The organism is Photobacterium sp. TY1-4, from assembly GCF_025398175.1.
In the GTDB taxonomy this organism is placed as follows: domain Bacteria; phylum Pseudomonadota; class Gammaproteobacteria; order Enterobacterales; family Vibrionaceae; genus Photobacterium.
On record NZ_CP099735.1, the window covers coordinates 1,843,400 to 1,901,070 of the forward strand.

Here is a 57,671-nt window from a genome sequence, read left to right on the forward strand (position 1 = left end):
CACAACAAAATATGTCTTACCGACAGCGGTACTGATCAGCTCAACGCTGCTGCTGGGGTGTCAGGACTCCGAAACCAGTACGGCAGAGAATAAAGAAAACGGTTCGGGCGGTGATATCAGCCAGCCGGCAATCAAAATCGTGCCGCCACCGAGCGCCGAAGCGGCCATCAACTTCTCGATTGCCCCTTATTTGCAGCAACCAAGCGCTTCAGGCATGGCCGTGTTGTTTGAAACGGATGCCGAACAGCCGGAAGTCTGGGCCAGGCCAGCAGGCAGCCAGGGCGAATTCACCATTGTTCAATCGGTCGCTGTGGATCACACCCATCTCTATAGCACGACCCTGACCGGGCTCGTTCCGGGAACGCTTTATGAGTACTACATCGTCGCCCGCCAGGCCGGTGGGGAAGGGGAAAGTGATGTTTCGGTGATGTCGGCGCGTTTTGCCTTCAAAACCTATCCGGATGGCGAGCAGAGTAAGGCGCCGTTTAACCTGGTCGCCATCAGTGACACCCAGAACAACAGCACCCTGGGCGCGCTGAGCGATTTGGTCAGCAAAGGGATCATTCCTGAGGTGTGCGACGGCGCTGCCGAGCAGTGTGCCGATGCCATTGCCGCGATCACCATTTCCGGTGATATCGTCAACAGCGGCGACAGCCTGCTGCAATGGCGACGGGATTTCTTCGATCAGCTCAAAGCGATCACCCCGTATGTGCCGCTGGTGGCGGTGCCTGGGAACCACGACTACTACGGCAATGCCGAGTTGTCCAACTACCGTCATTTTTTCCAGCAGCCGGAAAACGGTTCAACCGGCTATGAAGAGCGCTGGTACTCACTTGATTACGGCAATTTGCGCCTGATTGGTCTGGACAGCTACCCGGTCTCGAAAAATCACGGTCAGTTCCAGGCGGAAATTCTGGGGATCCAGCGCCAGTGGCTGCGTGAATTGCTGGTCAATACCGAAGCGGACGCCAATATCGACTATGCCCTCAGTATGTTCCACCACCCGTGTTTGTCCGAGCTGTGGCTGTCCGGCGAGAGTATCGGCAGTTGTGAAATGGTCGCGGAGATGGAAGATTTCACCACCCGCAGCGGCAAGATTTCCGGTCACTTGTTCGGCCATACCCATGCGTATTCCCGGGGGCAGTCGAAGGATATTCATCACCTGTGGCTGAATGCGGCGACGGCGGCCGGGTATCGTGAAAAAATCAACGACGATAACTACTACCACAACAATACCCGTGATTACGATACCTTTGCCATCAGCCAGAGTGAGTTTGGGTTTAACCTGTTGCAGTTTAACCAGCAGGATGCTTTGGCGATGTCCCTGACGCGCTACAGTGCCAAGGTGAAATCCAAAGCCGACGGGCTGGCCAGCCTGGAAGATACGTTCACCATTTCAGATACTTTGACGATGCGTCCCGGCCAGGTCGATGCGCCGCAAGTCTTGTCCGGCAGCGGTCAGGTCGATTACAACGCCCTGAATCTGGCGATCAGCTATCCGCACCCGGAGGCGATTTACGAGGTGCAGTGGCAGCTCAGCCAGGATCCGAATTTTGCCCAGGGTGTATTTGATATCTGGGGGAATAAAACCCGCCAGCATAATATCTGGCCGATGCAGGATGGCACGATTCAGGGTACCCCGACCGACACCCAGCAGGGGGTTGATTTAACTCAGATTGATTTGGCGTCGTTTTCCGGCCAGGTCAAAATGGGCGGCGATGAGAGTTACAAATGGCAAAAACGCACTTCTGAGCATTCCCATGATTCATTCCGCGACCCCTTCGCCGGTAGCTCTGCGCCAACGCTGACCGTGTTGCCGGGCGATACCTGGCACTGGCGGGCTCGGGTGCGGGACAAGCAACTGAATTGGTCGGACTGGAGTGATACCGCGACCCTGAACGTGGCTGCGGGCACAACCCAGATGCTGCCGCTGCAAAATGCCGGCGCCGAAGCCAATGATTTGAGTGGCTGGACCCTGGAGCAGGGATACTGGCGGATTTTGGAAGATGTCGACAATATTCAGGCCAAGGAAGGAACCTACTACTTCTCGGCGCGGCCGAATGACAGCGTAGCAAATCATGACCCATATGACGTGATAAGCCAGACGCTGGACGTGTCCGGCTACAGCACGGCAATCAAGCAGGGTGCCGCCTTCGTTAAACTGAGTTTCAACAGTAACGGTTGGGGCGATGGTGACCACGCGGTGGTGAGTTTGCAGCCGCTGGACACGAATGGCACCTCCTTGGGTGAGCCGGTCACGGTGAAAACCGAGAGTAAAAAGCAGCAATGGCTGAGCAATGAAGCAAGTCTGTTGCTCCCGGCTGGAACCGACACGGTGAAACTCACTGTGCAGGCAGTGAAGAAGTCCGGCAGTATGGCGGATGTGCATCTGGATCATTTTGTCCTGACGGTGACCACGCCTTAACGGCTGAAGCCAATCTGAGTACCCATCCAGTCCTTCCACCAGGGCTGGGTGGGTGATTCAGCACTGCCGCATTTAGATTGCTCGATCTTGTCTTATTTGCTGACGTTTGCTACTTTTTTGACCGAATATCCGTTGACCTTCCCCCTGGGGGAAGCTTTAATCTATTGATAGTTTTCTGATTGATGGTCGGGTATGCGTTTGAATTCCATGCGTACAATTTGGGTGACAGCTTTGACGGTGCTGGCGCTTTTAGTGTCCGGTATCGCGTCAAGTTTACCCATGATGACCTTTCAGATGCTGACGCAAGCCAACCCGGCACCGTGCCACAGCACTTCAATGATGCCGGATACTCCCGCCGTTTCGTCGATGGTTTCAACTGCTTCACATTATGCTCACCATGCACCGCCATCAATGAATGCCGCAGAGGCGCCACAGTCGTCTTTGCAGCTATTGGACGACAATCACCCGGCGTGTCTGAGCGACATGACGATTATGCATGATGATTGTTGCACGGCTTCTTGCCTGAATGCGTTTGCCATGCTGCCATTGCATGATGAAAACACCACCCTTGCAGCTCGGCTGGCCCTGATCGACCGGGAACCTCAGGCTGCCGCTGTGGGGATTCCCCGCGCGTTGTACCGACCCCCTATCGCTTAAATCCATCAATGACTTCGTGATCTCGCGTCGGCGCTGACTGCCGCCGCGGTGGACTGTTTGTGGCCTGAGGACTGCCTCGCGCCATATTGATGATGGATCTCCAAAGTGAATTTAAAACCAACAATACTCGCAGTTGCGGTGAGTGTCGGTGGTGTGATTGCGTCGTGGCAGGTTGCCGCGGCGAACACCCCAGTTGCACCCGCATCGGTGCAGCCCAGCACCTTAAACCAGCTGATTGCCCTGGCATTGAATCATGATGCCGGACGCAAACAACTTGATGCCCAAACCAACGCGCTGCGTCAGACGGCGGTTGCCAGCGCGACCGAAATGGACCCGAAACTGAAACTCGGCTTTGGCGGCTTGCCCGTGGACAGTTTTCGGTTTGACGAAGACCCGATGACCAACATTTCGGTTGGCCTGATGCAGCAGTTTGAACGTGGCGAGACGTTATCGCTTAAGCAAAAACAGACCCATCAGAAGGCGGATGGTGTTCAGTGGCAAACGGCCCTGCGGGAGCGGGAGGTCGTGAACCAAGTTACCCAACTGTGGCTGGAGCTGGGCTATCAGCAGAGCGCGGCGCACATCCTGCAAGAGAACAAACGTCTGATGCAGGAAATGGAACGCTTTATTCAGACCAATTACGCGCTCGGGAAAAGCGAAGCGCAGGATTTGTTGCAGGCGCAGCTTCAGGTCAGTCGGCTGGATGAGAAATTACAGGCCAATACCCAGATGCAGCGCCGGATCCAGTCGCAATTGTCAGAGTGGCTGGGGGCGGCATGGCTGGTTCGGGAAGGGGCGGTGCAGGCCAGCAACCAGTTGGCCTGGCCGTTATTGGCGCAAAAACTGCAGCAAGTCACGGGGGCTGAGCATTATGCGCTGCTGAGTGCCCATCCGAGTGTGCAGATGGCTGATATGGCCATAGCCGTCAACCGGACACAGGTGGCGATTGCAGAAGAAGCCTATGCGCCGCAGTTCGGGGTTGAAGTGATGTATGCCTATCGACAGGCCAACAATATGCGGGGCGAACCAGCATCGGATTTGCTCAGCGCCTATTTAACCCTGGATATTCCGCTGTTTACCGACAATCGCCAGGATCGCACACGCGCTGCGGCTCAGTATCAGGTCGGTGCGGCGCAATCGAATAAAGATCTTCTGTTGGCGCAGATGAATGCCAAGGTCAATGCCCTGCTGACGGATAAAAGCAACCTGGAGCAGCGTCTTGCACGCTATCACAATACGCTCTTGGTACAGGCAAAAGCACGGACCCGGGCGGTCGAGCGTGGTTATCAGAACAACACGGCCCAGTTTAACGATGTGATCACGGCCGCCAGTGATGAACTGGCACTGGCGCTGGAGCAGGCACGTTTAACGACGGACCTGAACCTTGTCAGTAGCAATCTGGCATTTTTCCTCGGTGGTGACCGAGTCACTACCACACAGACCTCATCCACCCTATCTGACCGTCAGTCCATGATCGCAGGAGAAACACCATGAACACGTTAACCGCGGCCACACTGGCGTTGCTGATCGGCGGTGTACTGGGGGTTGCCGGCACGCATCTGCTGGAACAAAACTCATCCGCCACACAGGCGGCATCTTCGGGAACCTCTGCCAGTTCGGCAAGTCATGAGCCACTGTACTGGGTCGCGCCGATGGATCCGAACTATAAGCGTGACAAACCCGGGAAATCGCCGATGGGGATGGATTTGATCCCGGTCTATGCCGACGATTTGGCGGGGAGCAGCACCAAACCGGGCACGGTAAAGATTGATCCGGCGGTGGAAAATAATCTCGGGGTGAAAACGGCCCCGGTTGAACTGGGAAAGCTGTCGCCCCGTATCTCGACCGTCGGGTATATCGCTTTTGATGAGAGCCGTCTGTGGCAAACCAATGTCCGGGTCAGCGGTTGGGTCGAGAAACTGATGATTAACGCCGTCGGCGAGCAGGTTCGCAAAGGCGATGTGCTGTTCACCCTGTATTCGCCGGATCTGGTCAAAGCGCAGGAAGAGCTGCTCAATGCCTCTCGCACCGGCCGCACGGCGCTGGTCAAAGGGGCGCGGGAGCGGCTGGTATCACTTGGCGTTGATCGGGCCCAGATCCAGCAAATCATCAACCGAGGCAAAGCAGCCCAGACGGTTCAGATCAAGGCGCCGGCCGATGGCGTGATCGCCAGTCTGAATATTCGTGAGGGGGCATATCTGTCTCCGGCGCAGGCGGTGATCAGTGCCGGTCCGCTGCATGAGGTTTGGGTCGATGCCGAAGTCTTTGAGCGGCAGGCCCATTGGATCAATGCCGGCAGTCGCGCATCCATGACTCTCGATGCTTTGCCGGGACGTGCCTGGGAAGGAGCGGTGGATTATGTCTATCCCATTCTGGACCCGAAAACCCGCACTCTGCGGATGCGGCTCAAATTTACCAATCCCAATGGCGAGCTCAAGCCCAATATGTTTGCCAATATCACCTTGCAACCGGTGACGGCAGAGTCGGTGCTGACCATCCCGAAAGCGGCGGTGATCCGCTCCGGAGGCATGAGCCGGGTCGTGCTGGCGGAAGGCGAAGGTAATTATCGATCAGCACGGATTGAAGTCGGCCGGGAGGCGGATAACAAAATTGAGGTGCTGCAAGGACTGAGCGAAGCGGATCGGGTGGTGACTTCTGCCCACTTTATGCTGGATTCGGAGTCGAGCCAGAGCGCGGACTTGTCTCGCATCAATGGGGTGGAAGCGACTGCGGAAACGGTCTGGGCCAAAGGTGAGATCACCGCGGTCATGGCGGATCACCGGATGCTGACGATCCGCCATCAGCCAGTGCCGGCATGGGACTGGCCGGGGATGACAATGGATTTTACCGTTAACGCTGATCTGGATATGTCGGCCGCGCAGCCCGGGAAGCCGATTGAGTTTGAGATCCGCAAAACGGAGGCCGGTCAATACGAAGTGGTTGACTTCAAAGCCGATAAAAATGCACCGCCTGCCGAAGCTTGGGTCCGTGGGGAAATCACTATGCTGATGGCTGATTTCGGGATGGTGACGGTGAAGCACGAGCCGGTTGATGTCTGGCAATGGGATGCCGGTGAGATGAATTTTTCAGTCGGGGAAGAGATTGACCTGAGCGGTCTGGCGGAAGGAGATGCCGTGCGTTTCCTTGTCCGCCGGCAGGGCGGTGAATATGCGCTGCAATCACTTGAGAAAGCAGGAGTGCAGCCATGATTGGAACGATTATTCGCTGGTCGATTGCCAACCGTTTTCTGGTGCTGATCGCCACCTTGTTTCTGACGTTCGGTGGGCTGTACAGCGTGAAAAACACCCCGGTCGATGCCCTGCCGGATCTGTCTGACGTGCAGGTGATCATCAAAACCAGCTATCCGGGTCAGGCGCCGCAGGTGGTTGAGGATCAGGTGACTTATCCGCTGACCACCGCCATGCTGGCGGTGCCGGGTGCCGAAACCGTTCGCGGTTACTCGTTCTTCGGCGACTCCTATGTCTACATCATTTTTAATGATGAAACCGACATGTATTGGGCCCGCTCGCGGGTGCTGGAGTATCTGAGTCAGGTTGCGCCCAAGTTACCGCCCAATGCCAAACCGACGCTGGGGCCGGATGCCACCGGCGTGGGTTGGATTTACAGTTATATCCTGCAGGATAAAACCGGTCAGCATGATCTCGCCGAGCTGCGAAGCTTGCAGGACTGGTTCCTCAAGTATGAGTTGCAGACCGTGGACGGGGTGTCGGAAGTGGCGACCGTCGGCGGGATGGTCAAGCAGTACCAGGTACAAATCGACCCGGCCAAGCTGCGCGCGTATAACCTGACGTTGCAGCAGATCAACAAGGCGATTGAGGACGGCAACCGGGAAACCGGCGCCTCGGTCATCGAAGTTGCTGAAGCCGAGCATATGGTGCGCACCACTGGTTATCTGTCGGGAATGGATGACATCGCCTCCTTGCCGCTGAAGGTGACGGAAAAAGGCACGCCACTGCTGCTGGGTGATATTGCAGAGATTAACCTGGGGCCGCAAATGCGTCGCGGGATCTCCGAGTTTAACGGCGAAGGGGAAGCGGTCGGCGGCGTGATTGTGATGCGGTTCGGCGAAAACGCCAGTGCAGTGATCGACAACGTCAAAACCAAGCTGGCGGCGCTGCAACAGAGCTTGCCGGACGGGGTGGAAATCGTCGCGACTTACGATCGTTCCACCCTGATCAACGCGGCGGTCGAGAACCTGTGGCACAAACTGGCGGAGGAGTTCATCGTGGTGGCGATTGTCTGTGCGCTGTTCCTGTTCCACCTGCGCTCCTCGCTGGTGATCGCCCTGAGTTTGCCGGTGGGGATTCTGGCGGCCTTTGTGGTGATGCACTGGCAGGGGATCAATGCCAACATTATGTCTCTCGGCGGGATTGCGATTGCCATCGGGGCCATGGTCGACGGGGCGATCGTGATGATCGAGAACGTGCACAAGCATATTGAACGCACGCCGCTGACCGATGAGAACCGCTGGCAGGTGATTGGCCGGGCCGCCGAAGAAGTTGGCGCGCCGTTGTTCTTCTCGCTGCTGATCATCACCCTCAGCTTTGTGCCGGTGTTTGCCCTGCAAGGGCAGGAAGGCAAGATGTTCTCGCCGCTGGCCTTTACCAAAACTTACGCCATGGCCGCTTCGGCCGGTCTGGCAATCACCCTGGTGCCGGTACTGATGGGTTACTTTATTCGCGGCAAGGTGCTGTCCGAGCATAAAAACCCGATCAACCGGGGGCTGGTGGCTCTCTACCGCCCGCTGCTTAATCTCAGTCTGGCTTACCCGAAATCGATGATCGTGCTGGCGCTGGCGCTGATGGGATCGGCCTATTATCCGATCAGCAAAGTCGGTAGCGAGTTTATCCCGCCGTTGGATGAAGGCGACCTGATGTATATGCCGACCACCTATCCGGGGATCTCGATCGGCAAGGCACGTGAGCTGCTGCAACAAACCAACAAACTGATCAAGACGGTGCCGGAAGTGGCGACGGTGTGGGGCAAAATCGGCCGCGCGGAAACGGCAACGGATCCGGCGCCGCTAACCATGATCGAAACCGTGATCCAACTGAAACCCCGCGAGCAGTGGCGGGAAGGGGTGACGACGGCGTCGCTGCGCCAGACTTTAGATGAACTGGTGCAGTTCCCGGGGCTGACCAATGCCTGGGTGATGCCGATCAAAACCCGGATCGACATGCTGGCCACCGGGATCAAAACGCCGATTGGGATCAAAATCGCCGGACCGGATCTGGCGGTGATTGAGAAAATCGGTGCCGATTTGGAGCCGATCCTCAACCAAATTCCGGGAACCGCCTCGGTGTATGCCGAGCGAGTGGCCGGTGGGCGTTACGTGACCATCGATATTCTCCGCCGTCAGGCAGCCCGTTATGGGTTGTCGATTAAAGAGGTTCAACAGGTCATTTCGACCGCGGTTGGCGGGATGAATGTCGGGGAAACCATCGAGGGGCTGGAGCGTTATCCCATCAACGTGCGCTATCCGCAGGATTATCGGGATTCGGTGGTGAAGCTGCAAAACCTGCCGCTGGTGACACCGAACGGTGCCCGGATTGCGCTGGCGGATGTCGCCGATATTCGTTACGAGGACGGGCCGCCGATGATTAAAACCGAGAATGCGCGGCCCAATGGCTGGGTGTTTGTCGACATTGAAGGGCGTGACCTCGGCTCCTACGTGCTTGAAGCCCGTCAGGCCGTGACGGAGCAACTGAACCTCCCGTCGGGATATTCGCTGGCCTGGTCCGGTCAGTATGAGTACATGGAGCGTGCCAAGGCACGGCTGAGTGTCGTCACTCCAATCACCTTGGTGATTATCATGCTGCTGCTTTATTTCAGCTTCCGTCGGGTCGGCGAGGTGCTGATCATCATGGCAACCTTGCCGCTGGCCATGGTCGGTGGCGTGTGGCTGATGCACGGGCTGGGCTACAACTTCTCCATTGCCGTCGGGGTCGGCTTCATTGCCCTGGCCGGGGTGGCGGTGGAGATCGGCGTCATCATGCTGGTGTATCTCAACCAGGCCTGGACTGCGCACAAGGCCGAGCGAGAACGGCATGGCCAGCCACTGGAGAAACAGGATCTCATCCATGCCATCCGCGAGGGTGCCGGGCTGCGGGTCAGGCCGGTCATGATGACGGTCAGCACCGTGATTATCGGCTTGATCCCCATTATGTACGGCTCCGGCACCGGTTCAGAGGTGATGCAGCGCATTGCAGCGCCGATGATCGGCGGCATGGCTTCGGCGCTGCTGCTGACCCTGTTGGTGCTGCCGGCCGTGTTTAAGCTCTGGAAAAGCCGGGAAATTTCAACCCCTGATATCTAAGCAACTCAATTACAAAAGATGAAAACAAGGCCCCTGAGTAACAGGGGCCAAACTTGAATCACGGAGATATGATGATGAACAAGACACTGATTGCAATGACACTGGCCCTGATGACAACAACGGTGCTGGCGGACTCCAGCCACGGCCATGCGGCACAGGGCGGGATGAAGATGGAACACAGCACGATGGGGCAGGGCGCGATGGATCAGGCTTCTATGAACCATTCAGAGATGGATCACAGCAAGATGGATCATGGCAATATGATGAGCATGGAAGGGATGTCGGATGTGGGGATGCCTGCAATGGGGGCCAAGCCGGACAAAGTGGTGCATGTGATTCTGTCGGATGATATGAAAATTACCTTCAAGAAAGCCGTGACGATTGAACCCGATGATGTGGTGCAGTTTGTGGTGATGAATACCGGCAAGATTGATCACGAATTTTCGATCGGCTCTGCAACCGAGCAGTTGGCGCACCGAAAAATGATGCGGGAGATGACCGGGGGTCATATGCACGACAGCGGCAGTACCGTGACGGTTCAGCCGGGTAAGGCTAAACAGCTGTTATGGCACTTCCATGGCGATAAGCAGGTTGAATTTGCCTGTAATATTCCGGGCCATGCTGAAGCCGGCATGGTGAAAAAACTTACGTTGAAATGAGTTACTGCTGTGGTGTCAAAGCCTCCCCGCCTTGGGGCAATGCTGATCAGTTAAGGATCGGTTGACTGATCCTTCTGATGCGTCAAAATCGGAAATCATTTACTGGTTTCCGGTTTTTTATGCCCGTAGCTTCCGCACTCACAGATTTTCTTGAAGAGTCTCCTGTCGATATCTCCCAGCTGACCACTTTCTCTGAACACGTTCCCGACGAGTGGGTTGCCAGAGCTACATCTTTATCGACTCAGGCAACCATCAGACGAAGACGGCTCCCCAGTGATATGGTGCTCTGGCTTATTGTCGGTATGGCCTTTTTCCGCAATGAGCCTATAGCTGAAGTGGCCCGCCGTATGAATGTCTGTGCCGAAGGGTTGGCAAACGAGGAACTCCTGGCCAAGAGTGCTCTGACACAAGCCCGTCAGCGACTGGGAAAGGAAGCGCCTAAATGGCTGTTCAAACAGTGTGCTCAGGTATGGGGTAAAGAAAGGTACCCGGAAGACAGCTGGAATAAACTTCAGGTTTTTGCTGTTGATGGGGCTCTGTTCAGGACCCCGGATACCCCCGGGCTTCGCGAACACTTCGGTTCGGGAAACACATCCGGAAAGCGCCAGACACCTTACCCTGTACTCCGTCTTGTCACCATGATGAACGTGCGTTCCCATATCATCATTGATGCCGATATCAGCCCTTATCGCCGAGGTGAAATACCGCTGGCCCAACCCTTTATCAACTCGCTGCCGGATAACTCGGTGACTTTGCTGGATAAGGGATTTTACGGAGCAAGCCTGTTGCTGGGCATCTCTGCCAGCGGGGCAAACCGACATTGGCTTATTCCTGCTAAAAAAGGCGTGGTATACACACTTCTCGACGAGGAGGAAACCAATGACAACCTTATCGAGATGAAGGTCTCGCCCCAAGCGAGAAAGAAGAATCCGACCCTTCCTGAGAAATGGCAGGTACGGGCAGTCACCTATGAGGTAGACGGGAAAGAGAAAACGGTTTTCACCTCCCTGCCAAGAGAGATGTACAGCGCCGAGCAGGTTGCCACCCTATACCACGAACGCTGGGAGATTGAACTGGGCTACCGCGATATAAAGAGCTCCATGCAGCACAATTCTCTTACCTTGCGGAGCAAAACGGTCGAGCTGGTTTATCAAGAGTTATGGGGGTTGCTTCTCGGCTACAACCTGGTCAGGAGAGAGGCAAGCCAGGCGGCTGTGGCGCATGACAGAGCCCCCACAGAAATAAGCTTCAAGTACGCCTGCCAGTTTATTGCAAGTCAGCTCAGGGTAATGAGTAAGGCACTGTCACCGGGAAACACGCCCAAGAGGCTAAAGGCACTACGGGGGGACCTGTCAGTGCTCTTCAAGGAAAATCGCCCCAGGCCATCTAGGCCCAGGGCAGTTAAGATATCAAAGACCCGCTACCCGGTTAATCGCCATGCAGCTCCCCTTAAGTGAACTGCATTGCGTGTGATGGCCGGCGGCTTTCCCCGGCGCTGTTAATCGCAGGAAAGGACGGTATCAGGGGTTTCATGGCCCTGTTTCTGCAACTGACAAACCGCTTTTAACAAGCTTCCGTCCACTTCCGGCAGGGTATCGCTCAGGCGGATGGCTTCTCCCGGCACAAATGACAGCATGATATTTTTCAGGCTCGCCTGGCTGTTTCGCTGGTTTTGCAGATGAAAGGCGGTGAGCTGCTCATAAACCTGAGTTTCCAGCTTGGTAATTTGTTCATCGGTGAGACTGATCCGCGCCATACAGATGGCCGGTCGGATCGGGTGCTTTTCCTGATTAGCCTTGAAACGCTTCACGAACAATCGATCCAGCGGGCTGTCTTCTTCGTTGATGAACCGTTTTTGTGCGTTGAGTTTAACCTTGGTTTTCTCAATGGTTTCCAGATAGCCCATCATCTCCAGTGCCCGCAGGTAGTGAATAACCGATTGCTCCGAGAGCTGATAGTGCTGTTGAATCTCTTCAACCGACCATTGCAGTGAGACCAGCAGATAGATGAAATCGTACAGGTGGGGATATTGAGCAAAAATCCGGTTGTTTTGCGGGGAAATCGCTTTGATGTCCTGCTGCTGCAATTTGGCGGCGAGGTTCGAGAGCTGTACCAGGTCGGTATCCAGGTAGCCCGCATAAAAGGTGATCTTGTCGATCCCCAAACTGTGGTTGTGAAACTGTCGTTTTAAGCTGCTGACCGGCACGGCGCAATACTCAGACAGCTGCGCGTAGCTAATCCCTTTTTCTTTCAGTGTTTCACGCAACGCCGCCAGTAAGTAATCGGCTGAAATGTTCATGCTTTTCTCCGTCAGCAAGTGGGTCATGCAGCCTTCCGGATTGGCTGATGCCTGAAAGGTATACAATATTCAGGCTTGAAAATCCATGATGATATTGTCAAGTTCGGTTATTGGTGGCCTGCGTATTGGCAGGAATCACGTCGAAAGGGGCCGCTGTCTGGAGAAAGATTCGGTCAATTTCGCTGGGGACAATATCTATGGTTGCGGCGGGGTCGATGCGACCAGCATCTGTCGTGGCGGTTGTGGTGAACCGTGGTCGTGGGTGAAAAAAAGCCGGCGTAAAGCCGGCAAACACTACAGAAGTAAGGAAGTAGGCCAACCACCGAGCACAAACGGGGCTGGCAAATACGCCGGGCCATTCGGGAGATTGAACGATGACCCGGCATTGAGGGATTGGGAGCTGCGCCGTGAGATCGCGACGTGAGCCGCGACCTTATGGCACGGCTAAACGGTTACACCGCAGCCGTGGCGCGTTGCAGCCAGTCGCGCTCCTCCGGGGTCAAGTCCCCTTCAAGGGCAGCAAAGACTTTAGTGTGGTAGTCATTGAGCCACTGCCGCTCAGAGGCATCCAGCAAAGCCGGCTCCAGCGGTTGGGTGGCGATTGGCGCCAGGGTGATGGTGTCGAAGCCGTAAAACACGCCGAATTCATTCTGTTCAATTTCCACCACCTTCATGATGTTCTCGATCCGCACTCCGTATTCGCCTTCGCGATAAACACCGGGCTCATTGGTGATCACCATATTCGGCTTCAGTTCGACTTCGGTCGGAGACTGCGAGAAGTTTTGCGGTCCTTCGTGGACATTCAGGCACATCCCGACACCGTGCCCGGTGCCGCATTTGTAGTCGATACCTTGCTGCCACAGCACCCCGCGTGCCAGCACATCCAGGTTGGAGCCGGTCGACCCTTTGAGGAAGCGTGCCTGGCTGAGCCTAATCACGGCTTTGAGCACCAGGGTATAGTCGATGCGTTGCTGCTGGCTCAGGGTGCCGAAGCTGAAGGTACGGGTGATGTCAGTCGTGCCGCCCAGATATTGGCCGCCGGAATCAACCAGGAAGAAATTGGATTCATCGACCAGAACGTTGCTGTTTTCATCGGCGGCGTAGTGCATTTTGGCACCGTGCTCGGCAAATGCGGCAATGGTGCGGAAGCTGTCACCTAAGTAGGTCGGCGCCAAAGTTCGGAAATGCTGTAGCTGTTGCTCGGCGCTGAGTTCGGTCACGTCGCCGCCGGGGACCTGCTGTTCCAGCCAGGACATGAACTTTACCATTGCGATGCCGTCCAGCCGCAGGGTCTCTTCCATATTCTCCAGCTCGGTTGGGTTCTTACTGGCTTTCATGTCAGTCACATAACTGCGCTGGTGCGATACGGTCAGATTGGCAGACAGGCTGCTGATCAGGCGCGCATCACCGTGTCTGGCACAGCTGCGGAAGTGATGCCCGGCAGGCAGTTGGCTCAGCGCGTCGCGGATCTGCTCATACGGCTGGCAATGAACGCCCTGGGCTTCGAGTTTGCACTGGACATCTACCGGCAGTTTCCGCGGGTCGATAAACAGCGTCGCCGCCTGGGCACTGATCAGCAGATAGCCCTCGGAGATTGGGCAGTATGGCGTGTCGCCGCCACGAATGTTGAGTGTCCACATCACATCATCCAGCGTCGAGATCAGCAGATCATCGACCTGATCACCGGCCATGTACTGACGGATCTGGGCCAGTTTCTGCGCTGTGGTGAGTCCGGCATATTGCAGCGGGTGGCAAAAGACCGGGGTCGTTGGCCGGGCCGGACGATCGTGCCAGATCCCATCGATCAGATCATGCTCCAGCACAATGGCGATGCCTTTGTCGGCACAGGCGGCTTGAAGCTGCTGATAAAATGCATAGCTGATGGTACGGCCATCGACGCCGACCCGGCTGTTGACCGGCAGTGTCTGCGCCAGCCATTCAGGGATCGACGGGGTTTCTGCCAGCCTGGCTTTAAACAGCGAGAGTCCGCTGCCTTGCAACTCTTCTTCGGCCTGGATGTAGTAACGACCGTCGGTCCACAGACCGCCGCCGTCGGAGGTGATGACGGCATCGCCCGCCGAGCCGGTAAAGCCAGTGATCCAGCGCCGGGCCAACCAGTGATCGGCTGAATACTCGCTCGCGTGGGGATCGTTGTTGGTGACGATATAGGCGTCGAGCTGCAATGCTGACATGGCATCGCGTAGCTGGCTGAGACGTTGGGAAACCGGGCATTGCGCACTTGCTTGAAGACTCATCCTATCCTCTGTGACATCCGTGTGAATTGAGGACAAATGTATAGTGTCAAGAAAGCGCTCACAATTGTGTGTTTACATCTTATTAACGAAGACGCAGAAAGTAATCCTTTCGGTCTCAGAAACTGAGACTGCGAGTTCACACCGTGGGTTTACTGCAACCGGGAAGAGAGTTGCCGGGTTGCCTGAATGAGGTGCGCCGATAACTCCCGGATATGTTGTTTGGTAAATTCTTCTCGATTAACCCCCAGGCTGATGGCGGCGATGGCCTGGTTGTTGAGATCCAATACAGGCGCCGCAATAAAACTCAGGCTGGATTCATCCAGGCTATCCGTGACGGCGTAACCGAGTCGCCGGGCCTGTTGCAGCTCTTCCAGCATTGCCGCCAAACGTTGCGGGGCATTCTGGCCCTTGGGGAGGACTTGCGTGAGGTACTCTTCCTGAAAGCGGGCAGGACGGGTGGATAAAATGGCTTTGCCGGGCGCGGCTTCGTAAACCGGAAATGTGGTCCCGATATAGACGTTTGACACTCTGGCCATGGATGACTCTGTTTTGGCGATGGTGACGATCCGGCTCCCCACCTCGATATTGAGATAGACCGACTGATAGGTTTCGTTCTTCAGGATCTCGGCGATCGGATGAAAGATCGAAATGGAATCCTGGCGGCTGAACACGGTTGAGGCAAGCTGGAAAATGGTCGCACCCATGCAGTATTTTTTGCGGGCGCTGGGGTCAATGCTAATCATGCCGTGCTGTAGCAGGGCTTCCAGCAACCTGTGGGTGGTGGAATAAGCCAGCCCGGTCTCTTCCGAGATTTCAGACAGAGATAAAGAGATTGATGAACGGGCAAGCAGTTGCAAAATCTGCATGGCGCCGTCGACCGCTGGTGCTTTGGATTTGGTGGGGAACATGGTTGGTAACACGGTTGTTAATTTGTCGTTAATTGAAATGCTATCACATTTATTTTTCCATATATGGAAATAATCTGATTTTAGCCTCCTCACGTTTGACCGATTTATCAGTAGCTCCATAAGATTCTTCAAAACACAGTGGAGAAGCCTCATGCGAGTGGAACGTAATTTCGTCAATAATCAGTTTCAGGAGACGGTCGGTCACGAAACGATTGCCGTGTATAACCCCGAAAATGAAACGCAGATCGCCCAAGTGACGGCTGCATCGTCAAAGGATGTACTGGAAGCGGTGGCAGTGGCCAGCCAGGCTCAGCGCACCTGGCGTCGCCTGACCAGCATTGAGCGGGGCGAACACCTGAAAAAGCTGGCGGACAAGCTGGTGGAGCACGCCGCTGAGATTGGCCGGGTGCTGGCGCTGGAGTCCGGGAAAAGCATCGAAGATGCTGTGAACGAGACCATTTATGCGGCGGATATTACCCGATATCACGCAGAGTGGGCGCGCCGGATCGAAGGGGAAATTATTCCCAGCGATACGCCGGATGAAAACCTGTTGCTTCATCGCGAGCCGATCGGTGTGGTGGCATGTCTGATCCCGTTTAACTATCCGGTCTACACGCTGCTGCGCAAAATCGCCCCGGCCTTGATCACCGGAAATACCGTGGTGGTTCGTCCCAGTAACAATACCCCTTGTTCAGCGTTTGCCATTGCACAGGCGATCGTAGAAGCCGAGTTGCCGGCAGGCGTGGTGAATATTCTGACCATGGATCACGCGACTGCCGAGACCATGTGTACCCACCCGAAAGTCGGCATGATCACTTTAACCGGCAGTGTCGGCGCAGGGCGTAAGGTGCTGGAGTACTCCCAGGTTAATATTGCCAAGTCGTCCCTGGAGCTGGGCGGGAAAACACCGGCCGTTGTGGCCCCGGATGCAAATCTGGCCAAAGCGGCACGTGAGATTGTGGCCTCGAAAACTTCGAACTGCGGCCAGTTGTGCACGGCGGTTGAGCGGGTGTATGTGCACGAGTCCATCAAGTCGGAATTTACCATGTTGCTTAAGCAAGAGATGGAAAGTGTTCAGTATGGACCGCGTTCGCAGGAGCCGAATAACATGGGGCCACTGGTCAACGAAAATGCACGGCTGAATATTCACCAGATGGTGGAGCGTGCCATCGATGATGGCGCCCATTTGATGACGGGGGGCTTTATTCCGGAAGGGAAAGGCCATTTCTATCCTCCGACGATCCTGACCAATTGCCGTCAGGATATGGAAATAGTCCAGGAAGAAATCTTTGGCCCGGTGTTGCCGATCCTGACTTACAAGACCATCGAGGAAGCCATTGAACTGGCCAACGACCACCAGTTTGGCCTGGCCTCGCTGATTTACACCGAGAGCTACCGTGATGCGATGCAAGTCGCGAATAACATCGAAGCCGGTGAGTTCTACATCAACCGGATCCCCGCCGACCCGTACCAGGGCTATCACCAAGGGTGGAAACGCTCCGGCCTCGGTGGCGACGATGGTAAGCACGGCATGCTGGATTACACCCAAACCCGCTTGGTGGTTGCCAAATACTAAGCCCGGACTTCCCTGACCTGAAGGCGCACGCCAGATAACAAATACAAAGTGCGCCTGCAAACACAAAAGGACTGAATCATGTCAAATGCAACGATGGAACCCGTTGTAGGCACGCCTACATCCAAAAAAGAGCAGATGAGCCGTTATTTTCAATTTTTATTGCTCTTGATGGCAGGCGGTGCGATCTACCCGCTGCTGTATCTGCGTCAGAATTTCGAGGTCTCGATCCTCGAAGTATTTAACATCACCACTTCCGAACTGGGCAGCTATTACTCAGCACTGGGCGTGATGTACATGGTCTGCTATCTGCCGAGCGGATGGCTGGCCGATAAATTTTCCCCTCGACTCCTGATCACGTTTTCGATGGCAGCCACCGGCGGCCTGGGCCTCTGGTTTGCCTCTATCCCCTCGAAAGCCGTGTTGCCTTATATCTTTTTGGGCTGGGGCCTGGCAGCCGGGCTGACCTTCTGGGCGTCCTTGATCAAAGGGGTCAAGATGCTGGCCAGCAAGAATGAACAAGGCCGATTTTTCGGCATTCTGGACGGCGGGCGTGGTCTGGTGGAAGCCGTGCTGGCGACAATAGCGATTGGTTTGTTTGCCTATGCCATTGAGACCAATGGCGAATCAACAACGGTTGCCCTGAAGCAGGTGATCTACATGTATGCCTACACCTGCCTGACACTGGCGGTGGTCATCTTCCTGTTCTTCAGCAATAAAAACGAAGTGGCAGAAGAAAAGGCCGAACGTCAGGGAACGTTGATCGGTAATCTGAAGTTTTTAGCTGCCATTCCGGAGCTGTGGTTGGTGGCCGGGGTGATTTTCTGTGGGTATCAACTGTTCTGGGCAACATATTCTTTCTCCGCTTACATGCAACAAAGCTATGAAATCAGTGCTGTGACTGCCGGTTTCATCACCGTGGCAAAACTCTGGATGCGTCCGATTGGCGGCATTGGCGCAGGTTTCCTCGGGGACCGGTTCCGGATCGAAAATGTGCTGGCTTTGTCTTTGCTCGGCTCGTCTATTGGTTTGCTGCTGATGATTGCGCTACCGGATATGCAAAGCATCACCCTGCTGTTGGCACTGGTGCTGCTGATTGGCGTCCTGACGTATGCGATCCGCGGCTTGTACTGGGCAATTCTGGACGGGTGTGATGTGCCGGCCCATGTCACCGGCCTGGCGGTTGGGGTCATCTCACTGATTGCCTACACCCCGGATATTTTCCTGCCGATGATCAACGGATATCTGGCGGAAAGATACGAAGGACTCACGGTGTACCATCTCTATTTTGGATATATCGCGGTGATGGGCGTTATCGGCACCATTGCCTGCCTGAAACTGAAACAAATGATCGACGCTAAGCAGGGAGCTTAAACCATGAAAGTTACGCATTTAGAAACCCATGTTGTTGCGACACCAGCGCCTCATATTGGCGGCATGTACTGGATTTTTGTGCAAATTCGGACCGATTGCGGCATTGAAGGGGTCGGAGAGGTTTATGCTGCTTCGTTTCATCCGGAGGTGATGAAAGCGGCCATTGAGGATGTGTTTGAGCGTTACCTGAAAGGCCACGATCCGCACCATGTCGAGCGCTTTTTCCGTGAGACATACTCTAGTGGTTTCACACAAAGGCCGGATCTGACCATGATGGGAGTCGTCAGCGGCTTGGAAATGGCTTGCTGGGATATTATCGGTAAGGCTGCGGGCAAACCGGTATATGAGCTCATTGGTGGCAAAGTGCACGATAAGCTTCGCTCGTACACCTACCTGTATCCGAAAAACAGCCGTGGCGAATACGACTACAACAGTGTCGATTTAGCGGTTGAGTGCGCTATTGAAAATATGGCGCTGGGCTTTACTGCACTTAAGTTTGATCCGGCGGGCCCGTATACGGCTTACTCTGGCCATCAGCTGACGCTGGAGGCGATGGAGAAATCGGCTCAGTTCTGTGCCCGGATCCGTGAAGCGGTCGGAAATCACTGTGACCTGCTGTTCGGCACCCACGGCCAAATGTGTGTGTCGTCCGCGGTCCGCCTGGCCAAGCACCTGGAGCCGTTTGATCCGCTTTGGTTTGAAGAGCCGGTCCCGCCGGGCCAGCATGAAGCCATGGCACGGGTGGCACAGAAGACCTCGATCCCGGTGGCGACCGGCGAGCGCCTGACCACCAAGTATGAGTTCCATGAGGTGTTGCGCCATAACGCGGCGTCGATCCTGCAAATGAACCTGGGGCGTGTCGGCGGGATCCTGGAAGCGAAGAAGATCGCTGCACTGGCGGAAGTTCATTATGCTCAGATTGCGCCGCATCTCTATAACGGACCGGTGGGCGCCGCTGCCAGTATTCAACTGGCTGCGGCGACCCCGAACTTCCTGATCCAGGAAAGCATTATGACCTGGGGTGGATTCCATGCCGACGTGTTGCAAGAGCCGATTCGCTGGGAGAAAGGCTACATTATTCCGTCTGAGAAGCCGGGGCTGGGGATTGAGCTGAATATGGATGTGGTGAAAGCGAGGTCGCCGTACACCAGCCGTACCCTGCATTTGTCGATGGATCATAAGCCATATGATGTGACGCAGGAGTCGTCGACATCCTGGAAAGTGAAACCGGAGTGATCAGCATGAAGCAGTACGATTACATTATTGTCGGGGCCGGCTCTGCCGGCTGTATTCTGGCCAATCGCCTGACAGAGTCGGGGGAATATTCGGTGTTGCTGATTGAAGCCGGGGGCCGTGATGCCAGCCCCTGGTTCAAGCTTCCGGTCGGTTTCGCTAAGACCTACTATCACCCGAAGTACAACTACATGTATTACAGTGAGCCGGAATCCGGCATGGCCGGGCGGGCCATTTATGCCCCGCGTGGCAAGGTCCAGGGGGGATCCGGCTCCATCAACGCGATGATTTATGTTCGTGGTCAGCGACAGGATTATGATGACTGGGCGCGCCAGGGCAACCCGGGGTGGGGCTTTGACGATGTGCTGCCATATTTCAAAAAGCTTGAGCAGCATCCGTTGGGCGATACTGAGTACCACAGCTCAAAAGGCCTGATCGGCATCACTCAAATGAAGCATGATGCACATAAAATCTGCGATTATTATCTCAAAGGTTGCGAAGAGCTGGGATATTCGCTCAATGATGATTTTAACGGCGCGCAGTTTGAAGGGGCGGGTATTTATGAAACCAATATTCGCAACGGGATGCGGGACTCCAGTAGCTTTGCCTACCTTGAGCCGGCAAAAAAGCGTGCGAACCTGACCATCTCCCATCATACCCAGACTCGGAAAATTCTGGTGGATGAGCATCGGCGCGCAACCGGCGTCGAAGTCGCGGTCGCAGGAGAGCACCAAATTTTCCATGCTCGCAAAGAAGTGATTTTGTCAGCCGGGGCAGTGGACTCCCCGAAACTGCTGATGCTGTCCGGCATCGGAGAACGTTCTTGTTTAGAGTCGCTTGGCATTCCGGAGGTGAAAGATTTACCCGCGGTCGGCCAAAACCTACAGGATCATGTCTGTGTTAGTTTTTACTACCGGGCTACGCAAAAGACGCTCAATGATGATCTGACGAGTTGGTGGGGACAGGCAAAGGCGGGGCTTCAGTACTTGCTCAATCGTCGCGGTCCGCTGGCACTGAGCGTGAATCAGGCGGGTGGATTCTTCAAAGGGAGTAAGGATGAAGCACAGCCGAATATACAGCTGTATTTCAATCCGCTCTCTTATGAAATTCCCAAAGATCCCAACGCCAAAATGGTGCCGGATCCTTATTCCGGGTTTCTGGTCGCGTTTAACCCCTGTCGCCCGAGCAGCCGGGGAGAGATCACCCTGAAGTCCGGTGATCCGGATGATGCGGCGGCGATCCGCCCATGCTACCTGAGTACCGAGAAAGATATTCAGGAAGTGATCCAGGGGACGAAGCTGATCCGCCATATCATGACGGCACCGGCACTGCAGTCTCTGACGGAAGTAGAAGTCAAACCAGCCGGTTTGGTCACTGATGAAGCTTCCATGGTGGATTACTTCCGGGAAAATGGCGGCTCGATTTATCACCTGTGTGGCACTTGCGCGATGGGACCCGATGAAGCTGACGCCGTGGTGAATCATGAGCTGAAAGTGCATGGGGTGGAGGGGCTGCGGGTGGTCGATGCGTCGATTTTCCCGAATATCACCTCGGGGAACACCAATGCGCCGGTGATGATGGTGGCGGAGAAAGGTGCCGATATGATTTTACAGGCCGCAGCTGAAATACAGCCCTCCGAAGGGCCGGCAGCCGCCTGAAAGCGATTGGGCGGTAAACCCGGTGGAATAGATTAACTTTCCCTTTTGAAACAGACGCTTGCTGCGTCTGTTTTTGTGTCTGGCTGATCATTTGCCGTGAGGGTTTGCAGTGCCGGCTGGCTGAAACAAGGCCATCATTTCAAAAATGACTTTAATTCGCTAGGTTTTTTGTCAAAAATGAAATAAATATTTTTTGAGGATACCAGGATGCGAACCCGCTCTGATGATCTGGAAATTTTTCTGGCTGTGGTCGACAGTGGTGGCTTTTCAGCTGCCGCTGAAGCGCTGGACATTCAAGTGGCGCGGGTCTCCCGTGCGGTCAGTAAAGTTGAATCCCAATTGGGGGTTTCCCTGCTCAACCGGACTACCCGGCGCGTTGAGCTGACCGACGAAGGGCGTCAGTTTGTCTCGACGGTACGGGCCGGATTGCGCCAGCTGCAACAGGCGGAAGAAGATATCGTCAGCCGGGGCGAGCTGCCCAAAGGCCGGTTGCGGGTTGATGCTGCCACCCCGTTTCTGTTTCACCAGCTGGTGCCGCTGATCCAACCGTTTCGCGAAGCCTACCCGGATATAGAACTGGTGATGACTTCCCATGAAGGCTATGTCGATTTGCTGGAAAAGCAGACCGATGTCGCGATCCGGATTGGCCGCCTGACCGATTCTACCCTCCATGCCCGGCCGCTGGGCAAGAGTGAGTTGTATATGGTGACCTCCCCGGACTATATCTCGCGCCGTGGCTGCCTGCATCATCCGAATGAGCTGGAGCAGCACGACTTGATTGGGTTTACCGGGCCGAAAATTCTCAACACCTGGCCGTTGCCGGGCGTGGGGGAGATCACGCCGACCCTGGTGGTCAGCAATGGCGAGTTGGTGCGGCAATTGACGCTGGCGGGGAACGGGATCTCTTGCTTATCCGGGTTCATGGTGAAAAAGGATATTGAGCAGGGGCGCTTGATCCCGCTGTTTGAATCGGTCAAGACCACCAACACCGGCCGCGAGCCGATCAACGCGGTGTATTACAAGTCGTCCTCGGTGGCGAGGCGGATCAGCGCGTTCATTGATTTTATCCAGCCACGGTTGACGCTCTAGTCACAGTCACTATTATTGCAATTATCACAAAAATGATTTGTGGTAATTGCGGTCAATGTTCGTAATCTTGCTTGTTAAGATGCCCTCAAATCCGACTGAGGACAAACTCAATGAGCAACTCCCTGTTTCAACCGATCACGCTCGGTAACCTGATCCTGAAAAACCGCATCGTTATGCCGCCAATGACCCGCTCGCGCGCCAGTCAGCCGGGCGATGTGGCTAATGAGCTGATGGCAACTTACTATGCCCAGCGCGCCGGTGCCGGGCTGATTGTCTCTGAAGGCACCCAAATCTCACCGCTGGGTAAAGGCTACGCCTGGACCCCGGGGATCTATACCCCGGCGCAGATCGCCGGTTGGCGCAAAGTCACCGACGCGGTGCACCGTGAAGGCGGGGTGATGTTCGCGCAGCTCTGGCATGTCGGCCGGGTGACGCATCCTGATAACACTGGCGGCGCTCAGCCGATTTCCGCGTCATCAGTGAAGGCGGAGAACGTCAAAGTATTTGTCGATAACGGCACGGACGCACCAGGGTTTGTCGATGTGGTCGCGCCGCGTGAAATGACAAAGGCCGATATCCAGCAGGTGGTTGCTGAATACCGCCAGGCGGCACTGAATGCTATTGAGGCCGGTTTTGACGGCATTGAACTGCATGCGGCCAACGGTTATCTGATTAATCAGTTTATCGATTCTGAATCAAATCATCGCACCGATGAGTACGGCGGCAGCCTGGAGAACCGACTGCGTTTTCTGGACGAAGTGGTTGGCGCATTAGTTGATGCCATCGGCGCCGAGCGTGTCGGGGTACGTCTGGCACCGTTCACCACTCTGAACGGCACGGTCGATGCGGATCCGCAAACCACGTACACGGCTGCGGCGGCACTGCTGAACCGCCACAAGGTTATCTACCTGCATATTGCCGAAGTGGACTGGGATGATGCGCCGGATATGCCGGTGGCGTTTAAACAGGCGATCCGATCCCAGTTCGACGGCGTGCTGATCTATGCCGGTCGCTATTTTACCCCGCAGGATCAGGCGGCCAAAGCCGAGCAGGCGATTGCATCCGGCCTGGCGGACATGATCGGCTTCGGGCGTCCGTTTGTCGCCAACCCGGATCTGCCGGTGCGGTTGGCGCAGGGCTTTCCGGTGGCCGCGCATGATCCGGACACCCTGTTTGGCGGCGGTGAAAAAGGGCTGACCGATTATCCTGTCTATCAGGCGACGATATAAACAGACGTCGGGCGTTGCAAACATCTTGCGTTGCAAACAACTGTTCAGGACTGTGAAATTCGCCATCATAACCAAATCGTATTTAGCCCAAGCTTCATGGGTATATGCTTTATAGAAGCGAAAGTTTGGATATGTCGGAATGGCCGCAGTGAGGAGGTACCCATCATGGCTACGACCCAGACAGGCTCTGTCTTCGACCCCAATAAAGCGGAAGTGTTCGGCGATGATTTCGTCAGGGCGCTGAACAATGGTGCGCTATGTTTGATGGTGTCTATTGGCCATCGCACCGGACTGTTTGATGTGATGAGTGAACTCAGCCAACCCGCGACGTCACAGGAAATCGCGACCCGTGCCGGTTTGAATGAACGTTATGTGCGGGAATGGCTGGGTGCGATGACCACCGCAGGCGTGGTCGAGGTTGATCCGGCGACCACGTGTTTTACCTTGCCCCCTGAACATGCCGCGATGGTGACGCGCGCGGCCGGCGCCGATAACCTCGCGGTCTTTGCGCAGTATATCGGGCTGTTGGGTGGCGTTGAGGATCATATCGTCGAGTGTTTCAGACAAGGCGGAGGCGTGCCCTACGCGCAGTATCCCCGGTTCCATGAAGTGATGGCAGAAGACAGTAATCAATCGGTGCTGTCGAATCTCGAAACGCATATTGTGCCGCTGGTGCCCGGTCTGGCCGATCGGCTGACAGAGGGTATTCAAGTCCTGGATGTTGGCTGCGGACGGGGCCGGATCATGAACCGACTGGCTGAGCTGTATCCGGCAAGTCAGTTTTTGGGTATCGATCTGTCCCGTGAAGCGGTTGAATATGCAAGACGCGAGTCGCAGGACAAGGATTTGCGCAATATTGTGTTCGACATTAGCGATCTCAGTAACTTTGATGAAGTGGCTACGCCGGATGCGTTTGATTTTGTGACCACCTTTGATGCGGTGCACGATCAGGCAAAACCGCTGAATGTGCTCAAAGGGATCTGCTGGACCCTGAAATCAGATGGCACCTATCTGATGCAGGATATTAAGGGTTCGAGCCATGTCCATAACAACCTGGACCATCCCATCGGCACTTTCCTGTATACCATCTCTTGTATGCATTGCATGACCGTATCGCTGGCCCAGGGCGGTGAAGGGCTGGGGGCAATGTGGGGCGAAGAGAAAGCCAGGGAATATCTCCAGCGTGCCGGGTTTAGCTCGGTGACCAAGAATGAGCTGGCCCATGATATTCAGAACAATTGGTATATTGTCCGCAAGTAAACGGTGCCGGATGTGACATCAGGGGAGAGCCCACTTCGTGTCGGCTTTCCCTTTTTTTGATGAGTCATCACAATCCGCGCGCCTCCACCCATTGTCATCTACGGGACACAGAATCATCACAATGCCTCAGTACGATGTTATGTGCATTTTTGCTCATATACACTGCTTTGTTTTGATAAGGATATCCGATGAAAGGTATGACGTGCTTTCCCATGGCAGCGCTTGCGTTGGCTTGTGTTTTTTCTGGTGTCACCCGGGCCGATAACGTCGATCAGGTTGATCAGGTCAAAGGGAGCAAGATTCCTTTTACGGTGCTGAGAAGTGATATCGCCGATCACGCCAAGTCCGGGCACATGCTGGAGATCCGCAATGGCGGGTTTGGCTCGGATATGACGGCGCATCCGACCAACAAGAATCGATTCTATGCCCTGACCGATCGCGGCCCGAACGCCACCTATAACGGGGCACAAGGTAAGGGAAAAATGTTCCCGACCCCGGATTACACCCCGCGTATTGGTCTGTTTGAAGTCAGAGCCGACGGCAGCATCTGGCAGGTGAAGTCTATTCTGCTCAAGCGTCCGAATGGTACACCGATCACCGGGTTGCCCAATACATCCGATCTGGGGGGGACAGGTGAAACGCCTTACGACAAGGACGGTCACCCGATCACGCAGCAGGCCGGCAAGCCCTTTGATGCCAAGGCCAACCCATTGAAGCTGGATAACTACGGTCTGGATGGTGAAGGCCTGGTGGCCCTGAAAGACGGCACCTTCTGGGTGAGTGATGAATATGGTCCGCATATCGTCCATTTTGACCAGAACGGTGTCGAAATCGAGCGGATCAACGCTTTTGCTTATGATCAACGCACCACGTTGAACTTGCCGGCTGAGTTTGCCAACCGACGTGCGAATCGCGGTATGGAAGGACTGGCGATCACTCCGGATGAAAAGACGCTGGTGGGGATCATGCAGTCAACGCTGTTTAACCCGAATCAAACGGTGAAAAACCTCAATCTGGTACGGATTGTCACCATTGACCTGGATAACGGCAAAGTGCGCCAGTATCTCTATCCGCAGGAGAAGAACCAGAACTCCAACTCGGGGATCGCGGCGTTATCCAACCATGAATTTGTCGTGATTGAACGCGATGGTGCGTTTTACCGCGATAAGCCGCAGGCGATGAAGCATATCTACCGGATTGATCTGGCTCATGCGACGGATCTGGAATCAATCGCCAATGGCAACGGCCTGGTGCAGGACGACAAGCTGGGAGTGATGATCCGGGGGAAAACTCTGGAACAAGCGGTGCTGGCTGAAGGATGGGAGGTGTTGGCGAAACATCAGATCAAGCCGGTTGAAAAAACACTGGTGGTCGATTTGGTCAAAACGCTCCAATATCCCCACGATAAGCTCGAAGGGCTGTGGCTCATCGGCCCGACCAAGCTGGGCGTGTTGAATGACGATGACTTTGCTACCTGGGCGACAAAAGGTAAGTTGGAGCAGAAATATCTGGATAAGGCGCAGACCCACATTGACGGGAATACGCTATACGTCGTAGATGGACTCAATCTGGGGATTTAACGCTGTCGCGGGGTTATTTATCTCGCTGTTGCGTACGATGTCCGGTACAGGTGCATGCGTCTCTCACTCACGTTCTACATTGACAGCATGCTTACATCATGTAAGCATGCTGTCACATATCATGGAGGTGCAGCAATGGCAGTGACAACGGAAACAACGATAGACAAGAAAACGGTCCATCTGGCGGTGTATGACACGATGGCGGATTGGGAATACGGTTATGCGATCGCGCATATTCAGTCGCCTGAATTTCAAAAAGTGCCGGGACGGTATGAAATCAAAACCGTGGGTGCGACTCTGGCACCCGTCACAACGAAAGGTGGGGTGCGGATTGTGCCGGATATCACCCTGGCGGAGCTGGAGCCAGAGTCCAGTGCGTTGTTGATCCTGCCGGGGGCGGATTCAGCCGTAACGGGCGGGATTACGGCTTTTGCCGAGATGGCTGCGTGTTTTGTCGCTGCGGATAAGCCGGTTGCTGCGATTTGTGGCGCGACGGCGGCATTGGCGCAACAAGGGTTGCTCGATGAACGGGCCCATACCAGCAACGCGCCGGAATTTCTCGCGATGACAGGTTATCAAGGCGGTAGTCGATATGTTGATCAACCTGCGATCACCGACGGCAATGTGATCACCGCCAGCGGTGTCGCCCCGATTGCTTTTGCGGCTGAAATCTTTCGGATCCTGGATATGTATACCGAGACCACACAGGATGCATGGTGGCAGCTATTTGCCGAGCAGGATCCAACCGGGTTTTATGCGTTGATGCAGGAGCAAGCACAGGAGCAAGCGCAGTGAGTGACGCCCAGGCACGATTGAGCGCTATGGCACTGACGTCTTTTGCGCTCAATGGGCAGTTTCTGAAAATTGCCGAGCAACTGGCGGCGCCGGCGGGGTTAACTGCAACCCGTTGGCAAGTGCTGGGTGCTGTGCTGCATGAGCCATTGACGCAAGCGGAGATTGCCCGCCGGATGGGGATCACCCGCCAGAGCGTGCGGCGAACGGCGAATCAACTGATGGACGATGGGTTGTTGGGTGTGGTTGAGAACCCATCGCTCCGAAAAGCCAAGCTGCTTCAGCCGACGGAGGCCGGTTTTGCTGCGATTGGGAAAATCGGCCCGCAGCATGCCTGTTTCGCGAGAAGCCTTGAAGGGCGGCTGGGGCATGAAAAGATGGCGCAGATTGCAGACACCCTGACAGTACTGCACGCGGCTCTGGAAGCGCTGGTGGAACCACAATCTGCTGAATGATGTTTGATGAGTATTTGTGGTTTTGCATCGGGTGTCCAACTGAAGCAGAACGGCAAGGTCAATCATCCGGGAAATGGATTATATTGCCGGGAATTTAAAATAACCCTTTACTCTGGCTATAACTCAGGTATGATTCATCTCGCTCTGTAGCTCAGACGAATTAATGAAAAATAGTCAAAGTAAACCCTCAGAATTTCTGCGTAACTGTTGTTATCCTTAGTGTTTCCCTTAGATTCATCGTCACCAAATAGTCCAGGCATTCAGAGCATCGCAAATACGCGATTTAAATTTTAATTCAATAGATTAGGAAAACGACATGTCTACTAAATCAACAGGTCTGGTTAAGTGGTTTAACGAAGAGAAAGGTTTTGGTTTCATCACTCAAGACAACGGCGGCGCTGACGTATTCGTTCACTTCCGTGCGATTGTTTCAGAAGGCTTCAAAACCCTTGCTGAAGGCCAAAAAGTTTCTTTCGACGTTGAGCAAGGCCAAAAAGGTCCTCAAGCTGCGAACGTTGTAGCCCTGTAAGGCTAAAGATTCGATGTAAATGGCACGCTGTGCCATTTACATTATCGCCGTTTAGTCGCTTTTGTTTCACTTCTTAGTTTCCTCCCCTCTGCCCGTTTTCTCCTGCAACATTCTGCTTTTTCTGATTCATCCCCCGCACGCCACGTAAATTTATCGCACCGATCATCAGTACCTGAAATTCCCTTTCAAGATCGATAGCAATTCTGGTTATTTTTTTAAGACGTGTTTCAGGCAGGTTGATTGATGCCGGACCTGATGAAATCAGATCCAGCACTCAATTACATTTGGTGATCCAGTTCATTATGGATCAGTGTGATGCACTGAGAAGCGAACAGCATTTTCGGCCCCAGGCTGATTTTTTCCACCCCGAGGCGTTTTAAAGAGTTCATGGTTTTTTTCGGCATCGGGATATGGTCGGTCAAAATAAAACATGGGTTGTTTGCCAGGGGAATGTCACGAATGGATTCCCCTTTTTTATCCATCATGTAGACCGAGTGTGTTTGGGTCAGCTCTTTCAGCAGTGCTTCAAAACTGATGGTGCGCACCGCCACGCCAGACTGAACGTGGCGCGTCTGCTCTTTGGTCATGCCAACCGATGCCACAAGTGCCTGGCGGACGATTTCCAGCAGGGCTGCTTCGTGAAATCCACCGACCTGGGTCATCTCATTGGCGTTAATCGTCACGGTCCGGCTATAGTCCTGGGTGCTCTCCAAGACTAAGTGGATGGTTGTATCCTCACGATGAGACTGGGCCATGAACAGGGCATTCATGGTGCAATGGGCCAGAATTTCAGTGTGGCAATTGCCGCCAACTTCAGCCATCAGTTTTTCACTGTCAGTTGGGGCAGAGCGGGCTCGTAATACAAACGTACGCATGACTTATTACCTTTATTTTTGTTGCAATCCTGCGTCTTCGCTCTGGGAAGCGGCATCTTAACGGGTCAGATGACACTGGGGAGCCGAGGCACGGCAGGATGACAGGATATTTGTGGCGGAGTATACGCGTTATCGCACTGAAAAGTGACCGATGAGGGTGCTTTTGTCCAATATTTTTCCGGTGGCGGTTTGTTCGCAGTAGCTGAAATTCAAATCCAGGCTGGAAATGCCGCCGTGGTGTAACACATGTCTGGCTAAAATATCGCTATTGAGCTGGTGGACCACCGCTTTCCACGATGTTTTGTTTTGCAGTAAATGAAAGCAAATATTCAATCTGATCTTTTCCTTGTTTGATGACTGTTTTGACGACGACTGTGAAACCAAAATCGTTGACGGCCTGTGGTTCGGGACATTGTTGTACTCCTAATAAATAAAAATGAATGACATTCGAGTCGGTGAAAACTCAGGACCCACGGATGAACGGCCAAGCATAATGGTCTGCCGGATCAGGCCGATGAACGGGTAACTCACTGGTTGAAACGCTTAAGGTGTCCATGGCCGGAAGTGGCCTTGAAGTTCAATGGTCAAAAAGCACGGCGGTGAAAATCGCCAAGCCCGGTCAACTGAATGCCGAAAATGCTTTGTGTAGACACATTGAAAAAACGTACGCAGAGAAGTGGTTCTGAGGTTTTCTGAACTGAGGGATGGTGTGAATCAATCTCAGGAGCGGGGAGTCTACACGTTTTTTCTCAATTGTACATCTTTATTTTCGATTTGATTGCGGGATGTTCATGCCTCGCGATCCCGCTGATACAAAAATGCCTTCGGTGGTTTGCCGACCAGTGAGGTGACCATGGCCGCAAACGCGCTGTGGGTTGAATAGCCTAACTCCTGGGCAATGGTGCTGATAGCCATTTTCTTCGCCGCCATGCCGATTGCACTGGTCAACAGGGCTTGTTGTCGCCACTGGCTGAACGTCATTTGTAGCTCCTGTTTGAACAGCCGGGCAATGGTGCTTTCACTCGCCCCGACCTTAGCAGCTAACATCGGGAGTGTCGTATTTTGCAACGGCGCCTGGAGAAATAGGTCACATAAGTGGCGTAGGCGTTTATCTGCGGGCATGGGCAGTCCGACGGGCACCGACTCGGCCCGGATGACTTCCGTGCTGATGAGGGTACAAATGGCGGTGTAGTTATCCTCGCCAAGGTTATGGACGGTTTGGGTGGCGATGCGCCGTACCAGTTCATGGAGCAACACACTCACCTGAAAACACTGGCATTCTCCCCAGCGGTTTTGCCACGCGGCATCGTGAAAGTAGCGATTGGTCCGCAGCATATAGACGGAAAAGATCTGCGCCCGTTCCAGCAGGGAAGCGGCATGGGCGACCCCGGGTGGGATCCAGACCGCATGTTGCGGCGGCACCAGATAAGCAGCCTGCGGGGTTTTGACCTGCACGACGCCGGTATCCGAAAAAACTATCTGTCCCCAGGGATGCCGATGAAGCTTGACTTCAGCCCGTCCAACCACCTGTTTGGCGATCGCCCGGATCGGCGTTTGTTCGTTCAAATCCAGGTGTGTCATGGGCTCCATGGACGGATCGTGACAGGTTGACTGATTCTCGACACTTTTTGCCATATATACGAAATTCACTCAGCTTCATGCCGGGTATAAATAGTCTCCGGATCGGTTTGATAGGAGCTTAGCATGAAAAATCAGAGTGATAGAAATAATACGGCGTTCAGCCGTGAACAGCGTTGGGTTATCGTCAGCTTGATCTTCGGGGTTTGTTTGCCGTTGATCGATGCCACGATTCTGGGGGTGGCGCTGCCGGATCTGTCAGCCAGCCTTTCAGCGTCCGTCACCCAAATACAGTGGGTTTCGGTGCTGTATACCCTGGTTGCTGCCGTGACGGTGACGGTGTGTGCCTGGGCAACCCGGCAGTGGGGGGCAAAAACGTTCTGGATCACCGGGCTGGTGATTTTCACTTTAGGCTCCGGGTTGTGTTCAGTCTCACCAACTATCCACTGGCTACTGGTGAGCCGCGCTGTACAGGGTATTGGGGCCGGGATCCTGATGACCGTCATGCAGACTGTTTTGGTCCACACCGTGGGTAAACCGCTGCTGAAAACGGCGATGGCGACGATGGCGGTGCCGACGGTTCTGGCCCCGATTGCCGGGCCGCTTCTGGCGGGATACCTGCTTCATCTTGGCGATTGGCGGATGATTTTCTATATCAACCTGCCGATTGGGTTGGTGGCCATTGTGCTGGGTTGGATGATGATCGCCAAAGATGATCTGCAGCAAGCGCGGCAGCCTGACGCGCCTTCACAGGCGAACAATCGGTTTGACGCACTTGGGTTTATGGTTCTCGCACCGGCACTGATCTTGTTGATGTATAGCCTGTCGTCCTTGTCTGATCTGGGCCACCAGGGAGAGGGGCGCTGGCTTGAAACGACGGGAGCATCTTTAATCGGTGCCTGCTTACTGTTCCTGTTTGTGCGGCATACACGAAAACGGGGCAAGCAGTCGCTGATCCGGTTACAGGTTTTTAGTGTGGGATCTTTTCGTGCCTCGATGGGGCTGCTGTTTCTTTCGAGTATCAGTTTTTACGGTGGACTGTTTGCGCTGCCCCTGATGTTTATTCAGGGATTTGGACACAATGAATGGCTGGCCAGTGTGTGGGTCGGCGCACATGGTCTTGGGGCGCTGTTTTCCCGTCCTTACCTGAAAACCCTGTGTGAGCGGCTTAGCGTCGGAAAAACCGCATTGCTGGGCTGCGGCCTTGCTGTTCTGGGAACCATGCCGTTTCTGTGGCCGGGCATGCAGGGAAGCGATCCCCTTATCGCGTTGACGATGGTGCTGCGTGGGGCTGGGATTGGGTTGTTGACCTTGTTGGGGATGTCTCATGCCTACCATGACTTGGAACCCACACAAACCCCAGATGCAAGTGCGTTATCGCGGATCCTGACCTTGCTGGGCGCCTCTGTCGGACCGGCGATGGTCGCGATACTGTATGTGCAGGACGCAAATTTAGCATCGTTTCAGCCGGTGCTGCTGGGTTTGACCCTGGTCACGCTGGCGTGTGCCTTGCCGGCGCTCTGGTTGATCCGAGATGAGCGCCGGGCGAGCGTACTGTCGAATTAGGCTGGAAAGGGAACGGGCGCACTGGGTGCGCCCGTTTTACAGATCCTGTTTTTTAATTAGATCGGGGAAGTTGCATCCTCTGCTGCCATCGCTGTTTTCACCGCTGGGCGTGTGTGCATACGCGCCATAAATTGCGATAAAACCGGCCAATCTTCAATATCAACCTGAAAAATAGGTAACCATAGCAAAATGGAAAACAAGTATGCGTCGGCAATACTAAACTGACCGACGAGGTACGGTTTATGTCCTATAAACTCACACAGATAATTGAGTCGATTAAACAGTCGCTCCCGGAAGATGTCGCGTACAGAATCAGGCAAGGCCTGATTGAAGAGTGGCGCAACACCTGAATGTAATTCAGAACTAAGGAAACTCAACAACTCTTGCATTCGGATCCGTTCCCATGAGCCATGAGGAGGGGCTAACCGGGCCTCAGGGCAGAGATCGGCAAGGTACTGGATGATTGCTGGCCCTTCTGTCAGAACTTCATCACTATCCAGAACCAGTGCAGCTACATATCCTTTTGGATTTATCTCTCTGAAATCGCGGTTATCTGCAGTCCGCTTCGTCCTGTTATTGACTCGAATCAGCTCGAATGAAATCCCCAGTTCACGAAGGATGATATGTGGCGAAAGTGAGCAGGTGAGTGGTGCAAAATACAGTTTCACGGAGAATCTCCTGTTACATCTCTGGTGAAGTTTCATCATCATGGATGCAACAGAAATATGAAAATTAGAATTTCAGAAAGTCAGTATAAGAGGAGCTGATGATCTTAAACCGGACTCATCTCAGCAGCGTTGATTTGGACCGGAATCTTAATCCCAAGCGTTGAATGACGTATTTGATCGAGAAATGCTTGCGTGGCCGGGGAGTTTTTTCCCTGCTCGGAGCATACCAATCCAAAACAACGGTAAAACGGAGAACTCAGTGGATAGATGCGCATGTTATATGGTTCTTCAGGCAGTGTTGAGGCGGGCACAATAGACACCCCGATCCCTTCGCCGATTAATGTAAAGGCGGTTCTCCAATCTTTCACCTCAAGTCGGATATTCGTTAATGACAGTCCTTCACCTTCAATCAGGCTCCTACCATGCAAATGACATCCACCTGTGGTGACAATAAAGGGTTCGTCGCTCAGCTCTGACAATGCAATCGTATTTGAGCTTCCCCGCCGCGCAAGGTGATGATTGGCTGGAACCGCTGCTACCCAGGCATCATATCCCAGCATGACAGGATCTCTTTCCGGGGAAGGATTCAAAACTACGCCTACATCGATATAGTTGTTACTTAGCCAGTCTTCGACCTCTTCGTCAGTCGCGGCTAAAGAGATAATGTCAACGCTGGGATGGCGTTTTTTAAAGTTCTGGATCAGAGGCGGTAACAGGGAGGTAAAGACTGAGGGGAAGCTGGCAATGCTGACTTTACCCATATGATAGCCTTTGGAGGCATCCACCAGGTTTTGGATGGACTCCAGTTCAGCAATCATCTTTCTGGCTTTGTCGATAATCTGCATACCAATCGCAGTCGTTGTGGTTTTTCTGCGATCACGGATAAAAATTTTCACGCCTAAAGCATCTTCTACCTGGCTGATAGCCTGACTCGCGCCAGATTGGGTGAGACCGACTTTACTCGCTGCGCGAGAAACATTTTCGGCATCTGCAACAGCGATGAGCAATTTCCAATGCATTAAGTTCATCATAGTCGGTCGGCTTTCCTCACATTCGCTGTTGGCGTTATTTTAACGATGATGGCAGGTAGACAGAGTCACATTTCGTATCTGCGATATTTATTGTAACCATATGATAAGAAACGCCAACGGCTTTTGTGTATGACCGCTCTGCTAAATGAAGAGCGGTCATGGTCACGTCGCGGCTTACATTGATGTAGACATACCCAGTGTGCTTGTAAGCCTTGTGAATAATGTCTCAGGTAAGCACCGATCAGGCAGTTGTATCTTGCGGCGCAGCTTTCGAATCCTGACGTTTGGACCAGTATCCGGCCAGTACAGAGCCGGAAATGTTGTGCCAGATGGAGAAGATCGTGCCGGGCACTGCGGCTGCCGGGGTAAAGAACTTCATCGCCAGTGCCGTGGCCAGGCCTGAGTTTTGCAGTCCCACTTCCAGCGCAATGGTCCGGCAGACTTTTTCTTCAAACTTCAGCAAACGGCAGGCGACATACCCGCACAGCAAGCCCAATCCGTTATGCAGCATCACAGCCAGAGCGACCAGCGGCCCGATGCGGCTGAGATTGTCGGCATTGAGGGCAACCACGATGGCAATAATCAGCACAATAGCCGCCATGGAGAGCAGGGGCAGCAGAGGCTGGATTTTATCGACTTGTTTGCGTGCCAGGGTATTGATCACCAGCCCGAGAATGACCGGGGCGAAGACAATTTTAACCAGGCTGAACAACATGGCGCCGGTTGGGACATCGACACTTTGTCCGACGAGCAATGCAACCAGCAGTGGTGTCAGCACCACGCCGAGCAGGGTTGAAATGGCGGTCATGGAGATTGAGAGTGCGACATCGCCTTTGGCAAGAAATGCCATCACGTTGGATGCGGTGCCACCGGCCACACTGCCGACCAGCACCATGCCCACCGTCAGTTCAGTGCTCAAGCCCATGATGGAACTGATCAGCAAAGCGGCTAGCGGCATGATCCCAAACTGGAGGAGCACGCCAACACCAACAGCGACCTTATGCTTGAGTACATTGGAGAAGTCTTTGGGTGACAGCGTCACACCCATGGCCAGCATGATCACCGTCAGCAGGGGCACGATCTGGCTTTTGAGATCGATAAACAAAGCGGGCTGCAAAAAAGCACAAAGTGAAAAGGCAATAGCCCACAGCGGAAATAGCTGCGTAATGCGTTCTATCATGGTTCATCCTTGAGTATTGAATTTTAAAAGAATATTCCACAGGCCGGGCCAAAATCATAGCGGTAAAGGGGAATAAGCGATGATGTGCTGAAAAGCGTTTGACCGTACTGATAGCCCGCTGATTTTGTTACTGATGACGTTGTAATTCTCTGAATTTCAACAAACGGGTGAAGTCATTGAACCGGAGGAGGGGGAAATGCAAGGCCGGTTTTAACCAGCCAGCCGAGAGGCTGGCTTATGAAATGAAGCGTGGCAGCAGACAGCGCTCCCGGTACCTACTTGCCTTGTTTCTGCTGATCCAGCAGGCCGATGATATCTTCGGCGGAGACTTCAATGTGGCGTTTGAGCAGCGCGCAGGCCGCTTCGGTGTTGCGCTCACGGCACAGCACCAGCAGCTCCCGGTGTTCGGCTTCTGCTTTGGCAACACCGGCAGTATGGAGTAGTTGGATGCGGATATAGCGATCGGACTGGGTATTGAGCTGAGTGATCAGCTGCATGGTTTCCGGACGGTTGGCCGGAGTGTACAGGGCTTTGTGAAACGCGAAGTTGTAATTGCTCCAGTGATCGACCCGGCTGCCGGTATTTAAGATCGTTTCGTACTCCTGCAAAATAGCTTCGGCGGCATCTAAGTCGGCATCTGACATCAGGGGAATGGCGTGGGCCAGCATGTGGCACTCCAGCAATACCCGAAGCTCAAACAGTTCTCGGATCTTGTCGGTCGAAAGCTCGGTGGCAAACGCGCCTTTATGGGCGTGGAACTCGAGGAGTCCTTCAGACTCCAGGGTCAGCAGGGCCTCACGTACGGGGATACGGCTTACATCAAATTCTTTTGCCAGCGCGTCCTGACGCAGCGGATCGCCGCCTTTGATTTCACCCCGGAGGATTTTGTCACGGATCGCATCGGCAACATATTGGGTACGTGTTTTGGGCTGCAAGGTAACTCCTTTTATCTTTCTTCTTGGTTCGGCCGCCATCAGGCGGCCGGATTTATTTTACTTTACTTCAAAGCCATACGCATAGGGATCTTCGCTGTCAACCCAGATGGTATTGTGGCCGGTGACGCGCGCCCAGCCCTGAACACTCGGCATGATGGCATCATAATCCCCCACTTTGGTCATGGATTCAACTCGGCCCTCAAACAGGCTGCCGATGATACTTTCATGGACGAAATCCTCGCCGACGCCTAAGCGGCCGCGGGCCACCCACTGGGCCATACGGGCGCTGGTCCCGGTGCCGCACGGCGAACGGTCGATGGCGCGATCGCCGTAGAACACCGCATTGCGCGCATGGGCACCCGGCTGAGTCGGGGTACCGGTCCAGAGCACATGACTGGCGCCGCGCACGGTCGGATCGTCCGGGTGAACACAGTCGACCACCTGGTTGATGGCTTCCCGGACTTTCGGCGAATAGTGCAACACCTGGTCGGCACTGAAGTGCTCCAGACCCGGGAAGTTCTGCTGCGGCTCGATGATGGTGTAGTAGTTGCCGCCATAGGAGACGTCGACAGTCAGCTCGCCGAGCCCTTCGACGTCAATCACCACGTCCCGGTGAGCGAGGTAGCTGGCAACGTTATAGATCCGCACTTTTTCGACTTTATTGCCGTTTTGCTGGTAGTCGATCCGAATCTGCCCGGCCGGGACATCCAGGATCAGGCGTCCGGGCGTTTTCGGTTGCAGGATCCCGTGTTCAATCGCACTGGTGACGGTGCCGATGGTGCCGTGACCGCACATCGGCAGGCAGCCGCTGGTCTCAATAAACAGGATCGATGCATCGGCGTTGTCACTGCACGGCGGATAAATGATCGAGCCGGACATCATGGAGTGGCCGCGCGGTTCAAACATCAGGGCGCGGCGGATCCAGTCATGGTGCTCCAGGAAGTCCTGACGCTTCTCACTCATGGTATTGCCTTTCAGACTGGGGTAACCACCGGCGACCAGTCGGACCGGATTGCCACAGGTGTGCGCATCAATACAAAAAAAAGTTCCTTCACGCATCGTTTCTATCTCCTTGAATTATTGAAGTTTTGCTCTGCTGTTGTGTTCGTTTGATCTGCGCTTTGGTTCGATCCTGATCACAAAACAATCGAAAAGCGCTGGCTGAATGAACAACACCTCTCTAGTGTATATTGTATACAATATACATGCTCGCGAAATTCATGGGATGAGATCACAAATGGAAAAGATGGATCACGACATTGCGATTATCGGTGCCGGCATTATCGGCTGCGCCTGTGCCTACCGGCTGCAACAGGCCGGGTTTCGGGTGGTGCTGCTTGATAAGGAAGCGCCGGGGCAGGGCGCTTCATTCGGTAATGCAGGCCATATTGCCACCGAGCAAATCATGCCCTTGGCGAACCCGCAGATGCTGACTCAGATCCCGAGCATGTTATTGGATCCGCTGGGCCCGTTGCGGATCGATTGGCGTTATTTCCCCCGCCTGATGCCCTGGATGCTCAAGCTGGTGGCGAACATGCGCGCCGAGGCGCAGCAGCGCAGTCGGGCAGGGCTGATCCAGCTCAACCAGGCCAGTCTGGCCGCCTGGAAACAGCTGCTGGCAGACATGGGTGGCGAGGATTTAATGCAACATCAGGGCTCATTGCTGGTATTCGAACAGGCGAAAACCGGCGAGGCGCTGAACCAGTTTGCCAGAACCCTGGCCGCCAATGGGGTGGCAGTGAATCCGCTGACGAAGCAGGCGCTGCACCAGCAGGTGCCCGGCCTTGCTGAAGGGGTGATTGGCGCGCTGGATTTTCCCGAAACCAGCCATGTGATTGACCCGCATCGTCTGGTAATCCGGTTGATGGCCGCCGCACGTGAGCTTGGGATGACCTATCGCCAGCAGGAAGTGACCGGCGGATTTGTCACCGATCAGGGCGTGGAACTGACCACCCCCCAAGGTCCGGTGCGGGCATCGCGGGTGCTGGTGGCTGCCGGGGCGTTCAGTCAGTCACTAGTCTATCAGCTCACCGATGTCCACATTCCGCTGGATACCGAGCGTGGGTATCACCTGATGCTACCGAAAGAAGCCGATCGCATCCCGGTGGCAGTCTCCTCGGCTGAGCGGCGTTTCATCATGACGCCGATGCAAGGCGGACTTCGCCTGGCAGGAACTGTGGAATTCGCCGGATTGGATCGTCCGGCCAACATGGCGCGCGCCCACCGTCTGGCCGATCTGGGCGATGCCCTGTTTGAACATTCGCTGGATCTGGCCGGGGCGATGCCCTGGATGGGCTGCCGACCTTCGTTGCCGGATTCGCTGCCAATCATTGATGCGGTCGGGCCGGAGCAGCGGGTCTTGCTGGCGCTGGGCCATCATCACCTTGGCCTGACCCAGGCGGCGATCACCGCGCAGCTGATCACTGAATTGGCCCGACAGCAGACGCCGGGACTGGATCTCAGTGCGTACCGACTGAGCCGTTTCCACTAATTCATGTCGTTGCTACCAGATCCCTTGTGAAGGCTCCGATTGTTGTAATCGGGGAGTACAGGGGCACCGGGCGCAGGACAGATGTCACGCTAAAAAATAACAGAGCAAACCAATGACGTATTCATCAACAAAAGGAAGAGAGTTATGAGCACGAATCCGAGTGCTGTCCGGTTACCGACCAGCATGGAAGTGGTCGGCCTGATGGCGGGCTTTATTGCCATTATGTTTTTGTTTATCAATGTCCTGTCGCTGCCGATCCAGCTGGCGTTATTTGCCTCCTGGTTCCTGGTGATGGGCCTCGGGTTACGGCTCGGGCAAACCTACCATGCGATGCAAACCGGGTTGATCAAGGGGATCCATAACGGGATGGAAGCGGTGCTGATCCTGATCACCGTTGGTGCCCTGATTGGCTCATGGATTGCCGGCGGGATTGTCCCCAGCATCATTTACTACGGCCTGAACGTGATGAGCCCGAATATCTTTCTGGCCGCAGCGTTCGTGATTTGTGCCATGACCTCGCTGTCGACCGGTACCTCGTTCGGTACGGCAGGGACCGCCGGGATCGCGATGATCGGGATTGGCCACAGCTTCGGGATCCCGCTGCCGCTGGTCGCCGGTGCAGTGATCAGTGGTGCTTATGTCGGCGATAAGATGTCGCCGTTGTCGGATACCACGGTGATGACGGCGTCGCTGTGTAAGGTGGATCTGATCGATCACATTAAATCCATGATGTATGTCAGCGGTCCGGCCTGTGTGATTGCCTTCACGATGTTCCTTTTGGTGGGCTTTTTCTATGTCGACGGCAATGTTGATACCAGCCGTGCGGATGCGGCGATGCTGGCGCTGGAGCAACACTTTACGATTTCCCCTTGGCTGCTGCTGCCTGCGGTGATTGTGATTTTGCTGCTGTCACGCCGGATGCCGTCGATTCCGGTGATCACCTTCGGGGCAGTGCTCGGCATTATCTGTGCCGTGGTCGCGCAGGACATGCCGACCCTGGATGCGGTGCGTACTGTGTATGTCGGCAACGCGATGTCATCTGAGGTCGATTTCCTCAACACCTTGCTCAACCGCGGCGGCATCCTGTCGATGCTGGAAGTGATTGCCCTGATCCTGTTCGCCCTCGGCCTTGGCGGCTTGATGGAGCAAATCGGGATTTTGCAGGTGATTTGTAACCGCTTCCTGACCTGGGCTAACAATGCCGGTCGCCTGACACTGTCGACTTTGCTGGGCGGTTTCTTCGGCAACTTTTTCGGCGGCGCGGCGTATGTCTCGCTGATCACTGCCAGCACGATCACGGAGAAAAACTACGATCAGCAGGGCATCGATCGCCGGGTGTTGTCCCGCAATACCGAAGCCGGCGGCACGGTCACCACGCCGATGGTGCCCTGGTCTGACGGCGGCGTCTTTATGGCAACGACCCTGGGCGTGTCGACCCTCGGTTACCTGCCGTTCCTCTGGTACCACTTCCTGGTCCTCGGAATTTCCCTTTTCTACGGCTACGCCAATATTGCGATTTGGCGGACATCGTCTGTAGCTGACGAAGCCGATTCACTGACGAAAGCCGAAGCGACTTCATAAGTCGGCGGCCATCAAAATATTTCATTTTACTGCGTACATTACATCAGGGCCGGTCAGACGTCCGGCCCGCATTTCAAGGAGAGCGTTATGAAACTCGACGGTATTTTTGTTCCTGTCGTTACCCCGTTTACGGATGACAACCAAGTCAATTTTGAAGCCCTGGGCAAGCTGCTGGACTGGCAAATTGAAGCCGGTGTGGCGGGGATTGTCGCCTGCGGCACCACCGGGGAATATTATGCCTTCAGTGATGAAGAGCGGACGCAGGTCCTGACGTTTATCGCCGAGCATGTCGGAGATCGCGCGCAGCTGATTGCCGGGGTGAACGATACCCACACTCAGGGCTCGATCAACAAAGCGCAGCAGGCCAAAGCGCTGGGCTATCAGGGCCTGATGCTGGCCCCGCCGATTTACTGCCTGCCACAGCAAAGTGAGATCATCACTCACTATCAGACGGTCAGCCGTAAGGTCGGCCTGCCGATCATCATGTATAACTTCCCGGCTCGCTCCGGGGTGGAAATTGAAGTGGATAGCGTGATTGAGCTGAGCCGCGATCCGAACATTGTCGGGATCAAAGAGAGCAGCGGTGACTTCACTCGGGCGCTGTCACTGATCAATGCGGACCTGGATGATTTCGTCGTGGTGTGTGGCTCGGACGATCAGGGCGCGGATTACCTGTTTTGGGGCGTACGCGCCTGGATCGGCGGGGCGGCGAACTACCTGCCGGAAGCCCATGTCCAGATGCTCGATTCTGCCCGTGTCGGTGATTATAACGCCCTACGCGCCATCATGACCAAGTTGCTGCCGGTGATCCAGAATCAGGAATCAGCGGACTATAACCAGAAGGCTAAGCTGGCGCTGATCCATCGCGGCCAGGACGTGGGCCCAATCCGTGCGCCATTGCAGCCGATCAGCCAAACCGATCAGGACGCCTTTCTTCACCTGCTGGATGCGGCACTGCAATAGGAGATCACCATGACAGTAACGTTTACAAAAGCGAAAGAGCAGGTTTTTCAGGCCGCCAAGCAGGGTGAGTTGTTTGCCGGATGTTTGATCCCCGGCTTGTCCGAGGCCGCGTTGGCGGAGATCGGCACGCTGGAGACGTACAGTCCGTATGACGGTCAGGTGATTGGCCGGATCCAAGCAGCAGGTGAGGCGCAAGTAAACGCCGCGGTGACGGCGGCCCGGAGCAGTTTTGAATCCGGTGAGTGGTCAGCGATGCCGCTGGGCGATCGCAAGGCGATTTTGCAGCGCTGGATCGCATTGATGAGCGAACACGCGGAAGAGCTGGCGGCGCTGGATTGTGTCGATGCCGGTAAGCCGATCACCGAATGTCTGAACACCGACATTCCGGAAACCCTCCACACCTTCACCTGGTATACCGAAGCGATCGATAAAGTGTTCGGCCGCATTGCGCCAACCAATACCGATACTCTGGGGCTGATTGTCAAAGAGCCGATTGGCGTTGTCGGGGCCGTCCTGCCCTGGAATTTCCCGGCCCAGATGTTTGCCTGGAAAGTGGCCCCGGCGCTGACGGCGGGCAACTCGGTGGTGGTGAAACCTGCCGAGCAGACCAGCCTCAGTGCCTATCGTATGGTGCAACTGGCACATCAGGCCGGGGTCCCGCAAGGGGCGCTGACTTTGGTGACCGGATTGGGCGAAGCGGTCGGTCAGCCGCTGGGACTGCACCCGGATGTCGATGTGGTGTCGTTTACCGGCAGCACCGAAGTCGGCCGTCTGTTCCTGCAATACTCGGCCCAGAGTAACCTCAAGGAAATCGTGCTGGAGTGCGGCGGCAAGAGTCCGCAGGTGATTTTCGACGATGTTTACAGCCTGGATGAGATTGTCGATGACGTGCTGAATGCTGCGTTCTGGAACATGAGTGAGAACTGCAGCTGTGGCTCGCGCCTGTTGGTTCATACCAGCATCAAAGATGCGCTGCTGGAGAAACTCAAAGCCGGTCTGAGCCAGTGGCAACTGGGGGATCCGCAAGACCCACAGGTCAGCATCGGGCCGATGATTGAGCCGGCGCATTTTGACAAGGTCCGCAGCTACCTTGAGCGTACTCAGGCAGATGGCGCAATGTTGGTTCATGGTGGCGGGACGCCGGAACTCGGCGCAGGGTTGTTTGTCGAGCCGACCATTTTCGACAACGTGACGCCGGACATGGCGTTGTTCTGTGAAGAGGTGTTCGGGCCCATTCTGGCGGTCACCACCTTTGACAGCGAAGCGGAAGCGATCCGTCTGGCGAATGCAGGTAACTACGGCCTGGCGGCATCCCTGTATACGTCCGATATCCGCCGGGCACACCGGGTGTCGCGTCAGCTGAAAGCCGGAACGGTTTCGGTCAACTGCTTCAGCGAAGGGGATATCACCACACCGTTCGGCGGCTATAAGCAGTCCGGGTTTGGTGGCCGGGATAACGGGCTGGAAGCCTTTGATCAGTATCTGCAGACCAAGACCATCTGGTTGCAGAATTAACCCCTGACTGAGCTTGGGATCAGCATCCGGTTCATGATAAGCAGAGCTTCCGCGCCAGGGATGGCGCGGTAGAGCACCACGGATGGTTTCTGCGTTCATGAACTGATTGAAGGCCTGATTGAGTTCTTGTTTTACACTCACGGTGACGGTTTGGTATGTATGGGGTACCAAACCGTTTTTTCATAAGGAAATGAAACATGACCATTGCCATGCAAGATGTGCAATTGACGCTTTCGCACGGGAGCCTGCAAGTTGACCAGTGGGATATTGAACCCAGTCAGCATTGGATGATTTTCTCTGCTTATCAGCATTACGGGTCGCTATTGGGCCAGCTCTTGAGCGGAGAGCGAACTCCTGACGGCGGCGACATAACCGGATTGCCGGAGCGGGTCGGGGTGGTTTCTCTGGCGCAGCAGCAGGCGTTGCTGGACGCGGAGCTGGAGCAGGACGAAACGGATTATATCGACCAGATTGATTATGGTCATTCGGTCGAATACCTGATTGGTGAGTGTTGCCGGGACAGCGCTCAGGTGGAGCAACTGCTGGAGATGCTGGACTTGGTGCACCTGCGCAACAGCGGTTTTCGCCAGCTGTCGACCGGGGAGACCCGACGTCTGATGCTGGCCCGGGCGCTGGCTGTCGATCCTCAGTTGCTGGTGCTCGATGATCCTTATGTCGGGCTGGATATAGCCCACCAGGAAAAGCTCTCCGCCTTACTGAGCAGTCTCTCCGAGCTGATGACGCTGATTTTGATCACTGCGCGCGAATCCCATATTCCCGATTGCATCACCCATATCGCGATGTTCAGTGAAACGTCCGCCACAGAGCGGGCGGGAAATGCTGGCGTGATGGCATTAAGCCCGGGGATGACGGTCGATGAATTCACCTCGCATCCGGTGCTGCGTCAGCTCGAAGCACTGTCGGCTGAGCGCAGTGATGCGGTGATGGCACTGATCCGCGAGCGTCAGCAACTTTTCCAACAGGCAAATCAGACGCAACTGACGCACGCTCTGTCTCAAGAACAGCCACAACAGGGGCATACGCCGCTGGTGGCAATCCGTGACGGCAAAGTTGAGTATTTTGACCGGCTGATCTTCGACAAGGTGAACTGGCAGATTTTGCCGGGGCAGCACTGGCAGATCCGCGGGCCGAATGGCTGTGGTAAAAGTACCTTATTGGCGCTGATCTTAGGTGATCATCCGCAATGTTATGCCAATGACATGACGGTACTGGGTTATCAGCGCGGCAGCGGTGAGAGCATCTGGGATATCAAGCGCCGGATCGGGGTGGTGTCATCCTCACTGCATATGCAGTATCGCGTCAGTTGCAGCGCGCTGGAAGTGCTGTTATCCGGTTTTTATGACTCTATTGGCCTTTACGATCAGCCGTCGAAAACTCAGGTGCAGCAAGCCCGTGAGTGGCTGGCGATTCTGGCAATGGCGGATGAAGAACGCACCCCTTTTCGCGCCCTGGATTACGGCCAGCAGCGGTTATTGCTGATTGGGCGGGCCCTCATCAAACAGCCGGCGCTGTTGATCCTCGATGAACCCTACCAGGGACTGGACTTCGTCAACCGTAAGCTGGTGTATCAGGTGCTCAATATGATCGCCGAAGAGCAGCTCAGCCAGCTGTTGTATGTGTCCCACCATCCGGAAGATAGCCTGTCGGCTATTCGTAATTACGTTGATTTTGTCCCCGAAGGTGAAGGGTATGCAGTGGTGGTTTCCGGCTGAGTCAGTCTGAGTCTTTGAAAGACTGAATTGTCGGATTGGTGATCGAATGAACTGAAATAGAAGTGCTTTGTGATTATGGTGTGCTGAATTTCTGGTGAAGCCGTGCATGAAGTGGTCAACGGATCTTCGCTGGCACTGAGAGATGAGAAGCAACATGAAGCAAAAATTACGTCAGTTGATTGAGTCCGTTCCCGAGTTGATGGAAACCGCGCAGGTATGCCGGGAGCTTGGTTTGCCAAACTTCTATATCGCCGGTGGAGCCATTACCCAGCTCATCTGGAATATCGCCAGGTGCCAGTCCGGCACCTGGCTGTGGATCATGAATCGTATTCCCGTGAATCGACATGTCGATCGTGGAGGATGCCGTAAAGTATTCAACGAACTCGAACAGCATCCCCTGCGCTTTGAGATCATCGGCGCTTTGGGGAAATTCAGAAAGCGACGGATAAACACCTTTGAAGCTAATTGGCCTGCCGACTAAATTTAGGTTTTCGGATGGCGATGACAATCAGGATGAGAATCAACAGGATATTCACGCCACCGAATATTGCTTCATTCATCAGGGCTGCTTCAAACCCCTGTTCGTCTTTGCCGAGCAGTTCAACGGAGCTTTGAATCGCCGGATACACAAAGAAAAAAGTGTTGAGCAGAATTCCCACGAAACCGATGAGTTTGATTTGGATCCAGCGCGCGCGCGGGATACCGCTCAGTAACACGCCGGTAAGTCCAGTGATACACATGGCGATAATCGTCAGATAAGTGGTGCTTTGAAGCACCCATTGGCGGTTCAGTGCGAGTGCCATCTGATTGGATTCCGGTACCAGCTCTCCCAGAAAGATATAGGTTGCAATACTGCCGAGAAAAATACACAGGCTGACGAGATGAATGGTTTTGAGGATCGATCGCAACATAAGTTCTCCGTAACGTATTTAAGTGGTTAGCGCGCTAACCTTTTGGTTAAAAAATTATCGCATGTTCATCAGAATTCTTTTCAAGAATACCTTCAGCTGTTCCGCTTCTTCCGATGTAAATTCTTTCAATGCTTTCTGATTAACCGAAATGGCTAAGTCGGGCAGCTCCAGCATCAATGTCCGTGCCGACTCCGTTAAATAGACTTTGATCATTCTTTGATCGGCGGCATCCCGTTCTTTGGTGATTAAGCCTTTATCGTGTAGCCGCTTGATCACCCCGGACATGGTTGGCTTATCGAAAAAAAGTGACTTGCCGATATCACTAATTACCTGGCCGTCTTGTTCGGTTAAACGTGCTAACACGGACCATTGAGCCGGAGTCAGGTTATAAGGGCGGAGTAAGTTTTCGAGAGAATACTTCATCTCTCCGGCGGCTTTGTTCAGCAGAAAGCCAACGCTTGCATCTAGTTTCATGGTTGAAGGTTAGTGCGCTAATTAAATTTCTACAACTGGTGGTGTCGAATATGTGACTGTAATCACTCAATGAAATTGGCTTAGAACCTTAACTCGATTGCCTGACGATAAATGATCATGTGCGTCAGAAACCGTTGAACAGAAGGTTTTGTCATGTCGAATCATCATGTTGTGATGGGCCAATCGTTGAAACCTTGCACCATAGCTGAATGACCTGCTCGGGACATGGGTGAGTTCCGGTTGACTGCTGTTTGCTCTGCTTGTGAGTAGGTCTGGGTTTTTCTCTGCGATTATGAGCTAACGCACTGAATGTACATGTTTTGTATCATATCTTGTGCAGCAATGAAGGTGGCGTTGCGTGTCCGAAAGCAGAATGTCCACTGTCCTGTTACGTTTGATGGAGTGAATAATGGAAGATCATAGTGTGGATACGGTAGAGAGTGATCATCTCGATTCGTTGGCGTTGGCGACAAAATGGTCACGGGTTGGTGCCTCCATAATTGATGGATTTTTGATTAGTATTGTCACTTTGCCGATTGCTTATCTGATGGGTGGTTTTGATGGTTTGAACCAAGAGCCTCCGGTGCAGATGTCCTATGAGTTACAAATTTTGTTGTTGGTCCTAGGCTTGTTATTTTACGCGGCGGTTAACTGGAAGCTGTTAGAAAGCAATGGCCAGTCCATCGGGAAAAAAGTACTGAACATTCGTATCGTTTATCTCAATGACGAGCAAGCAAGCAGAACCGACATTCTGGTTAAGCGCTACTTACCCTATCTATTATTTTCCTATATTCCGTTCATCGGGCCATTGGTGAGCTTGATTAACTTGCTCTTTATTTTTGGAAAGCAGCGTCGTTGCCTGCATGATCGTATTGCAGGTACGAAAGTTGTAAAAGCATGACTTGAATTAACAGTTGTTTGAAGAAAATAGAGCGTATTTAATAGCGACCAGAAGCTTAGCGGCTATTGACGGCTTGTCACTGGGCGTCTGGTTCCTGTTTCGGAATCCCAATACTCACCGTCAGCTGTAATGGCTGTGGCTGGCTAAACTGCAGGGTATATTGATTTTGCCGACAGATGTTGTCGATGATCGACAGTCCGAGTCCGAAGCGCTTGCTACTGGTTCTTGAGGCATCAAGCTGAAACAGTGGCCGGGTGATTTTCGAGAGCTGCTCGTCACTGATCGGCTGAGTCAGCTGATTGGTGATGTCCAATTGGTACTGTTGGGAAACCCGCCGCCACCGGATATCGACGACACTGGCGTCGGGGCTGTAGAACAGGGCGTTATCGAGTAAGTTGCTCAGAATGGTTTCTAAACTGAAGCGATCCGCCAGGAAAAACTCATGGGTTTCGCACTCAAGATGCAACCGCCGGGTAATATCGGGATATTTGAACGTTAAATCAAGCTGCGTCTGATCCAGTAAATCGTTAATTGAGAGCGGCTCCAGGTCGACGTTCAATGCCAGTGATGATGTCCGTTGTAACAGCAGCAAATTTTCAACAATAGCCTTCATGCGCTTCGCAATGGCCAGGATATCGTGCTGGTAGGTTTTGCTGATGCGCTCATCATCCGGATAACGGATATACACCTCACTTAAGGCGATCATTTCCGCCAGCGGCGTCTTGAGTTCGTGGGCGATATCACCGGTGATGCGTTTTTCGTTTTGGATCAGCTCGCGATTACTGCGAATGAAGGCATTGAGCTCACGCCGGATCGGCTCAATTTCTTCCACCCGAGTTTCCGGCTCAGGCAGGGCATCGACGGTCTTCTCGTTGTGTTCCAGATAGCGGAAGCTTTTCAGATCCTGATTCAGTTGCTCAAGGGGCTTGAGGCCACTGTGGATCAACACGATGGTGATATAGCGCATCAAGGCCATGGCAAACAGGAAGCAGCCAATCAGGAGTCCGTCGACGATCCACAGGAGTCGGTTGAGTCCTTGTGCCGACTCATAAATCGTCAGCGACACCGGGATCAGCTCGCCTTGTTCACTCCTCGGCACAAAGGTGGATAAGGAAGCACGGCCCAGCTCGCCATTGGGTAGGGTGACTTCCACGACCTTGTCGGTTCCCAATGGCAGTTTGGGATGAATTAAGTCGCCGTCCGGGTAGGGGGCCATTGTTGCTGAACGTTTGAGGGTCTGATTGTGCTGCCAGAACTGGAAAAAATGCGGATCTTCATCGCTTTGATATTCCGGCATAAATTGCTCATCAAAATCAAAGATTACTTGGTTATCTTTAATGATGACCTGGGATTTCAGATAGTTGGCTTTATTCAGCATTGATTGTTCAAACTGCTTTTCAACCCAATCATCCAGTCCGAGATCGACCGAGAGAAAGACGATGAATAAGATGGTGCCGAAAACGAGCGAGACCGAATTGACCAGATTGCGCTGAATGGAAGCAAACGGGCTGCCTTTGAGCAGCAGGGTGAAGGGGAGCTTGGCGGGCATGGCCTGTTCGCCTGCATTACTGTTTCTGTGCCACATAACCAAATCCCCGTTTGTTTTTTACTGGTAAGATGCCGTCAAAAGCGCGGACTTTTCGACGAATGGCTGAGATGTGCGCCTCAATCGTATTCTTTGATAAAAAGTCGAAATTACCGACAACGGCTTCGCTGATCTGCTCAACGTTGACGACCCGATTGGGGGCGCTGAACAGGCATTGCAGGATCCTGAACTCATTCGGGGTCAGCTCAATCTCCCGGGCCTGGTAAGAGAAGGTTTTTTCCGCGACATTGAGGCAGAATTCTCCCACTCTCAGGCACTGGTCGATATGCTCCAATTGACCCCGCCGCATGATGGTCAGCACCCGGGCGTGCAGTTCTTCAAACGAGAAGGGTTTGGTCAGATAATCATCGGCCCCTTGCAGCAGCCCTTCCACGCGATCCCGGGTTTCTGTTTTGGCGGATAAAATCAGGACCCGGGTTTGCTTCTTTTGCTGTCGCAGCGCATTGAGGATTTCCATGCCGCTGACATTGGGTAGCATCAAATCAAGAATCATGACGTCATAGTGATTGTTGAGCGCCATGCTCAGCCCGTGTGAGCCATCGCCGGTATCATCGGTGGTAAATCCTAAATGATTCAACCCGACCACCAGGCTACGACGCAGGGGTTCGGAGTCTTCGATAATCAGTAGTTTCATGGTCTCACCCTCTCAAATGTACGCAATATAAAGCATACGCCAGTTTGTGTTGAACGTTGACGGGTTTGGCAGGGTCTGGAGAGGCGGCGCTCCGACCTCGCGCAATAATGCGTGAGTCAAAAGCGGGCCTCCCCAGGCCCGGTGGGCAACAGCCCATCCACTTATGGCTGATACCAGCCTTTCTCATAAGCCAAACTGCCGAAGTTGGCGTAGGCGTGTGCTTCTTTGGTCAGCCGGGCATCCGTTTGGGTCGGAACCAGGTTTTCGCTGTCCAGCAGGAAGGTTTGCGGCGTTTTATGCGGCTGGAAAACAATCGCTTTCCCGGCTTTTAAATAGGCGAAGTTTTTATCATATTGCAACATTGCCCGCGGCTGATCGGCCTTTAGCGGCTGGGTAAAGTCATTGCCCAGCATCGGATGCTCGCCAGAAGCGCCGATGAAAGAGAGCAGCGTCGGTCCTAAATCGATCTGGCTGGCCAGGCGATTTTCGACTTTATGGGGGACATCCTGGCCAAAAATGACGGCCGGGATGCGAAAATGCCGGACCGGTACCAGGCTTGAGCCATGGACCCGGGAGTCATGGTCGGCGACGACAACAAACACCGTATCTTTCCAGTAATTGGACTGTTTGGCTTTGCGGATAAACTGCCCCAGCGCATAGTCCGAGTATTTCGCGGCGTTGTTACGCGTCTGCTTCGGACTGTCGTAAGGCGTGATTTTGCCATCCGGGTATTCGAACGGAGAGTGGTTCGACGAAGTAAAGACTAAGCTAAAGAACGGCTTGCCTTTTTCTTGCAACTGGGTGAACTCTTTGTCGGCCTGATCGTACAGGTCTTCATCGGAAGCACCCCAGGACCCGGTGAAGTCGACTTTGTCAAAGTCAGCCCCTTCGACGATGTCTTGAAACCCATTGCCCAAAAAGAAGCTTTTCATGTTATCGAAATGGCTTTCGCCACCGTACACGAATTGGGTGTGATAGCCTTGCTGGGCAAGAAATCCGGCCAGGGTAAAGAAATTTTGCTGCGATTTCCCGAGCTTGACCACTGAGCGTGCGGCGGTCGGCGTGAAACCGGTCACCACGGCCTCAATCCCCCGAACTGAACGGGTGCCGGTCGCGTACATTTGGGTAAAGTTCCACCCTTCATCCATCAGCTGATCAAGATTCGGCGTGAGCGGCAGGCCACCCAGTTTGCCGACGTAACGTGCCCCCAGGCTTTCTTGTAAAAGGATGACCAGGTTCTTTTTGCGCTGCGGAAATGGGCTGGTGTGCATCGTTTTCGTCGGCGCCAGCGGGTCGCCATAGTCCGCCTGCGAATCTTGCAGGGTCCGGCGCACTTCACTCAGCAGGGTTTGCGTGTCCATCGGGCCGTAGTAGTCAGCGCTCGACATTTCATTCTTCAATTGCTTGTTGGCGAATGCGACGGAGTAGGCTGAGTTCAGGCTTAAATCATTCAGTAAGTGGTCATTGGAAAATGCAACCAAGGCCGGGTTGATCGGCCGGTGACCCAGGGTTCCGCGCGCGCCGAGCACCAACAGGCAAACCAGCAGCAATTGCAAGGTGATCTGCGACCAGAATGTTCCTTTGACCGCCGGGCGCCAGAGCCGGTTATACGCCAGTACCAGGGATTTGCCGGCCAGCCCCAAGACGAGCAGCGTGGTGACCATTTCCAGCTTATAACCGCCGAACAGCATCGAAAACACTTCTTTGGGGTAGATTAAGTAATCGATAAACAGTCGGTTGGGACGCAGGTCGTACTCAAGAATAAACGTGGGGGTGATGAGCTCGAAGAACAGCAGCAGTAAACTGCCGGCGACAAGATAGATCTTCAGCGGCAACCGCAGCAACCGGGTTTGATGAAGCAGGGTTGCGATGATCACCATCAGCAGCGCTGGGGCAAATAAATAGCCCAGGGCTGAGAAATCAATTCGTAATCCTCCGAGAAAGATCTGCTCGTAATCATTGACGGTAAAAACGCGCTCACTTTGCCAAATTGACAGCATGAAACGTGACAGGCTGAGGATCAATAAATCGATCAGCACAAAGCTGAGCAGGGGAAGCAGCGGTCCCAATTTGGTTTTGACACGTTGGCTGGTTGGTACGGTGATTACCTGATCCACAGGACAACTCCCCACACCAGGCACAGGCCGATGAAACTGAACATCACTAACGCAGAGCCGATATTTTTGGCAATGCCGGACAGCGGGTGGTATTCCAGACTGATGCGATCGACCACCGCTTCAATGGCGGTATTGACCATCTCGGCGAACAGAACAAACAGCATGGAGAGTAGCAGCAACAAGGTATGCAGTGCGGGCAGATCGAGCCAGAAGGCGAACACGGTCAGCGGCAGGAATAGCAGCAGTTCTTGCTGAAATGCGGTTTCGTGGGTACACAGCCACTTAAAACCGTTATAACTATGGACAAAAGTGTACAGGACACGACGAATGCCAGTCCGTTTGACGAGAATTTCTTGTTGCATGTTTCGGGTACTCTGTGGTCAGCGCATTAATAAACGGATAAAAAAATTGGCGCATCATACCATCAAAAAAATGCTTTGATAGTTCAATCAGAGCAAGGGTGACTGAGAAAACTTAAGATTCGCTTAAGAAACCCTGAGCGTTTACTGAGATGACCCGTTCGCAGGGCCGGAGGGTCTTGGAATTGTGGGAAATATTGGCAGGCGCGGATCATGTGTTCGCCGACCTGCCGTGCGGTTTTTGGAAGATAATCGCTCAGCTTCCGCCAGAGTGAAGGTGCCGGTACCAAGGTGCCAATACCACGGTGCTAGTACCAAGGTGCCAATACGAAGACCACTGCGCAGGCCAGCGGGTGGTGGCTGGTTATGCCTGGAAGTCTTGTGGCAGGATCTTTGCTTCGACCAGGGCGTTGAGGCGTTCGGCACATTTGCGCTGCAAGTGATCCCTGAGCAACCGCATCGCCGGGGTGATCGACTGTCGACTCGGGCAGATCAACCACAGTTCGGTGACTCGCGGCCGGAACTGCGACATGACGTTGACTACACGCCCGGACAGCAAATCATCCGCCATATCGAGGCAGGATTTCACGGCAATGCCTTTCCCCGCCACACACCAGCGCCGCACCAAATCGCCGTCATTCGACACCCGATCGCCGCTCATTTTGATTTTGAATTGCTGATCATCGCGGGTAAATGTCCAGGTATCGTGGGGAATATCCTGCAGTTGATAGAACAGGCCGTTATGCGACACCAGATCCTGGGGATGCTTCGGTTGACCCTGTTGCGCCAGATAAGCCGGGGTGGCACACAGCAAGGTCGGGACATGGCAGATCTGAAAGCCATACAGACCGGCATCGCTCGGCGAGCCGTAGCGCAGTGCCATATCCACGGAATCGCGGTAGAAATCAATATTGCTGTCGCTGATATTCACCCGCAGGCTCAGCCCCGGGTGCTCCGTCATAAACTCATCGACCCAGGGGAGCAGGCAATTGCGGCCCAGGTCCGACGAAACGGCAATACGCAGTTCGCCTTCGATCGTTCCCTGATCGGCGCGGATGTTTTGCCGTGCCTGCTCCAGCATCTGCAATGCCTGCTCACATTGCGGGAGATACTTTTCTCCGGCAGTCGATAATCTGAGCTGTCGCGTGGTGCGCACAAATAGCTCTCCCCCAAGGGACTGCTCGACGCGTTTGACTGCGGCGCTGGCGGTTGCGGTGCGAATGCCTAAGCTGTTCGCTGCAGCGGTAATACTGCGAAACTCGGCCACCTTGAGCACGACTTTCAGATCTTCAATCATCATATTTTCAAAAAATTATTGATAATGTTTCATAGATTAGGCTGTTTATCGCAGTGTAATAAAAAGCCATACTGACTGCCAGTTCAACGTCCCTGAGGGGCGCACCTCACTGGAGAAAATGTCATGAAAGCAATTGGATACACGAAAGCACGCCCGATCACCGACAACGATGCCCTGGTTGATATTGAGCTTCCTCAGCCGATTGCCAACGGCCGGGATCTACTGGTGAAGGTAAAGGCCGTGGCGGTGAATCCGGTGGATTATAAGATCCGCCAGAACGTCTCGCCAACGGTAGGGGAGTACAAGGTGATTGGCTGGGATGCCGTAGGTGAAGTGGTCGCGACGGGGGAGGACGTCACCTTGTTTCAACCGGGCGATCAGGTCTATTATGCCGGGGATCTGACCCGCTCGGGCAGCAATGCCGAATATCAGCTGGTCGATGAGCGGATTGTCGGCCATAAACCGAACAGTCTCTCTGATGCCGAAGCGGCGGCATTACCGCTGACAACGATTACAGCCTGGGAGTTGTTGTTTGATCACTTCAATCTGCCGCAGCGCTCACCAGAGGCCGATGCTGCAACGGATGACGTGATTCTGGTGGTTGGTGCCGCAGGCGGGGTGGGCTCGATCCTGATCCAGCTGGCAAAAACCCTGACTGGTGCGACGGTGATCGCGACGGCTTCGCGCGAGGCATCCCGGGACTGGGTGAAAAGCCTTGGCGCTGATCAGGTGGTGGATCATACCCAGCCGCTCAAGCCGCAAATTGATGCGCTGATTGCGGCAGGGAAGGTCAGTCCGGTGACGCATATTGCCAGCCTCAATGCCACGCAGCAGTATTTTGACAGCTACGCTGATTTGCTGGTGCCGTTCGGCAAAATTGCCATGATTGATGATCCGGACGCACTCAACGTGATGAAACTGAAATCCAAGAGTCTGTCGCTGCATATCGAGTTTATGTTTGCCCGCGCCATGCATCAGGCGGCGGATCTGGACGCTCAACACACACTGCTTGAGCGCGTCGCGGCGCTGGTAGATCAGGGGTATATCCGGACCACCGCCGGGAAGCATCTCGGTGTGATTAATGCCGAGAATTTGAAAGCCGCGCATGCCGAGCTGGAATCTGGTCGTGCCGTTGGAAAGATTGTTCTGGAAGGCTTTTGACTGGCCTGACGAACAGCGACAACTCATCTGATATGATGCTGTCAGAGTATCTGTGACACTATGTTTTCGGAACAGCCTTGGCGGGCTGTTCCTTGCTCGGGCATCGCGGTCCGTCATACGATAGCTCATGTCCAATTCAGGTGACAGATGACGGAGGTAAGGGTGGTGTGAAAATAACCACCCCTGCAAAATAGTGCGATTAAATTCGATCTTCCTACGCCCTTTAACTCTTCATTTTTTGCCACTTAGTGTGTAATTGCATCCAGTGGCTTATTCTTTCTAATCTTTTGAGATTCATCAGGCGTTGCTGTGTCTCTGTGATGGACATTGGCGTACTGATACCCGCGCAGGTTACCCTGTGTACACTTCCAAAAAATCAACCCCATTATTGATGATTTTGTCTATTTGTAAATTTTATGACAAATCAGTTAGTACGGATCATGCAATTTTTACTTGGTCATACACCTCTCTTTTTTGTGAAACATTTCTGAAATAACAAGTATTTGAATGTAAAACCCCTTATCTTTCAATGGTTTTTTGAAGCACGTCATTACCATTTTTGAAACGTTAGTTTTCATTTTGCGCTAGTGAGGTTGCTTAGTCTTATCCGGATAATGCGCTACCTGTAACAAATTGTTTCTTTTTGTAACTGTGATGTTTGGGGTGGTAACAGAGATTTGCAAGGGTGCAAATGCTGCGAAAACCCGTGCATGAACGGCAACAGACAGGATGATTTGTTCAAAGCTCAACAATAAAAATACGTATTAAAACCAATCGCAATATCCTAAAAGTGCCAACTTTTATGTGGGAATATTGCAAAACAATCGAGAAAGTAAATGGAAGCCTCAAGATATAAGAACATCTTGTCGAGGGTGGGGTTGTTTAGTGCAATTTTAATGCTCTCCGGGTGTGAATCTGCACTGTTGGATCCCAAGGGGATTATCGGTGTTCAGGAGAAAGAGCTGATCATTACAGCTTTGCTTCTGATGCTGATTGTCGTGATCCCGGTGATCCTGATGACAATCTACTTCGCTTACAAATACCGCTCTGATAATACCCAGGAAGAATATGCGCCTGAATGGGCTCATTCGACCAAGATTGAAGTGGTGGTCTGGACAGTTCCAATCATCATTATCGCCATTCTGGGCGTGATCACCTGGCGTTCAACGCACGCACTGGAGCCGTCGAAGCCGCTGGTGAGTGACGTGAAGCCGGTGGAAATCCAGGTGGTGTCTCTGGACTGGAAGTGGCTGTTCATCTATCCGGAGCAAAACATTGCGACCGTGAACTATGTTGCCTTCCCGAAAGATGTGCCGGTGAACTTCAAGATCACCTCGGACAACATCATGAACTCCTTCTTTATTCCCCGTTTAGGCAGTCAGATCTACGCCATGCCGGGCATGGTAACGCGCCTGCACCTGATGGCGAACCACGCCGGTGAGTACAAAGGCATCGCGGCCAGCTACAGCGGCGAAGGTTTTTCGCACATGAAGTTCAAGGCCGTGGCTCTGGACGAGCGCGCCAGCTTCAACCAGTGGGTTGAGCAGGTGAAAGCCGCGCCACAGCAGCTGCATGATTTCAGTGATTATGAAGCGCTGGCGGAGCCGAGCATTGATGTTCCGGTGACGTTCTACTCGAAAGTACCGCACTCCCTGTTCTCCGATGTTGTGATGCAGTTCGAAGGCGGAATGCACTCGCAAATGTCGGAAGAAGGTCACATGGGCAATGGCCATATGAGCAACAACCATCCGAGTAATAACCATTCAGGTCATCACGCGATGGAACAAGCTCAGATGGACAAGGCTGAACACGAAGGTTAATGAGATTATGTTTGGAAGACTAACACTAGAGTCCATTCCTTATCATGAGCCCATCATTATGGTGACGCTTGGGGTGATTGCGCTGGTCGGTCTCGCGGTTGTCGCGATGATCACCCGTGCTGGGAAATGGCAATACCTCTGGAATGAGTGGTTTACTTCGGTCGATCACAAGAAAATTGGTTTTATGTACATCGCTGTGGCGATGATTATGCTGCTGCGTGGCTTTGCCGATGCGGTGATGATGCGAAGCCAGCAGTTGTTTTCTGCTGCGGGCGAAGCCGGTTACCTGCCGCCGCATCACTACGATCAGATCTTTACCGCCCACGGCGTGATTATGATCTTCTTCGTGGCGATGCCGCTGATCATCGGCCTGATGAACATCATCGTGCCACTGCAGATTGGTGCGCGCGACGTGGCGTTCCCGTTCCTGAACAACCTGAGCTTCTGGCTGTTTGTGGTCGGTGTGATCCTGACCAACATGTCACTGGCGGTAGGTGAGTTCGGTCGTACCGGTTGGCTGGCATATCCGCCGCTGTCGGGGATTGACGCCAGTCCGGGCGTCGGGGTCGACTACTGGATCTGGGCGCTGCAGATCTCCGGGGTGGGGACCACGCTGTCGGGTGTGAACTTCTTCACCACCATCTTGCGCATGCGTACCCCGTCGATGCCACTGATGAAGATGCCGGTCTTTACCTGGGCGTCGCTGTGCTCGAACATCCTGATCATTATCTCGTTCCCGATCCTGACCGTGACTATCGCGCTCTTGACGCTGGACCGTTACGTTGGCACCCACTTCTTCACCAATGACATGGGTGGCAACATGATGATGTATGTCAACCTGATTTGGGCCTGGGGTCACCCGGAAGTGTACATTCTGGTGCTGCCGGTCTTCGGTGTGTTCTCAGAAGTAACGGCCACGTTCGCGCGCAAGAAGCTGTTCGGTTACACCTCGCTGGTTTGGGCAACGATTGTGATCACCGTGCTGGCCTTCGTCGTTTGGCTGCACCACTTCTTTACCATGGGCGGCGGCGCGAATGTGAACGCCTTCTTTGGCATTGCCACCATGATTATCTCGATCCCGACCGGGGTGAAGATCTTCAACTGGCTGTTCACCATGTACAAAGGCCGCATTACGTTCACCACGCCAATGCTGTGGACCATCGGCTTTTTGATCTCCTTCACGATTGGCGGGATGACCGGTGTTCTGATGGCGGTTCCGGGTGCGGACTTCGTCCTGCATAACTCGGTCTTCCTGATTGCGCACTTCCATAACGTCATCATCGGTGGTGTAGTCTTCGGCTGTTTTGCCGGTATGGCTTACTGGTTCCCGAAAATGACCGGTTTCACCCTGAACGAAGCCTGGGGTAAGCGTGCCTTCTGGTGCTGGATCATCGGTTTCATTCTGGCCTTCGTACCGCTGTACGCGTTGGGCTTCATGGGCATGACCCGTCGTCTGAGCCAGGATATCAACCCTGAGTTCTTCCCGCTGCTGGCCGTTGCGGCTTGTGGTACGGCGATTATTGCCGCAGGTGTGCTGTGTCAGTTCATTCAGATCTTCGTGAGTATCCGTGACCGTCACCAGAATGCTGATCTGAGCGGTGACCCGTGGGATGGCCGTACCCTGGAGTGGGCAACGTCTTCTCCACCGGCGTTCTACAACTTTGCCGTGCTGCCGAAAGGCGACGAGCTGGATGCGTTCTGGTATCAGAAAGAGCGCGGCGAGCACAACAAAGATCAGGAAGCGGACTATCAGCCAATCCATATGCCGAAGAACACCCCAACCGGGATGTATGTTTCTGCATGGTCTCTGGTGTTTGGTTTCGCGATGATCTGGTACATCTGGTGGCTGGCCGCGATCGGCTTTGTCGGCATGATCGTGACTTGTATCCGCCACAGCTTCAACGAAGACGTGGACTACTACGTGACCGTTGAAGAAATCAAAGCGATTGAAGCGGAACGTCAA

Annotated in this window: 47 protein-coding genes (2 of these 47 running past the window's edge); 29 read left to right on the forward strand and 18 right to left on the reverse strand. The window is 54.1% G+C overall.

Annotated elements, in window-relative coordinates:
* The 7 genes from NH461_RS24950 to NH461_RS24980 all read left to right on the forward strand — a co-directional run.
* Positions 1–2,425, forward strand: partial view of a metallophosphoesterase gene (locus NH461_RS24950; RefSeq protein ID WP_261603647.1) — the 3' portion only. 8 nt of this gene lie to the left of the window's left edge; 2,425 of the gene's 2,433 nt are visible here — the last part of the coding sequence; its start codon lies off the left edge, out of view; its stop codon occupies positions 2,423–2,425.
* A gap of 279 nt (positions 2,426–2,704) precedes the next feature.
* On the forward strand, positions 2,705–3,082 hold the full coding sequence (locus tag NH461_RS24955; protein WP_261603648.1) for a hypothetical protein: 378 nt from the start codon (positions 2,705–2,707) through the stop codon (positions 3,080–3,082).
* Between the two features lie 105 nt (positions 3,083–3,187).
* Entirely contained in the window at positions 3,188–4,576 is a 1,389-nt protein-coding gene (locus NH461_RS24960; RefSeq protein ID WP_261603649.1) for a TolC family protein, read from the forward strand.
* Positions 4,573–6,291 (forward strand): efflux RND transporter periplasmic adaptor subunit, encoded by a 1,719-nt coding sequence (locus tag NH461_RS24965; protein WP_261603650.1) that lies wholly within the window; start codon positions 4,573–4,575, stop codon positions 6,289–6,291. Before NH461_RS24960 ends, NH461_RS24965 begins: the two co-directional genes overlap by 4 nt.
* Positions 6,288–9,419: an efflux RND transporter permease subunit gene (locus NH461_RS24970; protein WP_261603651.1), complete on the forward strand. Its 3,132-nt coding sequence runs from the start codon at positions 6,288–6,290 to the stop codon at positions 9,417–9,419. Before NH461_RS24965 ends, NH461_RS24970 begins: the two co-directional genes overlap by 4 nt.
* Before the next feature lie 74 nt (positions 9,420–9,493).
* The gene (locus NH461_RS24975) at positions 9,494–10,078 is read left to right on the forward strand and encodes a cupredoxin family protein (RefSeq protein WP_261604633.1); all 585 of its coding nucleotides are present in this window, start codon (positions 9,494–9,496) and stop codon (positions 10,076–10,078) included.
* Positions 10,079–10,197: 119 nt separating this feature from the next.
* A complete protein-coding gene (locus NH461_RS24980) occupies positions 10,198–11,535 on the forward strand; it encodes an IS4 family transposase (protein WP_261603602.1) in 1,338 nt (445 codons plus the stop codon).
* 41 nt (positions 11,536–11,576) lie between these two features.
* Here the strand turns inward: NH461_RS24980 and NH461_RS24985 are convergent, their stop codons facing one another.
* The 3 genes from NH461_RS24985 to NH461_RS24995 form a co-directional block, all read right to left on the reverse strand.
* Positions 11,577–12,377 (reverse strand): transcriptional regulator, encoded by an 801-nt coding sequence (locus NH461_RS24985; protein WP_261603652.1) that lies wholly within the window; start codon positions 12,375–12,377, stop codon positions 11,577–11,579.
* Positions 12,378–12,829: 452 nt separating this feature from the next.
* Positions 12,830–14,632 carry an aminopeptidase P family protein gene (locus NH461_RS24990; RefSeq protein ID WP_261603653.1) on the reverse strand — a complete coding sequence of 601 codons (1,803 nt, stop codon included), beginning with the start codon at positions 14,630–14,632 and terminating at the stop codon, positions 12,830–12,832.
* A gap of 149 nt (positions 14,633–14,781) precedes the next feature.
* The gene (locus NH461_RS24995) at positions 14,782–15,540 is read right to left on the reverse strand and encodes an IclR family transcriptional regulator (RefSeq protein ID WP_261603654.1); all 759 of its coding nucleotides are present in this window, start codon (positions 15,538–15,540) and stop codon (positions 14,782–14,784) included.
* A 151-nt stretch (positions 15,541–15,691) separates the two neighbouring features.
* Here NH461_RS24995 and aldA point away from each other — a divergent pair, with 151 nt between their 5' ends.
* The 11 genes from aldA (at position 15,692) to NH461_RS25050 (ending at position 28,312) form a co-directional block, all read left to right on the forward strand.
* Entirely contained in the window at positions 15,692–17,116 is a 1,425-nt protein-coding gene (gene aldA / locus NH461_RS25000; RefSeq protein WP_261603655.1) for an aldehyde dehydrogenase, read from the forward strand.
* A 78-nt stretch (positions 17,117–17,194) separates the two neighbouring features.
* Entirely contained in the window at positions 17,195–18,487 is a 1,293-nt protein-coding gene (locus NH461_RS25005; RefSeq protein ID WP_261603656.1) for an MFS transporter, read from the forward strand.
* A gap of 3 nt (positions 18,488–18,490) precedes the next feature.
* Positions 18,491–19,723 (forward strand): mandelate racemase/muconate lactonizing enzyme family protein, encoded by a 1,233-nt coding sequence (locus NH461_RS25010; protein ID WP_261603657.1) that lies wholly within the window; start codon positions 18,491–18,493, stop codon positions 19,721–19,723.
* A 5-nt stretch (positions 19,724–19,728) separates the two neighbouring features.
* Positions 19,729–21,378, forward strand: a complete 1,650-nt coding sequence (locus NH461_RS25015; RefSeq protein WP_261603658.1) for a GMC family oxidoreductase — start codon at positions 19,729–19,731, stop codon at positions 21,376–21,378.
* Between the two features lie 207 nt (positions 21,379–21,585).
* Positions 21,586–22,467, forward strand: a complete 882-nt coding sequence (locus NH461_RS25020; protein WP_261603659.1) for a LysR substrate-binding domain-containing protein — start codon at positions 21,586–21,588, stop codon at positions 22,465–22,467.
* A gap of 110 nt (positions 22,468–22,577) precedes the next feature.
* Positions 22,578–23,696, forward strand: a complete 1,119-nt coding sequence (locus NH461_RS25025) for an alkene reductase (protein WP_261603660.1) — start codon at positions 22,578–22,580, stop codon at positions 23,694–23,696.
* A 165-nt stretch (positions 23,697–23,861) separates the two neighbouring features.
* A complete protein-coding gene (locus NH461_RS25030) occupies positions 23,862–24,956 on the forward strand; it encodes a class I SAM-dependent methyltransferase (RefSeq protein WP_261603661.1) in 1,095 nt (364 codons plus the stop codon).
* A 188-nt stretch (positions 24,957–25,144) separates the two neighbouring features.
* Positions 25,145–26,536 carry an esterase-like activity of phytase family protein gene (locus tag NH461_RS25035; RefSeq protein WP_261603662.1) on the forward strand — a complete coding sequence of 464 codons (1,392 nt, stop codon included), beginning with the start codon at positions 25,145–25,147 and terminating at the stop codon, positions 26,534–26,536.
* A 135-nt stretch (positions 26,537–26,671) separates the two neighbouring features.
* Positions 26,672–27,331: a DJ-1/PfpI family protein gene (locus NH461_RS25040; protein ID WP_261603663.1), complete on the forward strand. Its 660-nt coding sequence runs from the start codon at positions 26,672–26,674 to the stop codon at positions 27,329–27,331.
* Positions 27,328–27,783, forward strand: coding sequence for a MarR family winged helix-turn-helix transcriptional regulator (locus tag NH461_RS25045; protein WP_261603664.1), 456 nt, complete (start codon positions 27,328–27,330; stop codon positions 27,781–27,783). Before NH461_RS25040 ends, NH461_RS25045 begins: the two co-directional genes overlap by 4 nt.
* Positions 27,784–28,099: 316 nt before the next feature.
* The gene (locus NH461_RS25050; protein ID WP_255391837.1) at positions 28,100–28,312 is read left to right on the forward strand and encodes a cold-shock protein; all 213 of its coding nucleotides are present in this window, start codon (positions 28,100–28,102) and stop codon (positions 28,310–28,312) included.
* A 73-nt stretch (positions 28,313–28,385) separates the two neighbouring features.
* Here NH461_RS25050 and NH461_RS25055 read toward each other — a convergent pair whose 3' ends face one another.
* The 3 genes from NH461_RS25055 to NH461_RS25065 all read right to left on the reverse strand — a co-directional run bounded on the left by NH461_RS25055 (position 28,386) and on the right by NH461_RS25065 (position 30,822).
* Positions 28,386–28,586 (reverse strand): hypothetical protein, encoded by a 201-nt coding sequence (locus NH461_RS25055; RefSeq protein ID WP_261603665.1) that lies wholly within the window; start codon positions 28,584–28,586, stop codon positions 28,386–28,388.
* Between the two features lie 4 nt (positions 28,587–28,590).
* Positions 28,591–29,187, reverse strand: coding sequence for a tRNA (pseudouridine(54)-N(1))-methyltransferase TrmY (trmY, locus tag NH461_RS25060; protein WP_261603666.1), 597 nt, complete (start codon positions 29,185–29,187; stop codon positions 28,591–28,593).
* A gap of 789 nt (positions 29,188–29,976) precedes the next feature.
* The gene (locus tag NH461_RS25065) at positions 29,977–30,822 is read right to left on the reverse strand and encodes an AraC family transcriptional regulator (RefSeq protein ID WP_261603667.1); all 846 of its coding nucleotides are present in this window, start codon (positions 30,820–30,822) and stop codon (positions 29,977–29,979) included.
* 69 nt (positions 30,823–30,891) lie between these two features.
* Between NH461_RS25065 and NH461_RS25070 the strand changes: the two genes are divergently transcribed.
* Positions 30,892–32,331 (forward strand): MFS transporter, encoded by a 1,440-nt coding sequence (locus NH461_RS25070; RefSeq protein WP_261603668.1) that lies wholly within the window; start codon positions 30,892–30,894, stop codon positions 32,329–32,331.
* A 56-nt stretch (positions 32,332–32,387) separates the two neighbouring features.
* Here NH461_RS25070 and gstA read toward each other — a convergent pair whose 3' ends face one another.
* The 5 genes from gstA to NH461_RS25095 form a co-directional block, all read right to left on the reverse strand.
* Complete coding sequence (gene gstA / locus NH461_RS25075) at positions 32,388–32,999, reverse strand: glutathione transferase GstA (RefSeq protein ID WP_261603669.1); 612 nt, start codon at positions 32,997–32,999, stop codon at positions 32,388–32,390.
* 104 nt (positions 33,000–33,103) lie between these two features.
* Positions 33,104–34,030 (reverse strand): LysR family transcriptional regulator, encoded by a 927-nt coding sequence (locus NH461_RS25080; RefSeq protein ID WP_261603670.1) that lies wholly within the window; start codon positions 34,028–34,030, stop codon positions 33,104–33,106.
* Between the two features lie 241 nt (positions 34,031–34,271).
* Positions 34,272–35,210, reverse strand: coding sequence for a bile acid:sodium symporter family protein (locus tag NH461_RS25085; protein ID WP_261603671.1), 939 nt, complete (start codon positions 35,208–35,210; stop codon positions 34,272–34,274).
* A gap of 275 nt (positions 35,211–35,485) precedes the next feature.
* Positions 35,486–36,145 carry a GntR family transcriptional regulator gene (locus tag NH461_RS25090; protein ID WP_410000125.1) on the reverse strand — a complete coding sequence of 220 codons (660 nt, stop codon included), beginning with the start codon at positions 36,143–36,145 and terminating at the stop codon, positions 35,486–35,488.
* A gap of 57 nt (positions 36,146–36,202) precedes the next feature.
* Entirely contained in the window at positions 36,203–37,204 is a 1,002-nt protein-coding gene (locus NH461_RS25095; RefSeq protein WP_261603673.1) for a 4-hydroxyproline epimerase, read from the reverse strand.
* Positions 37,205–37,382: 178 nt separating this feature from the next.
* Here NH461_RS25095 and NH461_RS25100 point away from each other — a divergent pair, with 178 nt between their 5' ends.
* The 6 genes from NH461_RS25100 (at position 37,383) to NH461_RS25125 (ending at position 44,909) form a co-directional block, all read left to right on the forward strand.
* Positions 37,383–38,636, forward strand: a complete 1,254-nt coding sequence (locus NH461_RS25100; RefSeq protein ID WP_261603674.1) for an NAD(P)/FAD-dependent oxidoreductase — start codon at positions 37,383–37,385, stop codon at positions 38,634–38,636.
* A 144-nt stretch (positions 38,637–38,780) separates the two neighbouring features.
* Positions 38,781–40,217 (forward strand): Na+/H+ antiporter NhaC, encoded by a 1,437-nt coding sequence (gene nhaC / locus NH461_RS25105; protein WP_261603675.1) that lies wholly within the window; start codon positions 38,781–38,783, stop codon positions 40,215–40,217.
* An 87-nt stretch (positions 40,218–40,304) separates the two neighbouring features.
* On the forward strand, positions 40,305–41,180 hold the full coding sequence (gene dapA / locus NH461_RS25110) for a 4-hydroxy-tetrahydrodipicolinate synthase (protein WP_261603676.1): 876 nt from the start codon (positions 40,305–40,307) through the stop codon (positions 41,178–41,180).
* 9 nt (positions 41,181–41,189) lie between these two features.
* Positions 41,190–42,695 (forward strand): aldehyde dehydrogenase, encoded by a 1,506-nt coding sequence (locus NH461_RS25115; protein ID WP_261603677.1) that lies wholly within the window; start codon positions 41,190–41,192, stop codon positions 42,693–42,695.
* A gap of 197 nt (positions 42,696–42,892) precedes the next feature.
* Positions 42,893–44,428: an ATP-binding cassette domain-containing protein gene (locus NH461_RS25120; protein WP_261603678.1), complete on the forward strand. Its 1,536-nt coding sequence runs from the start codon at positions 42,893–42,895 to the stop codon at positions 44,426–44,428.
* Positions 44,429–44,582: 154 nt separating this feature from the next.
* Positions 44,583–44,909 carry a hypothetical protein gene (locus tag NH461_RS25125; protein ID WP_261604644.1) on the forward strand — a complete coding sequence of 109 codons (327 nt, stop codon included), beginning with the start codon at positions 44,583–44,585 and terminating at the stop codon, positions 44,907–44,909.
* On the opposite strand, the gene NH461_RS25130 is transcribed toward NH461_RS25125, so the two are convergent.
* Together NH461_RS25130 and NH461_RS25135 are read right to left on the reverse strand one after the other, a co-directional pair.
* Positions 44,890–45,339, reverse strand: a complete 450-nt coding sequence (locus NH461_RS25130) for a hypothetical protein (protein WP_261603679.1) — start codon at positions 45,337–45,339, stop codon at positions 44,890–44,892. The two genes, NH461_RS25125 and NH461_RS25130, sit on opposite strands and share 20 nt — an antisense overlap.
* Before the next feature lie 54 nt (positions 45,340–45,393).
* Positions 45,394–45,813, reverse strand: coding sequence for a MarR family winged helix-turn-helix transcriptional regulator (locus tag NH461_RS25135; RefSeq protein WP_261603680.1), 420 nt, complete (start codon positions 45,811–45,813; stop codon positions 45,394–45,396).
* A gap of 409 nt (positions 45,814–46,222) precedes the next feature.
* Here NH461_RS25135 and NH461_RS25140 point away from each other — a divergent pair, with 409 nt between their 5' ends.
* The gene (locus NH461_RS25140; RefSeq protein ID WP_261603681.1) at positions 46,223–46,714 is read left to right on the forward strand and encodes an RDD family protein; all 492 of its coding nucleotides are present in this window, start codon (positions 46,223–46,225) and stop codon (positions 46,712–46,714) included.
* 76 nt (positions 46,715–46,790) lie between these two features.
* Here the strand turns inward: NH461_RS25140 and NH461_RS25145 are convergent, their stop codons facing one another.
* The 5 genes from NH461_RS25145 to NH461_RS25165 form a co-directional block, all read right to left on the reverse strand.
* Positions 46,791–48,299, reverse strand: a complete 1,509-nt coding sequence (locus NH461_RS25145; protein ID WP_261603682.1) for a sensor histidine kinase — start codon at positions 48,297–48,299, stop codon at positions 46,791–46,793.
* Positions 48,280–48,954, reverse strand: coding sequence for a response regulator transcription factor (locus NH461_RS25150; RefSeq protein WP_261603683.1), 675 nt, complete (start codon positions 48,952–48,954; stop codon positions 48,280–48,282). Before NH461_RS25150 ends, NH461_RS25145 begins: the two co-directional genes overlap by 20 nt.
* A 161-nt stretch (positions 48,955–49,115) precedes the next feature.
* Complete coding sequence (locus tag NH461_RS25155) at positions 49,116–51,071, reverse strand: LTA synthase family protein (RefSeq protein ID WP_261603684.1); 1,956 nt, start codon at positions 51,069–51,071, stop codon at positions 49,116–49,118.
* Positions 51,059–51,433: a diacylglycerol kinase gene (locus NH461_RS25160; RefSeq protein ID WP_261603685.1), complete on the reverse strand. Its 375-nt coding sequence runs from the start codon at positions 51,431–51,433 to the stop codon at positions 51,059–51,061. The genes NH461_RS25155 and NH461_RS25160 overlap by 13 nt, the downstream gene beginning before the upstream one ends.
* A gap of 361 nt (positions 51,434–51,794) precedes the next feature.
* A complete protein-coding gene (locus tag NH461_RS25165; protein WP_261603686.1) occupies positions 51,795–52,730 on the reverse strand; it encodes a LysR family transcriptional regulator in 936 nt (311 codons plus the stop codon).
* Between the two features lie 120 nt (positions 52,731–52,850).
* On the opposite strand from NH461_RS25165, the gene NH461_RS25170 reads away from it, so the two are divergent.
* The 3 genes from NH461_RS25170 to cyoB form a co-directional block, all read left to right on the forward strand.
* Positions 52,851–53,888 (forward strand): zinc-binding alcohol dehydrogenase family protein, encoded by a 1,038-nt coding sequence (locus tag NH461_RS25170; protein WP_261603687.1) that lies wholly within the window; start codon positions 52,851–52,853, stop codon positions 53,886–53,888.
* Positions 53,889–54,724: 836 nt separating this feature from the next.
* On the forward strand, positions 54,725–55,708 hold the full coding sequence (gene cyoA / locus NH461_RS25175) for a ubiquinol oxidase subunit II (RefSeq protein WP_261603688.1): 984 nt from the start codon (positions 54,725–54,727) through the stop codon (positions 55,706–55,708).
* Positions 55,709–55,715: 7 nt separating this feature from the next.
* Positions 55,716–57,671: the 5' portion of a cytochrome o ubiquinol oxidase subunit I gene (gene cyoB / locus NH461_RS25180; protein WP_255391799.1), read on the forward strand. Its footprint extends 84 nt past the window's final position; only the first 1,956 of its 2,040 coding nucleotides appear in the window; its start codon is at positions 55,716–55,718; its stop codon lies off the right edge, out of view.

What these genes read in the sequence shown, in the direction of transcription:
- dapA (WP_261603676.1), top strand. Translation starts at nt 40,305, where the DNA reads ATGAAACTCGACGGTATTTTTGTTCCTGTCGTTACCCCGTTTACGGAT.
- NH461_RS25150 (WP_261603683.1), bottom strand. Translation starts at nt 48,954, where the DNA reads ATGAAACTACTGATTATCGAAGACTCCGAACCCCTGCGTCGTAGCCTG.
- NH461_RS25160 (WP_261603685.1), bottom strand. Translation starts at nt 51,433, where the DNA reads ATGCAACAAGAAATTCTCGTCAAACGGACTGGCATTCGTCGTGTCCTG.
- NH461_RS25165 (WP_261603686.1), bottom strand. Translation starts at nt 52,730, where the DNA reads ATGATGATTGAAGATCTGAAAGTCGTGCTCAAGGTGGCCGAGTTTCGC.
- NH461_RS25010 (WP_261603657.1), top strand. Translation starts at nt 18,491, where the DNA reads ATGAAAGTTACGCATTTAGAAACCCATGTTGTTGCGACACCAGCGCCT.
- NH461_RS25120 (WP_261603678.1), top strand. Translation starts at nt 42,893, where the DNA reads ATGACCATTGCCATGCAAGATGTGCAATTGACGCTTTCGCACGGGAGC.
- NH461_RS25035 (WP_261603662.1), top strand. Translation starts at nt 25,145, where the DNA reads ATGAAAGGTATGACGTGCTTTCCCATGGCAGCGCTTGCGTTGGCTTGT.
- cyoA (WP_261603688.1), top strand. Translation starts at nt 54,725, where the DNA reads ATGGAAGCCTCAAGATATAAGAACATCTTGTCGAGGGTGGGGTTGTTT.
- NH461_RS25140 (WP_261603681.1), top strand. Translation starts at nt 46,223, where the DNA reads ATGGAAGATCATAGTGTGGATACGGTAGAGAGTGATCATCTCGATTCG.
- NH461_RS25015 (WP_261603658.1), top strand. Translation starts at nt 19,729, where the DNA reads ATGAAGCAGTACGATTACATTATTGTCGGGGCCGGCTCTGCCGGCTGT.
- NH461_RS25145 (WP_261603682.1), bottom strand. Translation starts at nt 48,299, where the DNA reads ATGTGGCACAGAAACAGTAATGCAGGCGAACAGGCCATGCCCGCCAAG.
- NH461_RS25100 (WP_261603674.1), top strand. Translation starts at nt 37,383, where the DNA reads ATGGAAAAGATGGATCACGACATTGCGATTATCGGTGCCGGCATTATC.
- NH461_RS24955 (WP_261603648.1), top strand. Translation starts at nt 2,705, where the DNA reads ATGATGACCTTTCAGATGCTGACGCAAGCCAACCCGGCACCGTGCCAC.
- NH461_RS24965 (WP_261603650.1), top strand. Translation starts at nt 4,573, where the DNA reads ATGAACACGTTAACCGCGGCCACACTGGCGTTGCTGATCGGCGGTGTA.
- NH461_RS25130 (WP_261603679.1), bottom strand. Translation starts at nt 45,339, where the DNA reads ATGTTGCGATCGATCCTCAAAACCATTCATCTCGTCAGCCTGTGTATT.
- NH461_RS25080 (WP_261603670.1), bottom strand. Translation starts at nt 34,030, where the DNA reads ATGATGAACTTAATGCATTGGAAATTGCTCATCGCTGTTGCAGATGCC.
- NH461_RS25040 (WP_261603663.1), top strand. Translation starts at nt 26,672, where the DNA reads ATGGCAGTGACAACGGAAACAACGATAGACAAGAAAACGGTCCATCTG.
- NH461_RS24990 (WP_261603653.1), bottom strand. Translation starts at nt 14,632, where the DNA reads ATGAGTCTTCAAGCAAGTGCGCAATGCCCGGTTTCCCAACGTCTCAGC.
- NH461_RS24970 (WP_261603651.1), top strand. Translation starts at nt 6,288, where the DNA reads ATGATTGGAACGATTATTCGCTGGTCGATTGCCAACCGTTTTCTGGTG.
- NH461_RS25065 (WP_261603667.1), bottom strand. Translation starts at nt 30,822, where the DNA reads ATGGCAAAAAGTGTCGAGAATCAGTCAACCTGTCACGATCCGTCCATG.
- NH461_RS25030 (WP_261603661.1), top strand. Translation starts at nt 23,862, where the DNA reads ATGGCTACGACCCAGACAGGCTCTGTCTTCGACCCCAATAAAGCGGAA.
- nhaC (WP_261603675.1), top strand. Translation starts at nt 38,781, where the DNA reads ATGAGCACGAATCCGAGTGCTGTCCGGTTACCGACCAGCATGGAAGTG.
- NH461_RS25070 (WP_261603668.1), top strand. Translation starts at nt 30,892, where the DNA reads ATGAAAAATCAGAGTGATAGAAATAATACGGCGTTCAGCCGTGAACAG.
- aldA (WP_261603655.1), top strand. Translation starts at nt 15,692, where the DNA reads ATGCGAGTGGAACGTAATTTCGTCAATAATCAGTTTCAGGAGACGGTC.
- NH461_RS25170 (WP_261603687.1), top strand. Translation starts at nt 52,851, where the DNA reads ATGAAAGCAATTGGATACACGAAAGCACGCCCGATCACCGACAACGAT.
- NH461_RS24985 (WP_261603652.1), bottom strand. Translation starts at nt 12,377, where the DNA reads ATGAACATTTCAGCCGATTACTTACTGGCGGCGTTGCGTGAAACACTG.
- NH461_RS24980 (WP_261603602.1), top strand. Translation starts at nt 10,198, where the DNA reads ATGCCCGTAGCTTCCGCACTCACAGATTTTCTTGAAGAGTCTCCTGTC.
- NH461_RS24975 (WP_261604633.1), top strand. Translation starts at nt 9,494, where the DNA reads ATGAACAAGACACTGATTGCAATGACACTGGCCCTGATGACAACAACG.
- NH461_RS25095 (WP_261603673.1), bottom strand. Translation starts at nt 37,204, where the DNA reads ATGCGTGAAGGAACTTTTTTTTGTATTGATGCGCACACCTGTGGCAAT.
- NH461_RS25025 (WP_261603660.1), top strand. Translation starts at nt 22,578, where the DNA reads ATGAGCAACTCCCTGTTTCAACCGATCACGCTCGGTAACCTGATCCTG.
- NH461_RS25085 (WP_261603671.1), bottom strand. Translation starts at nt 35,210, where the DNA reads ATGATAGAACGCATTACGCAGCTATTTCCGCTGTGGGCTATTGCCTTT.
- trmY (WP_261603666.1), bottom strand. Translation starts at nt 29,187, where the DNA reads ATGCGTACGTTTGTATTACGAGCCCGCTCTGCCCCAACTGACAGTGAA.
- NH461_RS24995 (WP_261603654.1), bottom strand. Translation starts at nt 15,540, where the DNA reads ATGTTCCCCACCAAATCCAAAGCACCAGCGGTCGACGGCGCCATGCAG.
- NH461_RS25020 (WP_261603659.1), top strand. Translation starts at nt 21,586, where the DNA reads ATGCGAACCCGCTCTGATGATCTGGAAATTTTTCTGGCTGTGGTCGAC.
- NH461_RS25005 (WP_261603656.1), top strand. Translation starts at nt 17,195, where the DNA reads ATGTCAAATGCAACGATGGAACCCGTTGTAGGCACGCCTACATCCAAA.
- NH461_RS25050 (WP_255391837.1), top strand. Translation starts at nt 28,100, where the DNA reads ATGTCTACTAAATCAACAGGTCTGGTTAAGTGGTTTAACGAAGAGAAA.
- NH461_RS25125 (WP_261604644.1), top strand. Translation starts at nt 44,583, where the DNA reads ATGAAGCAAAAATTACGTCAGTTGATTGAGTCCGTTCCCGAGTTGATG.
- NH461_RS25115 (WP_261603677.1), top strand. Translation starts at nt 41,190, where the DNA reads ATGACAGTAACGTTTACAAAAGCGAAAGAGCAGGTTTTTCAGGCCGCC.
- NH461_RS25135 (WP_261603680.1), bottom strand. Translation starts at nt 45,813, where the DNA reads ATGAAACTAGATGCAAGCGTTGGCTTTCTGCTGAACAAAGCCGCCGGA.